56 protein-coding genes and 1 pseudogene (1 of these 57 only partly in view) are annotated in these 53841 nt (G+C 73.0%); 29 read left to right on the top strand and 28 right to left on the bottom strand.

The features are described from left to right. Positions 1-827, top strand: the 3' portion of a protein-coding gene (locus ACZ61C_RS35915; protein WP_465312343.1) for a DNA alkylation repair protein. The gene continues 289 nt to the left of window position 1, outside the view; only the last 827 of its 1116 coding nucleotides appear in the window; its start codon lies off the left edge, out of view; it ends in the stop codon at positions 825-827. On the opposite strand, the gene ACZ61C_RS35910 is transcribed toward ACZ61C_RS35915, so the two are convergent. Beyond that, entirely contained in the window at positions 824-2704 is a 1881-nt protein-coding gene (locus tag ACZ61C_RS35910) for a primary-amine oxidase (RefSeq protein ID WP_465312342.1), read from the bottom strand. The genes ACZ61C_RS35915 and ACZ61C_RS35910 overlap by 4 nt on opposite strands. A 110-nt stretch (positions 2705-2814) precedes the next feature. On the opposite strand from ACZ61C_RS35910, the gene ACZ61C_RS35905 reads away from it, so the two are divergent. After that, complete coding sequence (locus tag ACZ61C_RS35905) at positions 2815-4365, top strand: TetR family transcriptional regulator C-terminal domain-containing protein (protein WP_465312341.1); 1551 nt, start codon at positions 2815-2817, stop codon at positions 4363-4365. Positions 4366-4414: 49 nt separating this feature from the next. Here the strand turns inward: ACZ61C_RS35905 and ACZ61C_RS35900 are convergent, their stop codons facing one another. Beyond that, positions 4415-4546 (bottom strand): hypothetical protein, encoded by a 132-nt coding sequence (locus tag ACZ61C_RS35900; RefSeq protein ID WP_465312340.1) that lies wholly within the window; start codon positions 4544-4546, stop codon positions 4415-4417. Between the two features lie 110 nt (positions 4547-4656). Here ACZ61C_RS35900 and ACZ61C_RS35895 point away from each other — a divergent pair, with 110 nt between their 5' ends. Next, entirely contained in the window at positions 4657-5238 is a 582-nt protein-coding gene (locus ACZ61C_RS35895) for a hypothetical protein (protein ID WP_465312361.1), read from the top strand. A gap of 12 nt (positions 5239-5250) precedes the next feature. On the opposite strand, the gene ACZ61C_RS35890 is transcribed toward ACZ61C_RS35895, so the two are convergent. Next, the gene (locus ACZ61C_RS35890) at positions 5251-5748 is read right to left on the bottom strand and encodes a TetR/AcrR family transcriptional regulator (protein ID WP_465312339.1); all 498 of its coding nucleotides are present in this window, start codon (positions 5746-5748) and stop codon (positions 5251-5253) included. A 54-nt stretch (positions 5749-5802) separates the two neighbouring features. On the opposite strand from ACZ61C_RS35890, the gene ACZ61C_RS35885 reads away from it, so the two are divergent. Further along, complete coding sequence (locus ACZ61C_RS35885) at positions 5803-6252, top strand: alpha/beta hydrolase fold domain-containing protein (RefSeq protein WP_465312338.1); 450 nt, start codon at positions 5803-5805, stop codon at positions 6250-6252. Positions 6253-6262: 10 nt separating this feature from the next. Then, positions 6263-6800: pseudogene (locus ACZ61C_RS35880) on the top strand (alpha/beta hydrolase fold domain-containing protein). Here ACZ61C_RS35880 and ACZ61C_RS35875 read toward each other — a convergent pair. The 3 genes from ACZ61C_RS35875 to ACZ61C_RS35865 form a co-directional block, all read right to left on the bottom strand. Next, positions 6775-7899 carry a glycosyltransferase gene (locus ACZ61C_RS35875; RefSeq protein WP_465312337.1) on the bottom strand — a complete coding sequence of 375 codons (1125 nt, stop codon included), beginning with the start codon at positions 7897-7899 and terminating at the stop codon, positions 6775-6777. The pseudogene ACZ61C_RS35880 and the gene ACZ61C_RS35875 sit on opposite strands and share 26 nt — an antisense overlap. Positions 7900-7971: 72 nt before the next feature. Further along, positions 7972-9678, bottom strand: a complete 1707-nt coding sequence (locus ACZ61C_RS35870; RefSeq protein ID WP_465312336.1) for an MOSC domain-containing protein — start codon at positions 9676-9678, stop codon at positions 7972-7974. Positions 9679-9689: 11 nt separating this feature from the next. After that, positions 9690-10193, bottom strand: a complete 504-nt coding sequence (locus ACZ61C_RS35865) for a CGNR zinc finger domain-containing protein (protein WP_465312335.1) — start codon at positions 10191-10193, stop codon at positions 9690-9692. 94 nt (positions 10194-10287) lie between these two features. Here ACZ61C_RS35865 and ACZ61C_RS35860 point away from each other — a divergent pair, with 94 nt between their 5' ends. Genes ACZ61C_RS35860 through ACZ61C_RS35850 form a run of 3 tightly spaced genes read left to right on the top strand, consistent with a single transcriptional unit; the run spans position 10288 to position 12350 of the window. Beyond that, entirely contained in the window at positions 10288-11157 is an 870-nt protein-coding gene (locus tag ACZ61C_RS35860) for a DUF427 domain-containing protein (protein ID WP_465312334.1), read from the top strand. A gap of 1 nt (position 11158) precedes the next feature. Further along, positions 11159-11872 (top strand): SDR family oxidoreductase, encoded by a 714-nt coding sequence (locus tag ACZ61C_RS35855; RefSeq protein ID WP_465312333.1) that lies wholly within the window; start codon positions 11159-11161, stop codon positions 11870-11872. Next, positions 11856-12350, top strand: a complete 495-nt coding sequence (locus ACZ61C_RS35850; protein ID WP_465312332.1) for a VOC family protein — start codon at positions 11856-11858, stop codon at positions 12348-12350. The genes ACZ61C_RS35855 and ACZ61C_RS35850 overlap by 17 nt, the downstream gene beginning before the upstream one ends. Before the next feature lie 52 nt (positions 12351-12402). Here the strand turns inward: ACZ61C_RS35850 and ACZ61C_RS35845 are convergent, their stop codons facing one another. Next, on the bottom strand, positions 12403-13560 hold the full coding sequence (locus tag ACZ61C_RS35845; protein ID WP_465312331.1) for an NAD(P)/FAD-dependent oxidoreductase: 1158 nt from the start codon (positions 13558-13560) through the stop codon (positions 12403-12405). A gap of 116 nt (positions 13561-13676) precedes the next feature. Between ACZ61C_RS35845 and ACZ61C_RS35840 the strand changes: the two genes are divergently transcribed. Beyond that, positions 13677-16970, top strand: coding sequence for a TM0106 family RecB-like putative nuclease (locus ACZ61C_RS35840; protein ID WP_465312360.1), 3294 nt, complete (start codon positions 13677-13679; stop codon positions 16968-16970). Here the strand turns inward: ACZ61C_RS35840 and ACZ61C_RS35835 are convergent. Continuing rightward, positions 16866-17189: a hypothetical protein gene (locus tag ACZ61C_RS35835; RefSeq protein ID WP_465312330.1), complete on the bottom strand. Its 324-nt coding sequence runs from the start codon at positions 17187-17189 to the stop codon at positions 16866-16868. The genes ACZ61C_RS35840 and ACZ61C_RS35835 overlap by 105 nt on opposite strands. Positions 17190-17365: 176 nt before the next feature. On the opposite strand from ACZ61C_RS35835, the gene ACZ61C_RS35830 reads away from it, so the two are divergent. The 3 genes from ACZ61C_RS35830 to ACZ61C_RS35820 are packed head-to-tail and all read left to right on the top strand — an operon-like array spanning position 17366 to position 19647. Further along, positions 17366-18601 (top strand): NAD(P)/FAD-dependent oxidoreductase, encoded by a 1236-nt coding sequence (locus ACZ61C_RS35830; protein ID WP_465312329.1) that lies wholly within the window; start codon positions 17366-17368, stop codon positions 18599-18601. A gap of 45 nt (positions 18602-18646) precedes the next feature. Next, on the top strand, positions 18647-19471 hold the full coding sequence (locus ACZ61C_RS35825) for an alpha/beta hydrolase (protein WP_465312328.1): 825 nt from the start codon (positions 18647-18649) through the stop codon (positions 19469-19471). Between the two features lie 35 nt (positions 19472-19506). Then, on the top strand, positions 19507-19647 hold the full coding sequence (locus ACZ61C_RS35820) for a hypothetical protein (protein ID WP_465312327.1): 141 nt from the start codon (positions 19507-19509) through the stop codon (positions 19645-19647). Here the strand turns inward: ACZ61C_RS35820 and ACZ61C_RS35815 are convergent. Continuing rightward, positions 19644-20051 (bottom strand): STAS domain-containing protein, encoded by a 408-nt coding sequence (locus ACZ61C_RS35815; protein WP_465312326.1) that lies wholly within the window; start codon positions 20049-20051, stop codon positions 19644-19646. The two genes, ACZ61C_RS35820 and ACZ61C_RS35815, sit on opposite strands and share 4 nt — an antisense overlap. Positions 20052-20369: 318 nt before the next feature. On the opposite strand from ACZ61C_RS35815, the gene ACZ61C_RS35810 reads away from it, so the two are divergent. Continuing rightward, positions 20370-21185 carry a hypothetical protein gene (locus tag ACZ61C_RS35810; RefSeq protein ID WP_465312325.1) on the top strand — a complete coding sequence of 272 codons (816 nt, stop codon included), beginning with the start codon at positions 20370-20372 and terminating at the stop codon, positions 21183-21185. Here the strand turns inward: ACZ61C_RS35810 and ACZ61C_RS35805 are convergent. From ACZ61C_RS35805 to ACZ61C_RS35790, 4 genes are read right to left on the bottom strand one after another with little or no spacing between them, the layout of a single operon-like run. Further along, positions 21175-22065 carry an alpha/beta fold hydrolase gene (locus tag ACZ61C_RS35805; RefSeq protein WP_465312324.1) on the bottom strand — a complete coding sequence of 297 codons (891 nt, stop codon included), beginning with the start codon at positions 22063-22065 and terminating at the stop codon, positions 21175-21177. The two genes, ACZ61C_RS35810 and ACZ61C_RS35805, sit on opposite strands and share 11 nt — an antisense overlap. Further along, positions 22062-23141, bottom strand: a complete 1080-nt coding sequence (locus ACZ61C_RS35800; RefSeq protein WP_465312323.1) for a tartrate dehydrogenase — start codon at positions 23139-23141, stop codon at positions 22062-22064. The genes ACZ61C_RS35805 and ACZ61C_RS35800 overlap by 4 nt, the downstream gene beginning before the upstream one ends. A 57-nt stretch (positions 23142-23198) precedes the next feature. Then, on the bottom strand, positions 23199-24080 hold the full coding sequence (locus ACZ61C_RS35795) for a LysR family transcriptional regulator (RefSeq protein ID WP_465312322.1): 882 nt from the start codon (positions 24078-24080) through the stop codon (positions 23199-23201). A 5-nt stretch (positions 24081-24085) separates the two neighbouring features. Further along, a complete protein-coding gene (locus ACZ61C_RS35790) occupies positions 24086-25018 on the bottom strand; it encodes an MBL fold metallo-hydrolase (protein WP_465312321.1) in 933 nt (310 codons plus the stop codon). Between the two features lie 87 nt (positions 25019-25105). Here ACZ61C_RS35790 and ACZ61C_RS35785 point away from each other — a divergent pair, with 87 nt between their 5' ends. Beyond that, a complete protein-coding gene (locus ACZ61C_RS35785; RefSeq protein ID WP_465312320.1) occupies positions 25106-25978 on the top strand; it encodes an AraC family transcriptional regulator in 873 nt (290 codons plus the stop codon). On the opposite strand, the gene ACZ61C_RS35780 is transcribed toward ACZ61C_RS35785, so the two are convergent. The 4 genes from ACZ61C_RS35780 to ACZ61C_RS35765 form a co-directional block, all read right to left on the bottom strand. Then, on the bottom strand, positions 25979-26836 hold the full coding sequence (locus tag ACZ61C_RS35780; RefSeq protein WP_465312319.1) for a S1 family peptidase: 858 nt from the start codon (positions 26834-26836) through the stop codon (positions 25979-25981). A gap of 77 nt (positions 26837-26913) precedes the next feature. Then, a complete protein-coding gene (locus tag ACZ61C_RS35775; protein ID WP_465312318.1) occupies positions 26914-27543 on the bottom strand; it encodes a TetR/AcrR family transcriptional regulator in 630 nt (209 codons plus the stop codon). A 148-nt stretch (positions 27544-27691) separates the two neighbouring features. Beyond that, positions 27692-27814, bottom strand: coding sequence for a hypothetical protein (locus ACZ61C_RS35770; protein WP_465312317.1), 123 nt, complete (start codon positions 27812-27814; stop codon positions 27692-27694). After that, positions 27811-28134: a hypothetical protein gene (locus tag ACZ61C_RS35765; RefSeq protein ID WP_465312316.1), complete on the bottom strand. Its 324-nt coding sequence runs from the start codon at positions 28132-28134 to the stop codon at positions 27811-27813. Before ACZ61C_RS35765 ends, ACZ61C_RS35770 begins: the two co-directional genes overlap by 4 nt. 127 nt (positions 28135-28261) lie before the next feature. Between ACZ61C_RS35765 and ACZ61C_RS35760 the strand changes: the two genes are divergently transcribed. The 3 genes from ACZ61C_RS35760 (at position 28262) to katG (ending at position 31503) form a co-directional block, all read left to right on the top strand. Then, positions 28262-28747 carry a pyridoxamine 5'-phosphate oxidase family protein gene (locus ACZ61C_RS35760; RefSeq protein WP_465312315.1) on the top strand — a complete coding sequence of 162 codons (486 nt, stop codon included), beginning with the start codon at positions 28262-28264 and terminating at the stop codon, positions 28745-28747. Positions 28748-28814: 67 nt separating this feature from the next. Next, a complete protein-coding gene (locus ACZ61C_RS35755) occupies positions 28815-29246 on the top strand; it encodes a Fur family transcriptional regulator (RefSeq protein WP_465312314.1) in 432 nt (143 codons plus the stop codon). Between the two features lie 28 nt (positions 29247-29274). Next, positions 29275-31503: a catalase/peroxidase HPI gene (gene katG / locus ACZ61C_RS35750; protein ID WP_465312313.1), complete on the top strand. Its 2229-nt coding sequence runs from the start codon at positions 29275-29277 to the stop codon at positions 31501-31503. Positions 31504-31534: 31 nt separating this feature from the next. Here katG and ACZ61C_RS35745 read toward each other — a convergent pair whose 3' ends face one another. After that, positions 31535-32398: an LLM class flavin-dependent oxidoreductase gene (locus tag ACZ61C_RS35745; protein WP_465312312.1), complete on the bottom strand. Its 864-nt coding sequence runs from the start codon at positions 32396-32398 to the stop codon at positions 31535-31537. A gap of 149 nt (positions 32399-32547) precedes the next feature. Between ACZ61C_RS35745 and ACZ61C_RS35740 the strand changes: the two genes are divergently transcribed. Then, positions 32548-33435: a LysR family transcriptional regulator gene (locus ACZ61C_RS35740; RefSeq protein ID WP_465312311.1), complete on the top strand. Its 888-nt coding sequence runs from the start codon at positions 32548-32550 to the stop codon at positions 33433-33435. A gap of 110 nt (positions 33436-33545) precedes the next feature. Here ACZ61C_RS35740 and ACZ61C_RS35735 read toward each other — a convergent pair whose 3' ends face one another. From ACZ61C_RS35735 to ACZ61C_RS35725, 3 genes are read right to left on the bottom strand one after another with little or no spacing between them, the layout of a single operon-like run. Next, positions 33546-34136: a hypothetical protein gene (locus ACZ61C_RS35735; protein ID WP_465312310.1), complete on the bottom strand. Its 591-nt coding sequence runs from the start codon at positions 34134-34136 to the stop codon at positions 33546-33548. 11 nt (positions 34137-34147) lie between these two features. Beyond that, positions 34148-35134, bottom strand: a complete 987-nt coding sequence (locus tag ACZ61C_RS35730) for a hypothetical protein (RefSeq protein WP_465312309.1) — start codon at positions 35132-35134, stop codon at positions 34148-34150. 13 nt (positions 35135-35147) lie between these two features. Beyond that, positions 35148-36221 carry an alcohol dehydrogenase catalytic domain-containing protein gene (locus ACZ61C_RS35725; RefSeq protein ID WP_465312308.1) on the bottom strand — a complete coding sequence of 358 codons (1074 nt, stop codon included), beginning with the start codon at positions 36219-36221 and terminating at the stop codon, positions 35148-35150. A gap of 79 nt (positions 36222-36300) precedes the next feature. Between ACZ61C_RS35725 and ACZ61C_RS35720 the strand changes: the two genes are divergently transcribed. Beyond that, the gene (locus tag ACZ61C_RS35720) at positions 36301-37080 is read left to right on the top strand and encodes a helix-turn-helix transcriptional regulator (protein ID WP_465312307.1); all 780 of its coding nucleotides are present in this window, start codon (positions 36301-36303) and stop codon (positions 37078-37080) included. Here the strand turns inward: ACZ61C_RS35720 and ACZ61C_RS35715 are convergent. Beyond that, positions 37056-37634: a TetR/AcrR family transcriptional regulator gene (locus ACZ61C_RS35715; RefSeq protein WP_465312306.1), complete on the bottom strand. Its 579-nt coding sequence runs from the start codon at positions 37632-37634 to the stop codon at positions 37056-37058. The two genes, ACZ61C_RS35720 and ACZ61C_RS35715, sit on opposite strands and share 25 nt — an antisense overlap. A 60-nt stretch (positions 37635-37694) precedes the next feature. Between ACZ61C_RS35715 and ACZ61C_RS35710 the strand changes: the two genes are divergently transcribed. From ACZ61C_RS35710 to ACZ61C_RS35675, 8 genes are all read left to right on the top strand, one after another. After that, positions 37695-38702, top strand: a complete 1008-nt coding sequence (locus ACZ61C_RS35710; protein ID WP_465312305.1) for a hypothetical protein — start codon at positions 37695-37697, stop codon at positions 38700-38702. A 155-nt stretch (positions 38703-38857) separates the two neighbouring features. Further along, positions 38858-39637 carry a hypothetical protein gene (locus ACZ61C_RS35705; protein ID WP_465312304.1) on the top strand — a complete coding sequence of 260 codons (780 nt, stop codon included), beginning with the start codon at positions 38858-38860 and terminating at the stop codon, positions 39635-39637. Positions 39638-39695: 58 nt separating this feature from the next. Then, positions 39696-40982 carry an alpha/beta hydrolase fold domain-containing protein gene (locus ACZ61C_RS35700; protein ID WP_465312303.1) on the top strand — a complete coding sequence of 429 codons (1287 nt, stop codon included), beginning with the start codon at positions 39696-39698 and terminating at the stop codon, positions 40980-40982. A gap of 15 nt (positions 40983-40997) precedes the next feature. Next, entirely contained in the window at positions 40998-41360 is a 363-nt protein-coding gene (locus tag ACZ61C_RS35695) for an Imm8 family immunity protein (protein WP_465312302.1), read from the top strand. 129 nt (positions 41361-41489) lie between these two features. Further along, a complete protein-coding gene (locus tag ACZ61C_RS35690; protein WP_465312301.1) occupies positions 41490-42626 on the top strand; it encodes an adenosylhomocysteinase in 1137 nt (378 codons plus the stop codon). Positions 42627-42700: 74 nt separating this feature from the next. After that, positions 42701-43576 (top strand): LLM class F420-dependent oxidoreductase, encoded by an 876-nt coding sequence (locus ACZ61C_RS35685; RefSeq protein ID WP_465312300.1) that lies wholly within the window; start codon positions 42701-42703, stop codon positions 43574-43576. Between the two features lie 191 nt (positions 43577-43767). Further along, entirely contained in the window at positions 43768-45048 is a 1281-nt protein-coding gene (locus tag ACZ61C_RS35680; RefSeq protein ID WP_465312299.1) for a hypothetical protein, read from the top strand. A gap of 290 nt (positions 45049-45338) precedes the next feature. After that, positions 45339-45992, top strand: a complete 654-nt coding sequence (locus ACZ61C_RS35675; protein WP_465312298.1) for a GTP pyrophosphokinase — start codon at positions 45339-45341, stop codon at positions 45990-45992. Between the two features lie 7 nt (positions 45993-45999). On the opposite strand, the gene ACZ61C_RS35670 is transcribed toward ACZ61C_RS35675, so the two are convergent. Further along, on the bottom strand, positions 46000-46653 hold the full coding sequence (locus tag ACZ61C_RS35670; RefSeq protein WP_465312297.1) for a TetR/AcrR family transcriptional regulator C-terminal domain-containing protein: 654 nt from the start codon (positions 46651-46653) through the stop codon (positions 46000-46002). After that, positions 46650-47954: a cytochrome P450 gene (locus ACZ61C_RS35665; protein ID WP_465312359.1), complete on the bottom strand. Its 1305-nt coding sequence runs from the start codon at positions 47952-47954 to the stop codon at positions 46650-46652. Before ACZ61C_RS35665 ends, ACZ61C_RS35670 begins: the two co-directional genes overlap by 4 nt. Before the next feature lie 81 nt (positions 47955-48035). Here ACZ61C_RS35665 and ACZ61C_RS35660 point away from each other — a divergent pair, with 81 nt between their 5' ends. Next, on the top strand, positions 48036-48593 hold the full coding sequence (locus ACZ61C_RS35660) for an ester cyclase (RefSeq protein ID WP_465312296.1): 558 nt from the start codon (positions 48036-48038) through the stop codon (positions 48591-48593). Between the two features lie 45 nt (positions 48594-48638). Here ACZ61C_RS35660 and ACZ61C_RS35655 read toward each other — a convergent pair whose 3' ends face one another. The 3 genes from ACZ61C_RS35655 to ACZ61C_RS35645 form a co-directional block, all read right to left on the bottom strand. After that, the gene (locus ACZ61C_RS35655) at positions 48639-49067 is read right to left on the bottom strand and encodes a hypothetical protein (RefSeq protein ID WP_465312295.1); all 429 of its coding nucleotides are present in this window, start codon (positions 49065-49067) and stop codon (positions 48639-48641) included. 130 nt (positions 49068-49197) lie between these two features. Beyond that, a complete protein-coding gene (locus tag ACZ61C_RS35650) occupies positions 49198-49659 on the bottom strand; it encodes a hypothetical protein (RefSeq protein WP_465312294.1) in 462 nt (153 codons plus the stop codon). 75 nt (positions 49660-49734) lie between these two features. Then, entirely contained in the window at positions 49735-50397 is a 663-nt protein-coding gene (locus ACZ61C_RS35645; protein WP_465312293.1) for a DUF998 domain-containing protein, read from the bottom strand. A gap of 196 nt (positions 50398-50593) precedes the next feature. Between ACZ61C_RS35645 and ACZ61C_RS35640 the strand changes: the two genes are divergently transcribed. Beyond that, positions 50594-53053 carry a M14 family zinc carboxypeptidase gene (locus ACZ61C_RS35640; RefSeq protein ID WP_465312292.1) on the top strand — a complete coding sequence of 820 codons (2460 nt, stop codon included), beginning with the start codon at positions 50594-50596 and terminating at the stop codon, positions 53051-53053. Positions 53054-53098: 45 nt separating this feature from the next. On the opposite strand, the gene ACZ61C_RS35635 is transcribed toward ACZ61C_RS35640, so the two are convergent. Then, positions 53099-53704: a LysE family translocator gene (locus tag ACZ61C_RS35635; RefSeq protein ID WP_465312291.1), complete on the bottom strand. Its 606-nt coding sequence runs from the start codon at positions 53702-53704 to the stop codon at positions 53099-53101. Positions 53705-53841: the final 137 nt, after the last annotated feature.

Raw genomic sequence — 53841 nt, 5'->3', positions numbered from 1 at the left:
TCGAACAGGGAAGTGGTGAAGCGTTCGACGACGCGCTCGCGTTGCTGGCGGCGCTGACACCCCGGCTCACCTCGGAGTTCGCGCTGCGGATCCTGCTCGACCACGACCTCGACCGCGCGCTCGGGGCCATCATCGGCTGGACGGGTTCGGAGAGCCACGACGTCCGGCGGCTCGCGTCCGAAGGGACCCGGCCGATGCTGCCGTGGGCGGTGCGGGTGCCGGGGATCCTGGCCGAGCCGAAGGCGACTTTGCCGATCCTGAACGCGTTGTACCGCGACGAAAGCGAGTACGTCCGGCGCTCGGTCGCCAACCACCTCAACGACATCAGCCGCCGCGACCCGGACCTGGTCGTGGCGACGGCGGCGGAATGGCTGGCCGAACCGGGCGAAAACCCCGCTGCGACAGGGAAACTCGTGCGGCACGCATTGCGCACGCTCGTGAAGCAGGGCCACCCAGGCGCGCTCGGCCTGCTCGGGTTCGCGCCCGCGCGCGTCGACGTGACCGGCCCCCTGCTGTCGGCGGACGCGGTGGCGATCGGCGCGGCGCTGACCTTCCGGGCCACCGTGCGCAACCTCGACGCCGAGCCCGCCCGGCTCGCGATCGACTACGTCGTCCACCACCGCAAGGCGAACGGCACCACGACCGGCAAGACGTTCAAGCTCACCACCCAGGTCCTCGGGCCGGGCGAGAGTTACGAGCTGAGCCGCGAGCACTCCTTCCGGGTGATCACCACGCGCCGCTACCACCCCGGCGCGCACGCGCTGGAGCTGCAGATCAACGGCGTCCGCTCCGGCCGGGCGGACTTCGAGCTGCTGGCGGGTCCCTAGCCGTGGCACGCGTTCCGGGTCGGGGGCACGTCGAGGGCGGGGTTGCGGTCGAAGAAGCCGACCGGCCGGAGCCGGAAGCCGGTGCGGTCGACGGGCATGATCGGCCAGTCCTCCGGGCGCGGGAAGTGCGTCAGCCCGAAGGTGTGCCAGACGACGAGGTCCTGGCCGTCGATGTCGCGGTCGCCGGCGACGAACTCCGGCAGCCCGGCGCCGCCCGGATGCTGGTTGACGAAGTCGCCCGCCGCGTACCGCTGGGCGGGGTCGAACCGGGTGACCCACAGGTGCTTGGTCGCGAAGGTCGCGCGCCGGCTGATGGAGGAGTCCTCGTCGGCCAGCAGCTCGGGGTTTCCCTCCGGCAGCAAGGCGTACGCGACGGGGTCGCCGAGCCGGTTGCGCGAGCCCGGGTTCGAGATGTGCCAGACGCGGCCCTTGCGGTTGTCGGCCAGGCGCCGGGCGTCGGACTCGGTGCGCAGCGGCGTGCGCCGCTGGGTGAAGGCGTTGCCGCGTTCGTTGCCCGGGCCCGTCGGCACGCGCTCGACGTCGACTTCCTCGACGAGGTTGGCCGGGCCGTCGACCATCATGTCCAGGCGCGCGCTGAACAGGTGCTGGTGGTACGGCGCGCCGAGGCCGGGGGCGAGCTGCGACGCGTAGGGGTAACCGGCGCCGGGGTAGGCCGAGGTGAACACGACGCCGGTCGCCTTGACCTCGCACTCGATGGTGCCGTCGAGGGAGAGGTACCAGTAGAAGCCGTAGTCGTAGTTGCCGACGGTGGTGAAGAACGACAGCACCATGCGGCGCTGGCGGCGGGTCTCCGCCGAGCCCGCCCAGAGGTCGGTGTGCTTCCAGAGGATGCCGAAGTCCTCTTCGTGCAGGCAGATCGCGTTCGGCAGCGTCCGGGGGTGGCCGGACTCGCCGGCGATCACCGCGTCGAGGTAGGTGATGTCGCCGACGCAGTCGCACCCCAGCTCGAGGGCGTTCGCGTACCGGCCGATGAGGTATTCGCCGGTGTCGAAATAGTTCTGCCACGACCGGACCGGCGACGGGTCGCCGTAGGGCACGACCATCTCGGCGATCGACGCCCGGTGCACGATCGGGCGGCCGTCGAAGGTGATCTGGTGCAGCACCAGGCCTTCCCGGGCGTCGAACCCGATGCGCAGCGACCACTTCTCCCACTCGAGGTGGTGGCCGTCGAGGGTGAAGCTCGGGCCGTCGGGCTGGGTGATCTCGATCGGCTTCTGCGACGTCCGCGGCGGGCCGGTGACGGCGGGGTCGTCGAAGTTGCCCGGCTCCTCGGGCACCGGCACCACGCCGGTGTCGATGACCTGGTCGACGGTCTTCGCCACGACGTCGACGTAGGCGACCAGGCCGTCGACGGGGTGGGCCCAGGGGTGGTCCTTCGGGTGGCGCTGGACGAAGGCGAGGCCGCGCAGGATGCGTCGGCCGACTTCTTCGGGATACTCGAACACCCCGGCCGAAAGTGGGGCGACGCGCACTTCGGCGACGTCGAGGTCGCGGGCGGCGAGCGCGGCCAGCCAGCGCTCGTCGGTGGCGAGGATCTGTTCCACCAGCCCGAACTCTTCGTCGAGGACCGGCAGCTGGCCGTCGGCCGCGGGGTCGAGCCGGCGTTCGGCGACGAGCTTCTCGGCGGTGAGGGAGACGAGGACGTCGTGACCGCCGTGCGCGGCGACGTCGTGCAGCAGCACCCGGACGACGCGGTCGGCCGGCTGCCCGCCGTAGAGAGCTTCCTTCGGTGGCTCCTCGAGGCCGAGGTAGACCACGCGCGCGGTCGAGGGGAGCAGACCGGCGTCGGCGAGCACCTGCCGGGCGGCGGAGATCTCGTCGGCGGTCAGCGGGGCGAGCGGATGGACGTCGGACATCGGGCGGCTCCTGTTTTCTCCACGTGTAGACTGAAGAGTGCGGCAAACCCGCCGCGAACACCAGGGCCGGCGGTCACTTCACCGGTACAGACGGCCCGGGGAGGTGCGCCGTGCCGAAGCAGATCGACCACGACCGGCGCCGCGCGGAGATCGCGGAGGCGACGTGGCGCCTGATCGCGAAGCGCGGCATCGAGGCGGCGACGATGCGGGAGATCACCGCGTCGCTGGGGATGGCGCACGGGGCGCTGAAGCACTACTTCCCGGACAAGAACGCGATCGTCAAGGCGGCGTTCACACACGTCTTCGAGGCGACGAACGCCCGCATCGCCGGCCGGCTGGGCGCCGCGACCGGGCTCGAAGGGCTGCGGGTGTTCTGCCGCGAGGTCCTGCCCGCGGACGAGGTGACGGAGCTCGAGGCCCGGGTGGTGCTGCCGTTCTGGCAACGCGCGCTCGCGGAGGTGGAGCTGGAGTCGGTGTTCGTTGCGGCGATGACGGAGTGGCGCGGGAGGATGGCGGGGTTCCTCCGGGAGGGACGGTCGGCGGGCTCGGTGGTGTCACCGGCGGCCGACGAGGTGCTGGTGGAGCAGCTCCTCGCGATGTTGAACGGCTTGCAGGTGCACGCGTTGCTGACGCCTGGCGTGACAACACCGGAGTTGCAGCGGCGGGTGGTGGAAGCGTTTCTCGATGGCCTCGCCCCGCCCGCGGTTGTCGGTGAGGGGGGCGATTTCGCTGGTCACGGGCCGGGCGGTGGTGCGGCCGGTTTAGCGGCCTTCGCCGGGGAGGACTCTGGCGGCGTGCGGGAAGCCGCAGCCATCGGCTTCGCCAGCCGCGGGGCGGGTTCGGCTGCGGTGGGCGTTGAGGCTGGGGAGGTGCCTGCGGTCTCGGACTTGGCCGATCGTGGGGCGGGTCTGGCTGCGGTGGGCGTTGAGGCTGGGGAGGTGCCTGCGGTCTCGGACCTGGCCGATCGTGGGGCGGGTCTGGCTGCGGTGGGCGTTGAGGCTGAGGAGGTGCCTGCGGTCTCGGACTCGGTCGATCGTGGGGCGGGTCTGGCTGCAGTCGGCGTTGAGCCAGGGGGCGTGCCTGCGATCCCAGACCTGGCCGACAGCGGCCCAACCGGTAGCGCCCAAGGTGCCCCGAGACGAGAGACTACCGGCTTTCTCTCCTTCGCCCACACCGCCGTCGACACCACCGCCGGTCGTCTTCCCGACACCGACCGGCGGGCCATGACCATGGTGCTGCTGCTGCACCGCGTCGCGAACACCGTCGTCTACGACCTGGAATCCACCGTGCACCGCCCCGCCGGGTGGAGCTGGTCGGCCTTTCGGCTGCTCTTCACCGTCTGGGTCGCCGGGCCGCAGGAAGCCGGGCGGGCCGCCGAGGTGGCCGGGATGAGCCGGGCCGCCGTCTCCAGCCTCGCCAAGACCCTTGCTGCCGCCGGGCTCGTCGACCGCGCCCCCGACCCTCGGGATCGCCGGGGCGTTGTCCTGTCCCTCACGAAAACCGGGAAGCGGCGGCTCGAAGCCACCTTCCGCGAGCACAACCGGCGCGAATCACGGTGGGCCGGGCTGCTGAATCCCGACGAGCTGAGCGCGATCAACACCCTCCTGGCCGGGCTCGCCGAACGAGCACAGGCCCAGGACTGGGTCAGCCACCGGCTCTGATTAAACCTTTTAGTACCCGCCGGCCCCGCGGGGGACCGGCGGGGATCCGTCACTGGCAGGCTTCGCAGTCCGGGTCGTCGATGCGGCAGGCCGCGCCGTCGGTGAGCGGGAAGTCGAAGTCGTCGAGAACGGGCACGACCGGCGTGGTCGCCGTCTCTTCCGGCGTGGTGGTGGCGGACATGGCACTCCCTGGGGTCCGAACGGTTTCCACTTCTCTGTAGCGCCCAAGATCGCCGGGCATTCCGTGACGCACGGCACATCCCGTGTGCTAACTTCCCCGGCATGCGCCGGATGTTCGCGGTTTTCGCCTCACTGCTGGTGTTTTCCCTGATCACCCCCGCTGCGGAGGCCGCTCAAAGGCCGAGCTGCGAGTGCGCGACACCCTCGATCGACCGGCTTCAGCAGTGGCTCGCCAGCGGTGAAGGCACCACCGTCCCGGCCACCGGGACCCTTCTTGTCCGCGAACACCACGGTTACGCCGCCAAGATCGACTTCCTCAACGCCGAGTGGCACGTCGCCGTCGTGTGGCTCGGCAACCAGTTCGAGGCGCAGGCCGATCTCTCGCACTCGGCCGGGTTCTGGCTCACCTACAGCGCCACCGACGACCTCTACGTCCAGCTCCGCCCGGCCTCGCACTGGAGCGGCGGCGACAAGTGGCTGACGCTCGTGCCGTCGACGCGCGGGAAGCTCGTGACGAAGTTCTTCAGCTTCGCGCCGCGCAACTGGACGTCGCTGCCCGAGCTGGGCACACCCACTTACTCGTTCGCCTCCGCGCTGCCCGAGGCGCGCGGCCTGGTCTTCGTCGGCAAGACGCCGAACCGGCTCGACTTCCGCGGCCTGCGCGTCGACGGCTACCGGCCGCCCTGCCTCTGACCGGCGGGACGGCTAGCGCAGGACGCGCCGGATCATCTCGACCAGCTCGGTGACGTCGGCCTCGGCCATCGGGCGGCCGGTCATGCCCATCCGGTGCAGCAGCGTGCCGACGATGACGTCGATGACGAACAGCACCCGGTGCTCCGGCTCGCCGAGCGCCTCCTGCAGCGCGAGGCGGTAGGGGTCCTGCAGCCGCGTGGAGAGGACTTCGCGCAGGGCGGGATCGCTGACGGCGTCGACGAACACACCCGCGAACGCGCCGCCCACGCCCGGCTCGCCGATCTTCGCCGCCACCCAGTGGATGGCCGACGCCACGATCTCGTCCGGGCTCGCGCCGTCGAGGGGCGCGGGGCCTAGCGCGGCGACGAGGCAGTCCGTGATCAGGGTGCCCTTCGACGGCCAACGCCGGTAGAGCGTCGTCTTCGCGACGCCCGCTTCGGCCGCGATGCGGTCCATCGTCGCGCCCGCGTAGCCGAGCTCGTGCACTGAGCGCAGGGCGGCCGCGAACACGGTCGCGTCCAGGTCGGTCCGGGGCCGCCCGGGTGCCGGCCGAAGGAGAAGACCATGCGAGACAAGGCACCGCTGCGCGCCCGGATCGTCCTCAGGGACACCGTGGACTGGGAGACGTTCACCGACGCCCAGGTGATCGCCGCGCGCGAGAAGGTCAACCGCGTGCGCCGGGCGCGCGTCACGCGGATCGTCACCGGGCTGCCCGACCGCGGCGCGCGCATCGAAGAGACGACCCTCGACCTGCCGGGCCGCCGGCTGATGCTGCGGGTGCACCGGCCGAGACGGGCCACCGGGCCGCTGCCGCTGGTCCTTTCGTTCCACGGCGGGGGTTTCCTCGTCGGCACGGCCGCGCAGAACGACTGGCTCCACAGCCGGATCGCGGCCCGCTGCCCGGCGATCGTGGTCTCGGTGGAGTACCGCCTCGCGCCGGAGCACCCGCTGCCCGCACCGGTCGACGACGGGTACGACACGCTCGTCCGGCTCGTCGAAGACCCCTTCGGCTAGGGGTGTCGACGTGGGCGCGGTCGCCGTCCTCGGGGAGAGTGCCGGCGGCACAATCGCCGCCCTCGTCGCGCTGCGCGCCCGCGACGCCGGGCTGCCGCTGCGCGCCCAGGTGCTGGTCTACCCGAGCACGGACTGGACGGAGACCGCGCACGACTACCCGTCGGTCGCCGCGAACTCCGGCCGGCCGGGGCTGTCGATCTCCGAGTGGAGCGCCGCCCGCCGGTTGAGCGTGCCTCCCGGGCTCGACGCGCACCGTGTCACCGGTGAAGCTCGAGAACCTCGCCGGTCTGCTCCCGACGCTGGTCGTCACCGGCGCGCTGGACGCCGCGGACGACCACGGCCGCCGGTACGTCGAGCAGCTCGGCGAAGCCGGGACGGACGCGCGTCTGAGCTGTTATGCCCGGGCGATCCACAGTTTCCTGAGTGTGCCGGGCCTGGTCTCGGCCGCCCGGCCCGCGCGTCGCGAGGTGGTCGCGTTCTTACGGGGACGGCTGCACCCCGTTCGGGAAGCCGCGGGAGCCGTCACGCCAGGGCTTCCAGCTCGGTGACGAAGCCGCTGATCGGCGGCAGCTCGAGAACTCGACGCCGGAAGCCCTCCGCGGCCGAGCGGAACGAACCCTCGTCGAGGACGCGCGAAACCGCGGCGGCCAAGGCTTCCGGCGTGAGTCCGGCGGCGTCCACCTGGAGCCCGGCGCCCAGTTCGTGCACCCGGGCGGCGTTCGCGGGCTGGTCGGCGAACAACGGCACCGTCACCATCGGCACCCCGGCCGTCAGCGCCTCACGCACACCGCTGAACCCGGCGTGCGTCACGAACACGTCGCACGCGGCGAGCAACGCGCGCTGCGGGACGAACCCCGCCGGCTCGACGTTCGCCGGGCGCGGGCCGGTCCACGACGCCACCGCCTCGTCACTTCCCAGGGCGACGACGGCTCGGACTCCCAGCGAACCCAGCGCCGCCACGGTGATCGACATCAGCTCGGATTCCGGCGCCAGCAAGGAAAGGAGGTTCGAGCCGAAGGCGGCGAGCACCCGCGGGCCGTCCTCGGCCGGGGCCACGGCCGGTTCGGGGACGCGGTGGTACCGGTGGCCCGGCCCGCGCAGCTCCTCGGGGTACCACGGCTCGGGCAGCAGACCCGCGGTCAGCCGGGCGGCCGTTCCGCCGGGCGGCAGGCCGAGCCGCCCGCGCACGGCGTCCAGCCGGCCGGGGAGATCGGGAACGAGCCGCGTGGTCAGCGGCGCGATGTCCACCACCGCGGACGGCACCCCGAGCAGCTCGGCGGCCAGGAGCCCGCCGTACTCGTTGGTCTCGCGCACGATCACGTCCGGGCGCCACGCCGCCTCCACGATGTCCGCGGCCGACCCCGCGGTCATCGTGTCGTCGAACAGGGGCACCAAAAGCGGCCCGGTGACCTCCGGCCGCCACTGACGCAGCTTCTCCAGCACCGAAGGCTCCGGCGCCACTTCGCCGGGCGCGAGCAAGGCCGGCAGCACCACGACCGGCACCCCGTGCCGTTCGACGTCGGCCGCGGCCGCCCGGCCGGTGGCGACGGCGACCTCGTGGCCCGCGGCCTGCGCGGCCCGGGCGAGCGGCACCAGCGCGGGCAGGAGGTGGGACCGGATCGGCAACCCCGTCAGCAACACCCGCACAAGCGCCCCCTCGGCTCCGGACTTCAGCCTAGCGGGACACGCGTGACCGATCGGGCGGACTTTCCTGCCCCGTCACAGGTCCAGGACGACAGCGTCGAGCGGCCGGGCGCAGCAGACCAGCGCCTCGCCGTCCGCGGGCGGTTCCAGCGGTTCCGGCTCGTAACCGACCACACCGGACAGCACCGGCGTCACGCACGTGTGGCAGACGCCGGTGCGGCACGACCAGCGCGTCGGCACGTCGCACGCCTCGGCGAGCTCCAGCAGGCTGGGGTAACTGTCGTCCCACGGCACCGTGAGCCCGCTGCGCGCGAAGGTGACGGCGGGACCGGCGCCCGGCGCGCCCGTGGGCGGGTGCGGGGTGGTGCGGACGGCGTCGGTGATGCCCGGGTTGATCGCGGACACGCCGCCGAACAGTTCACTGTGGACGCTGGCCGGGTCGAGGCCGAGCTTCACCAGGGCTTCGCGCACCGCGGTCATGAACGCGTCCGGGCCGCACAAGTACGCCGTCGCATCGAGGGGTAGGTCCAAAGTGGACAGTGCGTCGGCGGTCAGCCGGCCGCGGGTGGCGCCGGGGACACCGGGCGCCGGGTCTTCGGCGGTGTAGAAGACGTTTTCGTGGCCGTGCGGAAGGCTCTCCAGCAGTTCGTGCGCTTCGGCGGCGAACGCGTGCTCGGCCGCCGAACGGGTCGTGTGCAGCCACCGGACCTCCCGCTCGGTCCGGTCCGCGGCGAGCGCGTGCAGCATCGCCAGCACCGGCGTGACGCCGATGCCCGCGGAGACCAGGAGCACCGGCCGGTCGCCGCCGGCCAGGACGAAGTCGCCCCGCGGCGCGGCCACGTCGACCTCCGCGCCCGCCGTCAGGCGCGTGTGCAGGTAGCCGCTGACCAGCCCGTCGCGCTTCACGCTGATGCGGTACTCCCGGTCGGACGGCGCCGCCGAGAGGGAGTAGCTGCGCACCGGCGCGGGGTCGCCGGCCCCGGGGACGCGCAGGGTGAGGTACTGGCCGGGCACGGGCCGGGGGAGCGGCGTGCCGTCGACGGCGGCGAGGTGGATCGAAGCGACGGTGGCACTTTCGGGCACGATCCGCTCGACGCGCAACGGCCGGAAACCCCGCCACCCGCTCGGCTCCGGCGCGGGCGCCGCCGCCAGCAGGTCGCGGAAGGACCCCTGCCAGCCGGGGCTGAGCGCCGGGATGTCGACGGCCTTGCGCAGCGCCTCGATGTCGCGCCCGGGCAGGTAGAGCAGCGCGTCGACGTCGGCGACGCTCAGCTCGTGGCGGCCGGTCCGGGTGCGGACGATCTCGTCGCCCGCCTCGACGTGGCCTTCGGTGATGACGCGCAGGTAGAAGCCGGGCCGGTGGTGCGCGACCAGCAAGGACGGCATCCGCGGCTCGCCGAGGCGCATCCCGACGCGGAAGCACGTGACGCGCGGCTGCGTGACCTCGAACTCGGCCTCCCCGATGCGGTACCGGTCGCCGATGTGCACCTCGTCGTCGGGCAGGCCGTCGACGGTGAAGTTCTCGCCGAACTGGCCGTCCTCGAGGTCGTCGCGGCCGAGGAAACGCCGCCAGTGCTCGTAGGACTGGCGCTGGTAGACGAGCACCGCGCGGTTCTCGCCGCCGTGGCCGCCCAGGTCACCCTGGCCGTCGCCGTCGACGTTGAGCCGCCGGACCATGAGCCGGCCGGGGACGGGGTGCTTGAAGATTCCGGTGTGGACGGTCTTGCCCTGCCAGGGCACGTCCCTCGGCATCCCGACGTTCAGTGAAACCAGGCGCGCCACGGTCGTCTCCTTCAGTCCGCCGTGCCCGGGCGGGAGCGCTGGTAGTGCCGCCGGGCCTTCATGCGGTTGCCGCAGACCGCCATCGAACACCAGCGGGCGCTGTTGGGCTTGCTGTGGTCGATGAGGAACAGCCGGCACTCCGGGTTGGCGCACGGGCGCAGCCGGCCGGGGCTCGCCTTGGTGAGCTCGTCCCACGCGAGCACGGCCCGCGCGGCGGCCGAGCGGCCCGGCGGGACGTCGAGCCGCCACTCGACACCGTCGTCGCCGAACGCGGCCCGGTAGCTCACGTCGTCGACGAACCGGGCGGCCGAAGCGGGCTTGTCCTGGCCGCGCACGATCCGCTGGAGCACGGACCGCGCCTCGAGCAGCGCGCGGTGTTCGTCGTCGGTCGCCGGCTGCCCGTGGGCGGCCAGCCAGTCGTGGCCCGCCGCGGCGGCGGCGAGGTCGTCGCCGGGCACCCCGTCGCGCACCGGGGTGGTGTTCAGCAGGTCGAGCAGCAGGTTCTCGTCCACCATCGTTCTAACCTCCAAACTCACACTTGACAGGTTACACGACGGGTGATTGTGTGTCTAACCATCAAATCAAGTAATAAAGGTTAGGAGCGAGACGATGGGACTGGCCTGGCAGCAGGGACCGCTTGCCACCCGGGCGGTGGGGCACTTCCTGGTCGAACAGCCGCTGCCCGAGCGGATGCTGTTCGCCGAGCCGCTGCGGCGGCGGATGCGCGTGCGGTTCGGCGGGGAGTGGATCGCCGACAGCGAAGACGTCGTGCTGCTGCACGAACCCGGCCGGTACCCGGTGGCGTACTTCCCCCTCACCGACGTCCGCGAGGACGCGCTCGTGGCGGAAGACCGGACGACGACGCACCGCGACCTCGGCCCGACCGGGTGGTTCACCGTGCGGGCGGCCGGCGAGCAGGCGCCGCGCGCCGCCTGGCGGCACACCGGCCTGCCCGGCCACGCGGACGTCCTGCGCGACCGCGTCGCCTTCGCCTGGCGGGCGATGGAGGCCTTCTACGAGGAGGACGAGCGGATCGTCGGGCACGCGGCCGACCCGTACCACCGCGTCGACATCCGGCAGACCTCGCGCCACCTCGTCGTGCGTGACGGCGACCGCGTGGTCGCCGAGACCCACCGGCCGGTCGTGCTCTACGAATCCGGCTTCGCGCCGCGCTGGTACGTGCCGCGCGAAGACATCGACCTCGACGCCCTGACCCCGGTCGACGGCCGGACGTTCTGCCCCTACAAGGGATTGGCCGGGTACTACGACATCGGGGCCGGCAAGCGCGCCGCCTGGTCGTACCCGGACGCGTGGCCGGAGGTCGAGCGGGTGTCCGGGTTCGTGTCGTTCGAACCGGACGTCGTCGAGGTGACCCTCGACGGCCGGAAGCTCGCGCTCGAACCGGGCCAGACCGTGACCCCGCACGGCATCGACCGCGGCCTGGACCCCGACGAACTGCTTGCCGTGAAAGGGAACTGAGATGACTTCACTGAAGGATCGCCGGGTGCTCGTCGTCGGCCGCGGCGGCGGCATCGCCCGCGCGGTGACGCTCGCGCTGCGGGAAGCCGGGGCGAAGGTCGTCGTCGCCGGGCGCGACGAAGCGGCTCTGGCCCAGGCGTACGACGACCCGGACGTCACCACGGCGGCCGTCGACCTGACCGCCGAAACCGCCGTCGCCGCCCTGGCCGAGCGGCTCGGCCGGGTCGACCACGTCGTCTCGACCGCGTCGGCCCGGGCCCGCGGCACGGTGGGCGACCTGGACCACGACACGGTGCTCAGGTCGTTCGACGTCAAGGTGCTCGGCCCGCTCCTGCTGGCCAAGCACTTCGCGCCGCGCATGCCGGAAGACGGCTCCTTCGTCTTCTTCTCCGGCTCCTCCGCGCGCAAGCCGGCGGCCGGCATGCTCGCCGTCGGCGCCACCAACGCGGCGGTGGACGTCCTCACGCGGGGGCTCGCGGTCGAGCTGGCGCCGATCCGGGTGAACACGATCTCACCCGGCACGATCGACACCGGCGCGTACGACGCCCTCGGGGACGAGAAGAAGGCCGCGTTGTTCGCCACGCGCGCGGCGACCAGCCCGGCGCGCCGCGTCGGGCGCGCCGAAGACATCGCCGAAGCCGTGGTCTTCGCGCTGGGCAGCACGTTCCTGACCGGGGTGTCCCTCGGGGTCGACGGGGGTGAACCCCTTGTCTGAGCCGGAGTTCCGCCTGGAAGTCCTCACCCTTCCGGTGTCCGATGTGGACCGCGCCAAGCGGTTCTACACCGAGCAAGCGGGCTTCACCCTCGACGTCGACTACCAGCCGAACGACGGCTTCCGCGTGGTCCAGCTGACCCCGCCCGGCTCGGCGGCGTCGGTCCAGCTCGGCACCGGGCTGACCGACGCGGCCCCCGGATCGGCCCGCGCCGGTTACCTCGTGGTGTCCGACATCGAGGCGGCCCACCGTGTGCTGGCCGGCCGCGGGGTGCCGGTCGACGCGTTGCGGCACAAGAAGTCCGTGGACTGGCAAGGGGACTACGCACCGGGCGTGGACCCGGACCGGAGGGACCACGCGAGCTTCTTCGGCTTCGCCGACCCGGACGGCAACACGTGGGTGGTCCAGGAAAGCGGACACGCTTCGTTCCCCGCGTCCCGCCACGTCACCGGCGCGGGAAGCGGAAACGCCGGCCGATGACCGCCGTGCTGCTCGAGTTCGCCACCAGCCGCAGCGCGCGCAACGTGACTCCTCAGGCGCGCACCGGCTCCCGCAGCCGGGCCTCGCGCTTGCCGTCGTGGACCCACCACTTGCGCACCCCCGGCTTGCGGGCCTCGTAAGCCAGCTGCCAGACCGTGCTCCGGCAGACGAGCTCCTTGAGCTTCGCGCCCAGGCGGCCGCCGACGTACAGCCCGACCACCCGGTCGTCGCGGTGGGAGAACTGGAAGACGCCGCGCCCGCGGCCCAGGCTCAGGCACTGGCCGGCGAACCCGGCCCCGATCGAGGCCGGTTCGGCGCCGGCGATCCGGGCCAGCACGGTCGCGGCGGCCTGCGGGCCGAGCTGCACCGCGGACTGGCAGCCCATCCGGAACGGCAGGTCCGACGGCGTCGCCGCGTCGCCGGCCGCGATCACCCGGTCGTCGTCGACGCTGGTCAGCGTCTCGTCGGTGCGCAGGCGACCGGCGAGGTCGGTGCTCAGCCCGCTGCGCGCGGCCAGGTCGGGGACCCCGAACCCGGCGGTCCAGACGGTCACCGGGCCCGGGAGCTCTCGGCCGTCGTCGAGCCGCACACCCTCGCGGGTCACGGCCGTCACGGTGGCGTCGCCGAGGACCGTGACGCCGAGCCTGGCCAGCTGGCGAGCCACCGCACGCCGTCCGCGCGGGTGCAGGTACGGGCCCAGCTCCCCGCCGCAGACGAGGGTCACGGCGCGGCCGTTCTCGGCGAGCTCGGCGGCGGTCTCGATGCCGGCGGGCCCGGCGCCGACCACCGTCACCGCCGCGCCCGGAGCGGCTTCGAGCACCGCGTGAAGCCGTTGCGCTTGCTCAAAAGTGGCCAGCGGGTGCGCGAACTCGGCCGCGCCGGGCACGTCCGAGCGGGCGTCGTGGCTGCCCACGGCGTAGATGAGGTAGTCGTAGCCGATCGGGTCGCCGTCGGCGAGGGTCACGGTGCGGCCGGCCGGGTCGATCGCGGTGGCCGTGCCGACGACCAGCCGGACGTCGGCGGCCAGGACGTCCCGGAAGCCGGTGCGCGCGGCGTGGGTGCCGCCGGCCAGCTGGTGCAGGCGGATGCGCTCGACGAAGTCGGGCCGCGGGTTGACCAGGGTGACATGGACGTCGTCGCGCCGCGTCAGGCGGTTGGCCGCCATCACGCCCGCGTACCCGCCGCCGATCACCACCACTTCGGTGTTCATGGGTGTCTCCTTCGCTCGTCGGCCTCAAGACACCGGCCGGGGGCGGGCTGTGACACCGGCGTGTCGACCACCTTGTGCTCCGGCCGGGGGAGCCGGCCGTGTCAGACTTCGCGGCGATGTACACCCCAGCCGACCTCGCCGACCTGCTCGAATGCGAGCACCGCAGCATCCTGAAGCAGGCGCTGGCCGCGGGCCTGCCGGGCGCGCCCCGGCCCGCTCCCGGGCCCAGCAGGCCGGCTGCCGACCGCCGGGACGCGGCGAAGGCGACCGAGGAGGCCCTGCGCTCCGGCGCGATGGTGATCCACCAGGCCGTCCTGCACGACGGGGAGTTCTCGGGCCACGCGGACCTCCTGGTCCTGGACGGCGAAGGCCGCTACGAGGTCCACGACACCACCCCGGCGCGATTCGCCGAGCCCGCCGCCGTCGTGCGGCTGACGGCGTTCGCCGACGCGCTGCGCCGCGGCGGGTGGCCCGCCGGCCCGCTCATGCACCTGCGCCTCGGCGACGGCGGGGTCCGCACCCTGCGCGTCGACGACTTCCGGCCGCTGGTCGACCGGCTGCGGACCCGGCTGCACGACCGCGAACCCCGGCTGCCGGACCGCCTCTGGGCCGACGAACGCCCGGCCTGCGCCGGCTGCGGGTTCGCCCAGCACTGCACGACGGCCCGGGAGGCCGACCGCGACCTTTCGCTCGTGGCCGGGATGCGGACCGACCAGCGCCGCAAGCTCGTCGCCGCCGGGCTCGGCTCGATCGACGCGCTCGCCGCGGCCGGGCCCGCCGACCGCCCGCGCGACCTGTCGGCCACGTCGTACGCGAACCTGCGCGCCCAGGCCGCGCTCCAGGTCCGGCAGGACACCACCGGCGACATCTCCTACGAGATCGTCGCCCCCGAAGCCCTCGCCGAACTGCCCGCGCCGGCCGAGGGAGACCTCTTCCTCGACCTCGCGGGTGATCCGCACGCGCTGGCGGGCGAAGGGCTGGAGTACCTCTTCGGCGCGGTCACCACCGACGGAGACCGGCGGTTCACGCCGTTCTGGGCGCACAGCCGCGCCCAGGAGAAGCGGGCGTTCGAGGAGTTCGTCGACTTCGCCACGGCCCGCGTCACCGAGCACCCCGGCTCGCACGTCTACCACTACGCGCCCTACGAGGTCACCGCGATCAAGCGGCTCGCGGCGGTGCACGGGACGCGTGAGGAGGAGGTCGACCAGCTGCTGCGCGGCGGCGCCGTCGTGGACCTGCACACCGTGGTGCGCAAGGCGTTGCGGGTGTCGCAGCGGTCGTACTCGATCCGGTACCTCGAAGCGCTCTACCTGCCCGGCGCCCGGGAAGGTGGCAAGACCGCGCTCTCGGACGTCGACGCCTACGAGGAGTACCTGACGCTGTCCGGGCAGCCGGAACGCGCCGAGGAGGCCCTGCGCGGGATCGCGCAGAACACCGAGTACGACTGCGTTTCCGCCCTGCGCCTGTTCGAGTTCCTCCACCAGGTCCGCGCCGACGCCGGCATCGAGCTCCCGGAACCGGTCGAAGAGTCCGCCGAAGACGCGTTGATCCGCCAGACCGAGGAAGACCTCGCCGCCGAGCGGCGCGCCGAACGCGCGGCGGCGCTGGCCGCGCTCGTCGACCCGCTGCTCGACGGGCTGCCGGACGACCCGGGCGCCTTCACCGCCGACGAGCGGGCCCGGGCGCTGCTCGCGGCGTCCGTCGGTTACCACCGCCGGGAGACCAACCCCGCGTGGTGGGAGTACTTCCGGCAGCTGGCCGCCCCGCTCGGCGACCTCGAGGTCGACACCGCCTGCACCGTGCCGGTCTCCCTGGAGGCGGGGGAGTGGGTGCCGCCGGCCGGGCGCGTCCGCAACGCCAAGCGGACCCTCCGGCTCGCGTGCGACCCGGACCGGCCGCACCCCTTCGCCCCCGGCGACGACGTCCGGCTGCGCTACGGCGACACCGCCCGCGACGCGAAGGTCGTCGCGGCGTCGGCCGTGGAGCTGACGCTGGAGGAGAGCTGCCCGCCGGACGCGACGACCACGGACCGGCCGTCCGCGGTGCTGCCGGGCAGCCCGGTGCGGCCCTCGCCCAAGGACGAGGCGGTCGCCGACCTCGCCCGGCTCGTCGTCGACGCGCTGCCGGTGCTGCCGGACCATCCCGGGGTCGACCTGCTGCGCCGGACACCGCCGCGGCTGCGCGGGGGAGCCGCGCTGCCGGAGCCGGGGGACGACCTGGTCGCCACCGTGATCGAGGCCGTCGACGCGCTCGACGGCTCGGCGCTCGCAGTGCAGGGGCCGCCGGGGGCGGGCAAGACCTACCTGGCCGGGAAGCTGATCGCCCACCTGGTGCGCGCCGGGCGGACCGTCGCGGTCACCTCCACCAGCCACAAGGCCGTGGAGAACGTGCTGAGCGCGGCCAAGAAGACCGCGCCGGGCCTGCCGTGCGCGAAGCGGGCGAAGCGGACGCCGGACCCGGCGGTGCCGTGGGAGCAGCCGAAGAGCAACCCCGCGCTGGTGAAGTGGCGCGAGGAGAACAACACCGGGCACCTGGTCGGCGGCACGGCGTGGACGTTCGCGAACGCGGCGATCCGCGAAGAGCCCTTCGACCTGCTGATCATCGACGAAGCCGGCCAGTTCGCCCTCGCTGACGCGCTCGCCGTGTCGATGTGCGCGAAGAACGTCCTGCTGCTGGGCGACCCGCAGCAGCTGCCCCAGGTCGTGCAGGGCACGCACCCGGCGGGCGCGGAGGCGTCGGCGCTCGGGCACCTCATCGGCGGGGCCGACATCATGCCGCCTTCGCTCGGGTACTTCCTCGACGAGACGCGGCGCATGCACCCGGCCGTGTGCGAGCCGGTGTCGAACCTGTCCTACGCCGGCCGCCTGCACGCCCACCCGTCGGCGGCCGAGCGTGCCCTCGACGGGATCGAGGCGGGGCTGTACCTCACCGAGGTCGACCACCACGGCAACACGACCCGCTCGGTGGAGGAGGCGGCCGCCGTCGTGGACGTCGTGGCGCGGCTGCACGGCCGCCCGTGGACCGACCGCGGCGAGACCCGGCCGCTCGGCGACGCCGACATCGTCGTCGTCGCGCCCTACAACCTGCAGGCCCGGACGGTGACGCGCGCCCTGGCCGACGGCGGGTTCCCCGGTGTCCGGGTCGGCACGGTCGACCGGTTCCAGGGCCAGGAGGCGCCGGTCGTGCTCACCACGATGACGTCGTCGTCGGCGGTCGACCTGCCGCGCGGACTCGACTTCCTGCTTTCGCGCAACCGGCTCAATGTCGCGCTTTCGCGGGCGCAGGCACTGGCGGTGCTGGTGTGTTCACCGCGGCTCGTCGAGGCCGACATCCGGACCGTGGAGCAGATGCGCCTGGTCGCGGGCATGATCGGCCTGATGTCCGCAGCCGCACCGTGGCCGCTCGGCTGACTTCGTCCACTGCAGCGCGGCGTGCCACGCGGCGATCAGCGCTTCGTCGTCGGCGTACGTCGGCGCCGTGCCGACCGGCACCCAGGCCTGCTCGACCGCCGTGCCGTCCTCGACGCGCAGCACCGTCACCCCGGCGTACTCCAGCACCTCACGCGCGTGCCCGGCCGGCACCGAGACCGCGCGGGTGCCCAGCCGCAGCCGCACTTCCCGTTCACCCATCGACCACGCTTCCCGTCAGGTTCGACGATGATGTCGCGCACCGGCCGTGATCCGTAACAGGATCGGCGGTGGGTGTGCGCCGAGCGGCACCGGAGCACCGGTCGGCGGTGGTTTTCGCCGGTGACCGGTTGATCGCCGGCGGACCGGGCACTCTCCGGTGGACGGAGGGAGCGGGCATGACGGGTGCGTCCGAGGTGGTCGTCGTGGGGGGAGGCCTAGCGGGGCTGAGCGCCGCGGTGACCCTGCACCGGGCCGGCGTCCGGGCCACGGTGCTCGAGGCGGGGGACGACGTCGGCGGCCGGGTCCGCACCGACGTCGTCGACGGGTTCCGGCTCGACCGCGGGTTCCAGGTGCTGCTGCCCGCCTATCCGGCGCTGCGGCGGCTGGCCGACGTGGCGGCGCTGCGGCCGCGCCCGTTCACCCGCGGCACGATCGCGATGACGCCGGGCGGACGGCGTCTGCTGGCCGGGCCGGGGCACGGGGTGTCCGCGCTGCGCGGGGTCGCCGGGTTCGCCGCGAGGCATCCGGGCGACAGCGTGCGGCTGGCGGCGCTGGCCGCCCGGGACGTGCTGAAGGTCGCCGGGGACGACGGCGGCCGCAGCACCGCCGAGGAGCTGCGGAGCCTGTCGCCGGACACGGTCGAGCAGGTGCTGCGGCCGTTCCTCGCCGGGGTCTTCCTCGATCCGGCGCTGGACACGTCCGCGCGGATGTTCCACCTGATCTGGCGCAGCTTCCTGCGCGGCGGCGGGGTGCTGCCGGCGGACGGCATGCAGGCGCTGCCGCGTCAGCTGGCGGCGATGCTGCCGACGGACGTGGTCCGCACCGGCGTCGAAGTCACCGAGGTCACCGCGGACGGCGTGCGCACGAGCGCGGGTGAGCTGCCCGCGCGGGCGATCGTGGTGGCGACGGAAGGCGACACCGCCGCGCGGCTGCTGCCCGGGGTCGAGGCGCCCGGCTGGCACGCCGTGACGACGTTCTACTACTCCGCCGCGGAATCGCCGTTGCGGTCGCCGACCCTGCTCGTCGACGGGCTCGACGAGCTGCTGGTCAACACGGCGGTGCTCAGCGAAGTGGCTCCCGGGTACGCCCCGGCGGGGTCGGCGCTGGTCACGGCGTCGGTGCCCGGCCACGCCGACCCGGGCCTCGAGCCGCGGGTGCGGGCGCGGCTGGCGCACCTCTACGGCGTCGACACGCGCGACTGGGGACTGGTCGGCACTTACGCACTACCCCGGGCCCTGCCGGTGTTCGGGCCGGGCGCGCCGGTGCGGCGGCCGGTACGGGTGGCGCCGGGCCGGTACGTCTGCGGTGACCACCGGGACACGCCGTCGGTACAGGGCGCGCTGGTGTCCGGCCGGCGCGCGGCCACGGCGTTGCTGGCCGACTTGGGCGCTGCCCGGCCGCGGGGGTCGTAAAGCGCGTGCGTCTCGCTCGCCGTGCCGCCGCAGTAGCCTGGCCCGATGGCCGTCGCCGTGCGGGTGCTGCTGGTGATCCTGGTGGTCGTCGTGGTGGTGCTCGCGCTCTTTTGGGCGTTTCAGCGGCGGCTGATCTACCTGCCGGACACCACATCGCCGCCCGCCGCCGCGAAGGTGCTGCCCGGCGCCGAAGACGTCCGCCTGCACACCGCCGACGGCCTGGAGCTGGGCGCCTGGTTCGTCCAGCCGCCGGGCCGGGACCCGGCCGCGACCGTGCTGGTGGCCAACGGCAACGGCGGCAACCGGGCCGGGCGCGCCTCGCTGGCCGCGAAGCTCGCCGAGGCGGGATTGGCCGTGCTGCTGTTCGACTACCGCGGCTACGGCGGCAACCCGGGTGACCCGAGCGAAGCCGGCCTGGCGCTCGACGTCCGCGCGGCCCACCGCTTCCTGGTCGAGGACCGGCGGGTGCCGCGCGAACGGCTCGTCTTCTACGGCGAGAGCCTGGGCTGCGCCGTGGTCACGGAGCTGGCGCGCGAGCTCCCGCCCGCCGGGCTGGTCCTGCGCTCACCGTTCGCCGACCTGGCCGCGGTGGGCGCCGAGGCCTACCCGTTCCTGCCCGTGCGGCTGCTGCTGCGTGACCGGTTCCCGGTCCGGGACACGGTCGCGGGCCTGCGGGTGCCGGCGGTGGTCGTCCTCGGTGACCGCGACTCGCTCGTCGCGCCCGCCCAGAGCCGGGAGGTGGCTGCCGCGGCGTCCGCCCGGCTGGTCGAGGTGCCCGGCGCCGACCACAACGACCCCGTGCTGGTCGAAGGGCCGCAGGTGGTCGACGCCGTGACGTCGCTCGTGGAGCGCGGCTATCCCCGGAAGTGATGTTTGTCCGCCCGGGACCCGGGAATCTTCTGGGCATGGCTGATGCGGGAATCACCGAAATGACGGGCCGGGCCGGGACCATCGCGGGTCTGCGGCGGGTGCTCTTGGCGTTCGGGGTCGGCGGCGCCCTCGGGTGTCTCGCGTGGATGGCGTTGTGGCTGGCGATCCACCTCTAGGAACGCAGGCGGGGCAGGACGGCCAGCCAGCCCAGCGCGTCGTCGACGCTGCGGTGGACCGGCAGGGTCCGTTCCAGCCCGAGCACGGCGAGCGGCCGGAGCACCGCGCGATGCGCCGCGACGATCGCGAACGGCACCCCGCTGACGTGCGCTTCCGAGGCGGCGAACAGCAGTTCGGTGACGCCCCGGGCGCTGCAGAAGGTCACGCCCGAGAGGTCGAGGAGCAGCGCTCGCGGCGCCAGTCCGGTCTCTTCGGCCAGGCAGGTTCTCAGCCGGGCGACGGCGGCCAGGTCGATTTCTCCCCGGGCGGTCACGGTGGTGGTCTCGGCGGTGGCGGTCACGCGCAGCGCGAGCGCGGCGGGAACGTCCACCCGGGAGTTCGGAGCGATGAGCTGGTCGAGCACACAGGCCTCCTCGAGGCGAGGTAAGGCCGGGAAGCCGGCACACCCGGTGCCCGTCTCCCGGAGCCCCGCGGACGAAACGCGCGGGGAACGGGCGGCTACCGGCTGAACCGCGACTCCCTCACCCTACGCCTTGATCGACGGTCGCCTTCTCGCCCGGGCGCGAAGATCGGGCCGAGGGAGCTGCCGCCGTCGCTGCCCTACGGCGATCCGCTGGAGAGCCTGACCGGTGGTGCCGGCGAAGCGGCCGGCGACGGTCAACGGCCGGCGTGCTGTCCGGCGCTCTGGTGCGCCACCGGCGGGTGCGGTAGAACCGGAAGCGTGGCCGAGCGCGCACGGCGCCCCGACCCGCACGTCACCGTCGAGCGGGACGTGCTGGTGCGGTACCTCGACGCCTGGACCGCGACAGTCCTGCGCTCGCAGCGCGGCGGCACCTACGTCGAATGCGGCGGCTTCGCGGCCGACGCGTTCCGGGTGTTCGGCGAGTTCACCGACCGCCTCGGCGACCACCACCTGGAGGCGGTGCTCGTCGGCCAAGAGGCGCCTCCCGCGCCGGCCGGGTTGAGCGTCCGGACGGTCGCCGCGCTCGACGACGTCGAGGTCGCGGGGCCGATGCTCGCGCACCTGTCCGGCGCCGGGTGGCCGTCGGCGTTCCTGCGTGGCAAGGCGCACGAGGTCGTGTTGACGACGGCCGAGGCGGGGGAGGAGCACCGTGACCGGCTGCGGGCCGCCGGGCTGGGGTGTGCGGTGGTGGTGGAGCTGGTGGCCGGTGACGGCGGCGCGCACGTGCTCGTGTTCGCCACGGCGGACAGCAAGCACCTCGCGACCTTCAAGAACGAGCTGTGGGCCGTGGACGAGTTCGCCGGCATCCAGTACCGCGACCCGCGCGACACCGAGCGCACCCTGGTGGACATCTCGCTGACCCCACAGCTGCTCCCGCTGCGCCGCGCCCTGCTGTCCGAAGTGGACCGCCGGGTCCGGTGCACCGTCGCCCAGCTGCAGCGGTTCACCTTGCTGGAGACGATCTACCGCACCGAGGACACCGCCGGCGCGCTGACCGCCGCGGTGGCGGCCGGGGAGGTCGCGCGGGAGCCGGAGAAGGGCCGGTTGACCGCCCGCACCGTCCTCAGCCGGTGACGGCGAAGAAGTCCCCGAGCGCGGCGGCCACCCGTTCGGGTTGTTCCTCCGGCAGGTAGTGGTCGCTCGGCAGCGCGTGCCCGCGCACGTCGGTCGCGTACTCCCGCCACACGTCCAGGACGTCGTAGCTCCGGCCGACGAAGCTGTGTTCTCCCCACAGCGCGAGCAGCGGCATCGGGATCCGGCGCCCGGCGTCGGCGCGGTCGTGCTCGAGGTCGACGCCCGCGGCCGCGCGGTAGTCCGCACAGGACGCCGCGATCGCGGCCGGGTCCGCGAAACACCGGACGTACTCCCGGACCGCGCCCGGGTCGAAGGGCGTGCCGCCGTGGTGGCGGGCGGTCATCCGCGCGGTGACCCAGAACTCCGGGTCGGCGCCGATGAGGTGTTCCGGGATCCCGTGGCCCGCGGCGAGGAAGAACCAGTGGAAGTACCCGAGCCCGAACGCGGTGTCGGCGTGCTCGAAGGCGTGCCGGGTCGGGACGATGTCCAGCACGGCCAGCGCCGACACCGCGTCCGGCGCGTCGAGGGCGAGCCGGTGCCCGACCCGGCCGCCGCGGTCGTGGCCCGCGACGGCGAACCGCCCGAACCCCAGCGCGTTCATCAGCAGGAGCTGGTCGCGGGCCATCGCCCGCTTGGCGTATTCGGCGTCACCCGGGGTCGGCGGCGGCTTGGCGCTGTCGCCGTACCCGCGCAGGTCGGCGAGCACCACGGTGTGCGTGGCGGCCAGCAGCGGGGCGACGTGGTGCCAGATGAGGTGGGTCTGCGGATACCCGTGCAGCAGCAGGAGCGGCGGCCCGGCGCCGCCGACGGCGCAGTGGATCCGCACGCCGTCGGCGTCGATCGTGTGGGTGGTGAAGGCGGCGGGCAGCGGGACACTCATGGACGGGCTCCGGTTCGGGCGGCGGTGAAGTCCAGGACGGCTCGGGTGAAGGTCTCGGTGGTCGCCGTGCCGCCGAGGTCGGGCGTGCGCACCGGCGTCTTCGCGAGGACGTCGGTGATGGCCCGCTCGACCTCGGCGGCGGCCTCGCCGTGGCCGAGGTGCTCCAGCAGCAGCGCCGCGGTCCAGATGGCGCCGAGGGGGTTGGCGATCCCGCGGCCCGCGATGTCGGGCGCGGAGCCGTGCACCGGCTCGAACATCGACGGGAACTCGCGCTCGGGGTTGATGTTCGCCGCCGGCGCCAGGCCGATGCCGCCCGCGACGGCGGCGGTCAGGTCGCTGAGGATGTCGCCGAAGAGGTTGGACGCGACCAGGACGTCGAAGCGCGCGGGGTCGAGGACCAGCTTGGCGCACAAGGCGTCGATGTGCTCGGAGTCCCACGTGACGTCGGGGTGGGCGCGCGCGGTCTCGGCGACGAGCTCGTCCCAGAACGGCATGGTGTGCACGATGCCGTTCGACTTGGTCGCCGAGGTCAGCCGCCCCCGGCGCGCACCGGCGAGCCGGAAGGCGAAATCGGCGACGCGGGTCGTGCCGGCCCGGGTGAACACGGCCTCCTGCACGGCCATCTCGTCCGGGAAGCCCCGGCCGAGCCGGCCGCCGATCTCGCTGTACTCGCCTTCGACGTTCTCCCGCACGACCACGAGGTCGACCTCGCCGGGCCGCGCCCGCCGCACCGGGCTCTCGAGCCCCTCGAAGACCTTCACCGGCCGCAGGTTGACGTACTGGCGGAAGCCGCGGCGGATGGGGATCAGCAGGCCCCACAGGGAGACGTGGTCGGGGACCGCCGGGTCGCCGACGGCGCCGAGGAAGATCGCGTCGTGGTGGCGGATCCGGTCGAGCCCGTCGGCGGGCATCATCGCCCCGGCTTCGAGGTGGCGCCGGCACGACCAGTCGAACTCGTCGTAGGCGAACGTGACGCCGTGCCGCCGGCCGACGACGTCGAGCACCCGGCAGGCGGCGGGTGTGACCTCCGGCCCGATGCCGTCCCCGGAAATGAGCGCGATGCGATGGGTGACCATGCCGCTGATCGCATCACCCGGACACCGCCCGCGTCCAAGACCGGGTTCCACCCGGCGTTATCGGCCGGGCTTATAAGCGACCGCGAGGAACGCGCTCGCCGCCGGGCTCAGCTCGCCGGTCCGGCTGGCCAGAGCGAGGTGGAGGTGGCTCGCCGGTTCGAGGTCGAGGACCAGCGCGCCCGCCTGGCGCGCCAGCGGCGCCCAGGAGTCGGCGAGCACCGCGACCCCGACCCCGCCCAGCACGAGCGGCAGGACGGCCTCGCGGTGCTCGGTCTCGACGACCTCGGTCAGCTCCACTCCGCCGGCGCGGATCTCGTCGACGAAGCGCCGCATCCCGGTGCCCGGCTGGCCGACGATCAGCCGCTGCCCGGCGAGATCTTCTTGGCGCACCACGGTTTCCGGCGCGAACGGCCCGTCGGCGGGGGCGACGAGCACGAAGCGCTGCCGGCCGAGCGGGCGCAGCTCGACCCCCGCGGCGGCGGGCGGGTCGGCGGCGGCCAGCAGCCCCAGCTCGGTCTGTCCACTTCGGACCTGGTGGACGACTTCGGCCGCGGTGAACGCGGCCCGCACGGCCACGGACAGGCCGGGGTGCGCGTCGGTCACGGCCTTGATCATCCGGGCCAGCGGCTCGACGGCCTGCGACGGCATCGCCGCGATCTCGACCCGGCCGACCCGCAGGCCTGCCACGGATTCGACGCTCGACCGGGCCGTCGCGAGCCCGCGGACGACCTGGCGCGCCGGCTCGATCAACGCCGTGCCGGCGTCGGTGAGCACGAGCCGGCGTCCGACGCGGTGGAACAGCTCAAGCCCGAGGTCACGTTCGAGCGCGCGGACGGCCTGGGACAACGACGGCTGCGCGACGTACAGCGCCGCGGCGGCCTTGTTCGCGCTGCCGTGGTCGACCACCGCGAGGAAGTAGCGCAGCTGCCGGGCGTCCATGGTGGTCAGTCTCGCAGAGGAACCGCCGGTGATCCTTCCGAAGGAGCCCATCGGTGGATGGTGAACCGGCTGCCGTCCCGGCGGACCTCGGCCGCGCCAGGACCCGCGAAGTGCGCCGGCACGACGAGCTCTCCGGTGTCCGCCGCGCGTTCCAGGACGCTTAGCCGGGTTTCCGCGGCCTGGCGCGGGTCTTCGCAGAAGCAGCTGCTGTGCTCCGGCGCGAGGATCTGCACCGGGCTGTGCAGCAGGTCGCCGACGAACACCGCACGGCCGGAGCCGGAGGCCAGGCGCAGCACCGACGAGCCGGGCGTGTGGCCGGGCGCGGCCTCGAGCGCGAGGTTGCCGTCGATGCGGTGGCTGCCTTCCCACAGCACGGCCCGGCCGAGCACCGGCGCGACGCTGTCGGCGTAGACGAGCAGGCTGCCGTCCCGGCGCAGCCGCTCGCGTTCGTCGCGGGGCGCGGGCCGGCGGTGGGCGTTGCGGGGGGCGAAGTAGACCTGGTCGGCGCGGGGGACGAGGTAGGTGGCGTTCGGGAACGTCGGCACCCAGTCGCCGTTGCGCCGCTCGGTGTTCCAGCCGACGTGGTCGTAGTGGATGCGGGTGTTCACCACGACGTCGACGTCCTCCGGGCGGACGCCGGCGGCGGCGAGCCGGTCGAGGAACGGCGTCGCCAGGTGGTCGAACAGGGGGATCTGCGGCCGGTCGCGGTCGTTGCCGACACCGGTGTCGACGAGCACGACCCGGCCTTCGTTGCGGAGCACCCAGGTCTGCACCGCGCCGCGGTAACCGCCGGTGGCGGGGTTCCAGTGGTCGGGCGCGAGCCAGCCCGCGTTGTCCTGCCAGAGCCGGTCCGGGCTGCCCGCGACGATGGTCCGCGCCGGGGCGATCTCGCCCTGCCACTCGAGGACTTTCAGGACTTCGACGTCACCGATGTGCATGACTCCACGCTGCCATGACACGGTGAGCGTTCCCATGTTCTATTTGCTCGTTCTGATACGTGATCGTCTCATGGCTACGATGACGGCGTGGACCTCCTGAGCGACGCGATCGCCGCGGTGCGGATCGGGCGGCCGACGTCGAACCGGCTGCGCGCCGGCGACGGCTGGTGCTACCGCTTCGCGCCGTACGAGGGAGCGGGCTTCCACGTGCTGCTGCGCGGCAGCGGCTGGCTGGTGCCGGACGGCGGCGAGCCGGTGCCGCTCGGCCCGGGCGACGCGGTCCTCGTCCCGCACGGCGGCGCGCACACGCTGTCCGCGACCCCGGACACGACCGGCGCGGTCCCGTTCGAGACGGCGGTCCCGGAACCGGGCGGCCGCACGGAGTTCCTGTGCGGCAAGTACCGGCTGGACCACGCCCGGCGGCACCCGCTGCTGGCGACGCTGCCCGAGGTCGTCCACCTGCCCGCCCGCGTCGGCGGCCACGCCGAGCTCCGCGCGGCGATCGACCTGCTCGGCGCGGAGGTGACCGACCGGCGGCCGGGCCACACGACGGTGCTGACGGGGTTGCTGGACCTGCTGCTGGTGTACCTGATCCGGGCGTGGCTCGACGGCAACCCGGCGGCGGGCTGGCCCCAGGCGTTGCGCGACCGCGAAGTCGCGGCGGCGCTGGAGGAGCTGCACACGAACCCGGCGGCCCCGTGGCGCGTCGAGGACCTGGCGGCCCGGGTCGGCCTTTCCCGCGCGACGCTGGCCCGCCGCTTCACGGCGTTGACGGGCCAGCCGCCGATGGCGTACCTGACCTGGTGGCGGCTGACGACGGCGGCGCGGCTGGTGCGGGAGACGGACCTGCCGCTGCCGTCGATCGCCGCGAAAGTCGGGTATGCGTCGCCTTTTGCGCTGTCGCACGCTTTCAAGCGGCAGTTCGGCGTCGCTCCGGGCGCCTACCGCACGGCTCGCTAGTCAGCCGGTCTGCTCGTGGATCCAGTCCGCCACGACGTCGACCCTCGCGATCGTCTCCGGCCCCGGCTGGGGGCACGGCGGCCCGGTGTTCACGATCGCCACCAGGGTGCCCGTCCGGTCGTCGTCGTCCGAGACGAAGAACGGGCCGCCCGAATCCTCCGGGCAGGGGCCGTTGTCGACCGTGCGGGTGCCGATCGGCTGCGCCTCCAACGTTGTCCGGTCGATGCCCGAGACCCGGAAGTGCCCGCGTTTGAGGTGGTCCGACGGGCCGAGCACGGTCGCCGAATGGGAACCCCAGCCCGCGAACTGCAGCTCTTCACCGACCGCGGGGCGCTCCTGGGCCAGCGTCACCGGGGTGATGCCCTCGACCGGCGCGCTGAGCTTCGCGACCGCCAGGTCGTTGAGCGGCGACTGCCGGACGTCGACGACCTCCGCCGTGTGGCCGCCCGGGTCGCTGTCCTTGAGCCGGCCGACCGTCACCGTCATCGTGTAGCGCGGCCGGCCGCCGATGCGGGCGTCCTTCAGGTCGTGGAAGCAGTGCCCGGCCGTGACCACCCACTGCGGCGCCACCAGCGCTCCGCTGCACGCGCCGTCCCGGACGCCGCCGCCCGGGACCGGGATGTCCGCCGACGTCAGCTTCGCGTTGAACGGCAGCACCGGCGCCGGCGCGGGCGCCGGGGGAGCGGACGTCGCCTCGGGATCAGGCAGGCTGTGCGCGTGGGGTGACGCCGCCAATGCGGGCAGTGGGGGCGCCGCGGCCAAAGCCGTGTGCGCGAACGCGATGCCGGCCCCCGCCAGCACCGCGACCGCGGTGACCCCCGGCCGGAACAGCCGTCGTCGATCCGAAGTTCGCCTCACACCTCGAATACACGTGCGGGAGGCCGGTTTGGTTGAGTGGACCGCGTTTGCCCCGCTCAGCCTGTGTGACGCAGACCTCACCGCCGCCGGCGGGCCGGTTTCCCGGCGATCGCCGGCCACAGCACGGAGACGACCGCCTCGGGGATCCCGTCCGTCGGCTCGCCGCGGTGGAAGGCGGCGAAGTAGCTGCCGAAGCACATCGTCGCGATCGTGTGCTTGTCGACGCCGTCCTGGACCGCGCCGCTTTCCTGCAGCTGCGTCAGCACGTTTTCGACCAGCGTGACCCGCGGTTCGACGGCGTGCTCGCGGAGGATCCCGAGCAGCTCCGGGGTGCGGATCGCCTCGCCGGCGAAGTTGCCCATGAGCACCATCGCGTCCGGGTTGAAGTACGCGGGGTCGAGCCGGCGGACGGCCTCGGTGAACGCCTCCCGCGGCTCCAGCCGCGCCAGGTCCACGGTGTACATGTCCCGCTGCCGGCGGAAACCGTAGTCGAGCGCGTCGACGACCAGTTCGAACTTCGTCGCCCACCGGCGGTAGAGCGTCGGGCGGCTGACCTTCGCGTCCGCCGCGATGTCGCCGATGGTCATCAGCGAATACCCGTCGCGGACCAGCCGGTCCCGGGTGGCCAGGATGATCGCCTCGTCCAGCGCCGCGTCCCGGGGACGGCCGCCGGGGCGCGGCCTGGCTTCCTTGCTTGCTTCCGCCATGGCCCGACCCTAGCCGATCCGTTACGAGCAGTGGTCGTTACGCAACGACATGATCGACCGCAGCATCCCGTTCCTCGACGTCAAGAACCGGACCGCGGGCGGGGAGCTGGAGACCTGGCCGGATCGCCGAGCCCCGCGACGTCCTCAACTACTTCAGCGTCACGGCCGCCAACTGCTCGGTGATCTCCGCCAGCAGCTCGGTCGCGGCGGTGCCGAGCGCGGCCAGGTCGGCCAGGGTCACGTGGGTCTCCGGCGCGGCGGGCGCGGTCATGTCGGCTCCTCGAGGGCGGCGTGGCGGGCGATGACGGCTTCGGCGAACTCGGCGTGCACGCGGAGGTACTCGTCGAGACCGACCGCCGTGTCCGCCCACTGGTGCCAGCGGACGTGGGCCTCGGCGACGTCGAGCTTCGCGGCCGCGGCCACCGCCGCGGCGCTCGTGCCGGCGAGGATCGCGTGGTGCATCAGCGACGGCGACGAGCGCTTCGCCAGCTCGGCCAGCGCCGCGAGGCGGGCGAGCTCGGCGAGCGCGTCGGTGCGGCGCGGGCGCGGGACCGGGCTGGTGCTCTCCAAGTCCGTGAGGACGCTGGTCATCGAACGACTCCTGGTCGGAAGCAGCTGAGAGAACCTGGACGTCCGACGTTTACCCCTCCGGGTCTCGGGTAAACCCGGTGGCTCGTGATCTCCGTCTCACCGGATCGGTGGCAGAATCCGGGTCCTGATGACGGACGACACGCTCGCGGCGCACGCCCGCGCCCTCCTCGCGGCCAACCGCTACCTGACCTTGGGCACGACCGACGCGGACGGCGGCCCGTGGACGTCTCCGGTGTACTTCGCCCCGGCCGACGACCGGACCTTCGTGTGGGTTTCGGAGTCCGATGCCCGGCACTCCCGCAACCTCGCGCAGCGTCCGCGGGTGAGCCTCGTCGTCTTCGACTCGACGGTCGCGCCGTACCACGGCCGGGCCGTCTACGCGGTCGGTGAGGCCCGGGAGGCGGCGGACGCCGAGCTCGACCGCTTGCTCGGGTGCTACCCCCGGCGTGACGACGACGGCGCGTCGGAGCTGACCCGGGACGACGTCACCGGGTCGTCGCCGTACCGGCTCTACGTGGCGACGCCGACGGAGTCGTGGGTGCTGTGCCCGCGTGCTCCCGGGCAGCCGTGCGCGCTGCACGGCCTGGCGAAGGACCACCGGGCCCGGCTGTAGCGGGAGCCGCGACACGGCCGGGTGGCTATTCTTGATTCATTCCAGAAAATGCGGCAGACTCGGCCCCGTGCCCACGACCACGGAGTTCGAGCGGATGCTGCGCGAGGTGTCCCTGCGCGTCACGCGTCCGCGGCTGGCGGTGCTGTCCGTGGTCCACGGGCACCCGCACGCCGACACCGACTCGATCATCGGGGCCGTGCGCGAAGGTCTCGGGGAAGTGTCCCACCAGGCCGTCTACGACGTCCTGCGGGCACTCACCGGAGCGGGGCTGCTGCGGCGCATCCAGCCGCCCGGCTCCGTCGCCCGGTACGAGGCCCGCGTGGGGGACAACCACCACCACGTCGTGTGCCGGTCCTGTGGGGCCATCGCCGACGTCGACTGCGCCGTCGGCCACGCGCCTTGCCTGACCGCGTCGGACGCCCACGGCTTCGTGATCGACGAAGCCGAGGTCGTCTACCGGGGCCTGTGCCCCGACTGCTCCACCGCGCCGAGTTCCTGAACGTTGTTCCCGTCCCGGAAGGATTCCTGTGTCTGACAGTGCTGACGCCAAGGTTGGCGAGCTGAACGAAGAGGCCGCCGGCGGCTGCCCGGTTTCGGCCGGGCGTCGCAACCACCCGACCGAAGGCGCGGGGAACCGCGACTGGTGGCCGAACCAGCTCAACCTGAAGATCCTGCGCAAGCACCCCGCCGTCGCGAACCCGATGGGCGAGGACTTCGACTACGCCGCCGCTTTCAAGACCGTCGACCTCGACGAGCTGGCGCGCGACGTCGACGCCGTGCTGACCACCTCGAAGGAGTGGTGGCCCGCCGACTTCGGGCACTACGGGCCGTTCATGATCCGCATGGCGTGGCACAGCGCCGGCACCTACCGCATCGACGACGGCCGCGGGGGAGCAGGCGCCGGCATGCAGCGCTTCGCGCCGCTGAACAGCTGGCCGGACAACGGGAACCTCGACAAGGCGCGCCGGCTGCTCTGGCCCGTCAAGAAGAAGTGGGGCCAGAAGGTCTCCTGGGCCGACCTGATGATCTTCACGGGCAACCGCGCCCTGGAGACCATGGGCTTCAAGACCTTCGGCTTCGCCGGCGGCCGCGCCGACGTGTGGGAGCCGGACGAGGACGTGTACTGGGGCCCGGAGCGCACCTGGCTGGGCGACGAGCGCTACACCGGTGACCGCGACCTGGAGAACCCGCTCGCCGCGGTCCAGATGGGCCTCATCTACGTCAACCCCGAAGGCCCGAACGGCAACCCGGACCCGCTGGCCGCGGCCCGCGACATCCGCGAGACGTTCGGCCGGATGGCGATGAACGACGAGGAGACCGTCGCCCTCATCGCCGGTGGCCACACCTTCGGCAAGACCCACGGCGCGGCCGACCCCGACGAGTTCGTCGGCGCCGAGCCCGAGGGCGCGGGCATCGAAGAGCAGGGCCTCGGCTGGAAGAACACCTTCAACAGCGGCAAGGGCCGGGACGCGATCACGAGCGGTCTCGAGGTCACCTGGACCTCGACGCCGACGCAGTGGAGCAACCAGTTCTTCGACAACCTGTTCGGCTACGAGTGGGAGCTGTCGAAGAGCCCGGCCGGCGCCCACCAGTGGGTGGCGAAGGACGCCGAGGACACCATCCCCGGCCCGGAGGCCGGCGACCCGGCCCGCAAGCCGACGATGCTGACCACCGACCTGTCGCTGCGCGTCGACCCGGTCTACGAGCAGATCTCCAAGCGCTTCCACGAGAACCCGGACCAGTTCGCCGACGCGTTCGCCCGCGCCTGGTACAAGCTGACCCACCGCGACATGGGCCCGATCCAGCGTTACCTCGGCCCGCTGGTGCCGGCCGAAGCGCTGATCTGGCAGGACCGCGTCCCCGCCGTCGACCACGAGCTGGTCTCCGACGCCGACGTCGCCGACCTCAAGGCGAAGCTGCTGGACTCGGGCCTGACCGTCGGCCAGCTCGTCTCGACCGCGTGGGCGTCGGCCTCGACGTTCCGCGGCAGTGACAAGCGCGGCGGCGCGAACGGCGCCCGCATCCGCCTCGAGCCGCAGCGCGGCTGGGAGGTCAACGAGCCCGACCAGCTCGCGCAGGTCCTGCGCACGCTGGAAGGCGTCCAGGAGTCCTTCAACTCCGCGCAGTCCGGCGGCAAGAGGGTCTCGCTGGCCGACCTGATCGTGCTGGGCGGCACCGCCGCGGTCGAGAAGGCCGCCGCGGACGCCGGCGTCACCATCACGGTGCCGTTCACCGCGGGCCGCACCGACGCCACCCAGGAGCAGACCGACGCGGAGTCCTTCGCGCCGCTGGAGCCGACGATCGACGGCTTCCGCAACTACCGCGGCAAGGGCCACCGCCTGCCGTCGGAGTTCCTGCTCGTCGACCGCGCGAACCTGCTGAACCTGAGCGCGCCCGAGCTGACCGTGCTCATCGGCGGCCTGCGGGTGCTGGGCGCGAACCACCAGCAGTCCGCGCTGGGCGTGTTCACCGAGACGCCGGGCAAGCTGACCAACGACTTCTTCGCGAACCTCCTCGACATGGAGACCGAGTGGAAGTCGACGTCCGAGGACCAGGAGACCTTCGAGGGCCGTGACCGCGCCACCGGCGAGGTCAAGTGGACCGGCTCCCGCGCCGACCTGGTGTTCGGCTCGAACTCCGAGCTGCGTGCCGTGGCCGAGGTCTACGCCAGCGACGACGCGAAGGAGAAGTTCGTCCGCGACTTCGCCGCCGCGTGGACGAAGGTCATGGACGCCGACCGGTACGACCTGGTCTGAGCCCCCGCACCCCGCGCCCGCGGCCGGCCCCTCACCCGAGGGCGCCGGTCGCGGGCGCGAGGCGTTCCAGGGTCTCGACGTCGGCGGTGAAGTCGTCGGTCGTCGGGGGCATGAGGACCACGTGGTCCGCGCCCGCCGCGAGGTGGGCGCGCGCCTTGGCCGCGATGGCGTCCGGCTCGCTCTCGGCGACCACCGCGCCGGCGAGCGTGTCGACGTCGCCGGCCGAATACCCCAGCCGTTCCACGGCTTTGCGGTACCAGTCCATGCCCAGGCTGCCGGTCACCTTCTCCCGCGCCGCCTCGGCGCCGCCGGTGACCACGGGCAGGCCGACCACCAGCAGCTTGCCCGGCCCGAGCGCCGCGCGGGCTTCGGCGGTGAGCTCCGGCGGCAGGTTCGCCGGGAAGGCGCCGTCGGTCAGCTCGGCGGCCAGAGCCAGCATCTTCGGGCCGTTGGCGCCGAGGATCCGCGGGTAGGCCGCGGCGGGCGCGGGCGGCCAGGTCTGCTCGTCCATCCGCGTCAGGTAACCGCGCACGGTCTCCAGCGGGCGGCCGTAGTCCCGGCCCGCGGCGGCGGCCTGCGCCGGGTGGCCGGCCCCGATCCCGAGCACCAGCCGGTCCGGGAAGGCGTCCGCGAGCTGTGCCGCGGCGGCGTGCAGCACCTGCGGTTCGCGGGCCCAGACGTTCGCGATCCCGGTGCCGAAGGTGAGGTGCTCGGTGGCGGCCAGCAGGAGCGCCAGCTGCACGAGGGCGTCCTTGCCGCCGACGACCTCGTTCGTCCACACGGTCCGGTAGCCGGCGTCTTCGAGCCGCCGGGCGCCGTTGCGCTGCGCGTCGGCCGACGGTGTTTTGGTGAACGAGATCGGCAGGTAGACGCCGATCGGTCCCAGATCCTTCATCAAGGTCCCTCCGCGAAGTGTGTCTCCTTCCACCGTGGGGTCACGGAGCGTGCCAGGTCCAATGAGTGTTTCGCGCAGCGTGACGCGGTTCGCGCATCACCGCAGGTCGTGGTCTTCGGCCGGACTGGCGCCCGGGCTACGCTGGGGACATGCCCGACCCGGATCTGGACCTGCGGCTGGTGCGCAGCTTCACCGTTCTCGCCGAGCGGTGCCACTTCGGCCGCGCCGCCGCCGAGCTGCACCTGACGCAGTCGTCGCTGAGCCGTCAGATCATCCGGCTGGAGCAGCAGGTGGGCGCGCGGCTGCTGGACCGGACCCCGCAGGGCACCCGGCTGACCGAAGCCGGCGAAGCGTTCCTGCCACTGGCCCTCGAGGTGCTGCGGTCGGCGGCCGCGGCGGCGGCGCACGCGCGGTCGGCCGCCCGGCTGCGCCGGATCACCGTCGGCTACATCGCGAACCTGGTCGTCACCCCGGCCGTGCGGGAGCTGCGCCGCCGGCACCCCGACGCCGAAGTGCGCACCCAGCACCTGCGGTGGGACGACGCCCGCGCGGCGCTGCTGGAGCACCGTGTCGACGTGGCGGTGGTCCGGCTGCCGCTGCCGTCGGCGCGGCTGCAGGTGACGGTTCTCTACGACGAGCCGAGGGTGCTGCTGCTCCCGAGTGACCACCGCCTGGCGGGCAAGGAGTCGGTGACGCTCGACGACATCGCGGACGAACCGCTGCCCCGTGCGGCCGACGCGGCGTGGGACGCGTTCTGGCGCATCGACCCCCGCCCCGACGGGCGCCCGGCCCCGGACGGGCCGCGCCTGGCCGAGCTGGACGACAAGTTCGAGCTGGTGGCGAGCGGTCAGGCGGTGGCGATCGTCCCGGCCGGCCCGGGCACCGTCGGCAGCCTGCGCCCGGACCTGACGACGGTGCCGCTGGAGGACGTCGAACCGGCCCACGTGGCGGTGGCGTCGCGCGTGGACGACCGGAACGGGCTCGTGGCGGCGTTCCGCAAGTACGCGGAGGCGCTGCTCACCGGAACGCCCGGCTGAAGGGTGCGGGCCCGGCGTGAGCCGAAGGGGGCCTTCCTCTGCTCAGTTCGGAGGAAAGTCCCCTTCGGCGCACGCGGGGCTCCATGTGTCCTTTGTGGATACTCGAAGGGTCATCGGGACGCGGCGGACGCGCCCGCCGTGCTGCGGGTCTGTTCCGCCCGCTTGCGTTGGATCGCTTCCTGCGCGCGCTGCAACTTGTCGTGCCAGGCTCCTGAATCGTTCGTCATGATGTGCTCCGCGGGACCGGATGTGACGGGTGGGAGGAGGCGGCCGGGCCGGTGATCGACTGCCGGTGCCGTGGGGTAGAGATACCCACGCCACTCGCCGGTCAACCCCCTTTTGTGTGCTCCACCAGGGTGAAGCCGGGACGCGGGTGGGCCCGTGCCCCGGCTCGCCACGGTTCGGCGGGCACACTTCTCCTGCGCGGGAAGCGTTTCCCGCTCGTGCATTTCGAACAGCAGCGCCAGAGCCGCGGGCTCGAGGTCCGCCCGGGCCTGCATCGCGAGGACCTCGCGCAGCAGTTCGCGGAACGGGTCCTTGTCCCGCGCCTGGTTCTTGAACGCCGCCAGGTGGTGCGCGGCGACGGCGAGCACGAGTGCCGTGCGGTCGGGGAAGTGCCGGTACACCGTCGCACGGCCCGGGCTCACGCGGCGGGCGTCGACGCGCGGGGGCCCGGCCGCGGACGGTCGCACAGCGCGCATGACCCCTGACCCTACTCGCGAGTAGTGAGCCCGGCGATCACGGGCAAGCCGGCGCGCTCCAGCTGCCGGGCGATTTCCCCGGCGGGGTACGGCGTCCGCCGGTCTTCGGTGTGCAGAGCGAAGTAGAAGTCGTTGACGACCGCCGCGAGCGGGGCGTACCGGCGCAGGAGCGGCGACGGGTGTTCCGCCGCGTGGTCGCGGACGAAAGTGTTGCGGGCACGGGCATCCGGCCACTCGCCGAGGCCCCGGACGACCCGGTTGACCAGCTGGGTCAGGACGTAGGCCCGGTCGTGGTCGGCGTGCTCGGCCAGGAACGCGGCCTCGGCGTCCGAAAGCTCGAACCGCGGTGACACCGTGAGGCCGAAGTCGGTGAGGTAAAGCCGCTCGCCGTCGGTGACGATGTTGGCGAAGTGCGCGTCGAAGTGCTGGACACCCTGCCCGGCGAGGAACTCCGTGACCTGCCGGAGGTCCCGCTCCAGCGGCAGGTCGTCGCCGTCCCGGCCGGCGAGGCTGTGCGGCAGGTGCTCGAGGAACAGCACGAGGTCGGTGGTGGCTCCGGCGAGTGCTTCCAGCCGGCGCCGGACGCCCGGGTCGCCGTGCCAGAACGCGACGTCCGCTTCGATGTCGGTGCGGGGCCGCGGAAGGCCGGGCAGGATCCGCCAGTGGTGCAGGAGCGGGAAGTTCTCGCACGCGCCTTCGCGGACCCACGCGGTCGCCATCAGGTGCGCTTCCAGCTCGCGCCAGGCCCCGCCGCCCGCCGAACCGACGCCGTAGTGCGACCACGGCGGCAGCCCGTAGAGGTCGGCCGTCGAGCGCGGGTTCGCCAGTTCGACGTCGGTGAGGGGGACCCGCTTCACGAAGACCGGTTCGCCCGCCACGCTCAGCAGCCAGGTCGACCCGCCGATCCCGGCGCCGAGTGGCCGCGCGCCGGCCAGGAGGTCGTCGGGCGAGTCTTCGAGCGCTGCGGCGAGCTTCTCGTGGCGGGCGAGCCGGGTCATCCTTCGACCGTACTCACGGCCGGATCACCGTGAGGGCGAAGCGCGTCCGGCCGCTTGCCGCGTGGTCGAGGGCACTCGTGATGTCGTCGAGGCCGAACTCCGTGACGGCGAACTGGCCGAGGTCCAGCAGACCGGCGCGGGCCAGCGCGATCAGGCTCGTGGTCGCCGTCCGCGGGGCCAGCCACTGGCCGCGCACCGTGATGCCGTTGCGCATGAGCCACGGGTAGGGCAGGGCGAGGTCGGCGCCGCCGAGCATGCCGACGCCGCCCATCAGCACCACCCGGCCGCCCTCGCGGACCGCCATCGCCGCGGCCCGCACCGGCGCGGTGCTCGCCGACGGCGGCAGCAGGTCGAGCACAACGTCGATCGGGCCCGGGGCCACCCGGCGCAGGCGGTCCGTGTCGCCGTCGCCGGTGAGCCGGACCGTCCGGACGCGGGCGCCGAACCGGCGCTCCAGGTCGGCCAAGACGGCTTCGTCACGGCCCGGCGCCACCACGCACGCCGCGCCCATGGCGAGCGCGACCGCGACGGCCGCGCTCCCGAAGTTCCCGGTGGCGCCGCTGACCAGCACTGTTTCGCCTGGTCGCAGGTCGGCCGCGAGCCAGCCGCCGTAGGGCACCAGGCAGAGCAGGAGCGCGGTCCACCGGCCGGCGCCGGCCGGGTCGACCGGCCCGAGCGGCACCGCGTTCTCGGTCGGGACGAGCACCTGCTCGGCGTACGCGCCGTGCCCGAAGTGGCGCTGCAGGAACAGACCGCCGTCCCCGCGCGCGCTCAGGCCCTGGAGCGTGATGTCCGGGGTCAGCGCGTCGTCGCGGGAGCGGATCGCCGGGTCGCACAGCACCCAGTCGCCGGGCGTCAGGCGGGTCGCGTCCGGGCCGGTCGCGCGCACCCGGCCGACCGCGCCGGCGCCGGGCACGACCGGCAGCGTCAGCTGGTAGTTCCGCTCGCCGCGGAACACCTCCGCCGCGTAGGGCAGCACGCCCGCCGCGACGACGTCGACCAGCACTTCGCCGGTGCCGAGGGCCGGCGCGGGGATGTCTTGCACGGACAGGGGTTTGCCGAACTCTTCGAGGATCGCGGCTCTCATGCCTCGATCGTCGGCGAACCGGGAGCGGCTATCCAGGCCTGGTATCATCCTGGGACTGCCGAGTGCCACGGAGGTCGTCATGCCGGAGGTGGCCCGCGCCGGGCTGGGGGAGTTCCTGCGGTCGCGGCGCGAACGGCTGAACCCCTCGGCGCTCGGGCTGCCGGACCGCCGCCGTCGCCGGACCCCGGGGCTGCGCCGCGAAGAGGTCGCCGAGCTGGCCGGCATCGGCGTCGACTGGTACATCCGGCTCGAGCAGGGCCGCACGGTCAGCCCGTCGTCCGAAACGGTCGAGGCGCTCGCCGGCGCCCTGCGGCTGGACGACGCCGAGCGCGCCCACCTGCGGGCGCTGGCCCGGAACCCGGCCCGGACCCCGTTCCGCCGCGAGCAGGTGCCCGAAGCGACCCGCCGGCTCGTCGAAGGCCTGAGCGAGCCCGCGTACGTGACGGGCCGCCGCTGGGACGTCCTGGCCTGGAACCCCGCCGCGGCCGAGCTGTTCACCGACTTCGGCGCGGCACCGGAAGCCGACCGGAACGTCCTGGTCTTCCTGCTGCTCGGCACGCGCGGCCGGCGGCTGTTCGGCGACGGCTGGGCGGCGCAGGCCGAGCACGCGGTGGCCCAGTTCCGCGCCGCGCACGACCTGTGGGCCGGTGACCCGGCGTTCGCCGGGCTCGCGGCGCGGCTGCGGGCCGGCTGCCCGGAGTTCGCGACGTGGTGGGACCGCCACGACGTCGGCCGCAGCGGACCCGGCCGGAAGACGTTGTTCGTGCCCGGGCCCGCGGTGTTCGACTACGCCGTCTTCCAGGCCGCCGAGGACCCGGAGCTGCGGGTGACGATCTACGCGCCCACCAGCGGCAGGTAGACCTCGTCGACGATCTCGACGAGCACGCCGTCGTCCACTGTGGTCAGTCCGCGCGTCAGGAGTTCGTTGCGCAGCAACACGAGCGCGACCGTCGCGACGCGCGGGTGCCGGGCTCCGGGGCGTGCCTCGCCGCGGGCGACGGCCCGCTCGACGATCGTGAGCCAGGTCTTCGCGCCTCCCTCGGCGGCCTGTTCGTAGAGCTGCTCGCGGAGTTCGGGCTCCTCGCCGACGCCGGTCAGGAGACCGCGCAGGATCCGCGCGGCGGGCGAGGTCTGGCCGCAGTTGATCGTTCGCAACAGCGTCAGCGCGTCCTCGCGGAGGTTGCCGGTGTCGGGCGGCTTCAGGGTTTCCTCGGCGAGGAGCCGGTAGGCGGCGACGCCGAGTGCGGCGCGGTTCGGCCAGCGGCGGTAGATCGTGTTCTTGTTGGTGCCGGCCCGCTGCGCCACCCGCTCGATGGTGAGGCCGGGGTAGCCGGCCTCGGCGAGCTCGTCCGCGGTGGCGCGCAGGATCGCCTCTTCCAGCTCGGCGCCGCGGCGCCGGGTCTTTTCGGCCATGAGCGTCACTCTACCGGCTTAGGGTACGGTACGGACCGTACCCTAAATTCGGGAGGAACAGTGAGAGCCAAGGGCATCGGCTACGACACCGGGCTGGAGCTGAACGGCCGGTTCAACCGCCCCTTCGACGCCGGGCTGGTCCGGCGTGAGCTGGCGGTCATCCGTGACGACCTGCACTGCACGGCGGTCCGGCTGATCGGCACCGACCTCGACCGGATCGAGTTCGCCGCGCGCGAGGCGGCCGCGCTGGGGCTGGAGGTGTGGTTCTCGCCGTTCCCGATGGACCGGACGCCGGAGGAGATCCTCGCGCTGCTCACCGACGGCGCGTCACGAGCCGAACGCCTCCGGGCGGCCGGGGCGGAGATCGTGTTCGTGACCGGGGCCGAGCTGAGCCTGTTCAACCACGGTTTCCTGCCGGGGGACGGGATCGGGGAGCGGCTGTCCGGGCTGCTCGCGTCGCGGGAGCTCATCGCCGGGCTGTCCGACCGGGTCAACGCCTTCCTGGCCCGCGCGGTCCCGGCGGTCCGCGAGCGGTTCGGCGGGCGCGTCACGTACGCGGCGGTGCCGCTGGAGCGGGTCGACTGGGCGCCGTTCGACATCGTCTCGGTGGACGCGCACCGCTCGAAGGAGGTCGCGGATGTCTACCGCGAGGGCGTCCGCACGCTGGTGGCGTCGGGCAAACCGGTGGCGATCACGGAGTTCGGCGTGACGCCCTACCGCGGCGCGGCCGACCTCGGCGCGCGGTGCGGCGAAATCGTGGAGTACGAAGGTGACGTCCCGGTGCGGTTGAAGGGCGAGTACGTCCGGGACGAGGAAGAGCAGGCGCGGTACCTCCGGGAGCTGCTGGAGATCTTCACGGCGGAGGGCGTCGACGCGGCTTTCGCGTGCACGTTCGTCTGTTACGGCCTGGTGCACCGGGCGGACCCGCGGACGGACCTGGACATGGCGAGCTGGGGAGTGGTGAAGCTGCTGGAAGACGGTGCGGGGGAGACGTACCCGGGCGTGCCGTGGGCGCCCAAGGCGGCGTTCGGTGCACTGGCGGACTGCTACTCCGCATCCATCAGATGAATCATCGACCAATTGGGCGAGCAACTTGCCAACGACTACCGGAGAGCGCTAGCTTCGAGAGGTAAGACATCGGATGTCCAGCCCGGTTTTCCGGGTCCGTCCGCCGACCGATGTGCACCCCTGCCGAACTTGTCGTCAGGAAGGACACACCGACGATGCCGGAATTCCCCCGCAGGACGGCGTTCGCCGTCGCCGCCCTCACCGTGCCGCTTCTGTTCAGCCCGATCGCCGAAGCCGCGCCGTTGTGGCACCCGAACCCCGCCACCGACGGCCTGAAGGCCTTCGAGGGCATCGAAGCCGACCGCGGCAACCACCACCCCGACCGCAAGTACGTCGTGGTCGAGGGCGACCACTACCGCTTCACCATCTGGAAGGACGACCGCGACACGACCGGCGGCGGCGACCGCCAGCGCACCGAGTCCAAGGGCATGGTGCAAAGCGGCTCCACGCTCAAGATGCACGACGGCGAGACCTGGACGCTCTCCTACGAGATGTACATCCCGGGCTCGCTGCACGGCACCAGCAAGTTCACCCACATCTTCCAGACCAAGACTCCGTCGACCAACGGCGGCCCGTGGGTGACGCTCGACCTGACCCGCAGCGGCGGCAAGGAGATGCTCAACGCGCGCGCCTACGCCAACCCGGGCTCGCCGAGCATCGCGGCCACCGACCTCGCGCCGCTGCGCGACAAGTGGATCACGATCGAATGGACGTTCACGCCGGGCTCGAAGGGCAAGGCGTCGGCCGTCATCCGCAACGGCACGGGCACCGGCGCCCCGGTGGCCGCGCAGGGCAGCATGAGCAGCGTCACCATCCCCGACCAGGGTGACTACGTCCGCCCGAAGTGGGGGATCTACCGCTCGGTGCAGAGCGCCTCTTCCGACATCCTCGACACGTATCTGCTGTTCCGGAACTACACGGCGTCGCGGAAGTAACGGCGCTGCGCCGCCGGAGCCGTGGCGGTGCCGGCCGGTACCGGGTGACACTGGCGGCATGAAGGTCGTCGACGGACAGCGGGGCGTCTACCGCCCGTCGACGACCGCCGTGCCTCTCCTGCGACGCGGTCCGGTGCTGGTCACGGCCGCTTTTGCCGCGTTGGGCGGGGCGCTGATCCCGGCCGTCTCGGTGCCCGCGCTGTGGCGGGTCTGGCAGCTGTACGCCATGTTGTTCGCCCTGGTCGCGACCCTCGAGCTGGTGGCCGTCTTCGCGGTGCTGGGGTGGCCGACCCGCAGGACGGCCCACGCCGCCGCGCTCGCCGCGACGACGTCGCTGGCGGTGTGGGTGGCCAGCCGGCCGCTCGGGCTGCTCGTGCGCCTCGACCCCTGGCAGCCCGCCGACGCGGTGGTCGGCTTCACCGACTACGTCGCGGCCGGGCTGCAGGTCGTGGCGGTGCTCGGCTTCCTGGTCGTGGCCCGGCGGCGGGCGCACCCGCGGCCGTCGGCGCTGCTGCGCGTGTCGGCGTGGATCGTGCTGTTCCCGGTGCTGCTGGTGGTGTTCGCGACGGGCGCGGCCGGGACCGTCGCTGCCGGAGCGGGCATCACGGCGCCCACCGCGTCGACGTTGCTCGACGGCGCCACGGTCGAGTACTGCCGCCCCGGCGGCGTACCGCTGGCGATGGACGTCGCCCGGCCGCGGCCGGGCGGGCCGCCGGCGCCGGTGGCGCTCTTCCTGCACGGCGGCGGGCTGATCGCCGGCGACCGCAGGACCGCCGGACCGGGTGCCGAGCTCGCCGGGTCCCGGCTCACCCCGCTGCGGGACGAGCTGACGGCCCGCGGCTTCACCGTCGCGTCGATCGACTACCGCCTCGCGCCCGCCGCACCGTGGCCGGCGGCGCTCACCGACACCCGCTGCGCCGTCCGGTTCCTCAAGGCGAACGCGGCGGCGCTGAACATCGACCCGGCCCGCGTCACGGCGGTCGGCTCCGGCGCGGGCGGCACACTGGCGTCCCTGCTCGGCGTCGCGCCGGGGCCGGACACCGGTCAGTACCCCGGGCAGGACAGCAAGGTCCGCGCGGTGGCCGCGCTGGCGGCCCCGGCCGAGTTCGACCTCACGGGCCTGGACCCGGTGACCCGGGCGTCGGTGCTGGTGGCCCTGGGCCGCGCACCGTCGACGTTGCGGGCGGCGAGCCCCCTGGCGTACCCGGCGGCGGGCGCTCCGCCGTTCCTGATCGCCGAAGGCGGCCGGAAGTCGGCGGAGTTCGCGGACCACCTGCGCGCGGCGGGCGTCCCGGTCACGACGAACCCGGACGTCGCCGGCTTCCTGGCCGCGGCGGTCGGCTGACGGCACACTGGCCGCATGCCCACGGTGCGTCCCGAGATCAAGTACCTGATGACCCCCGACACCGACCCGCCCGAGTCGTTCGTCCCGGCGGACCCGGAGCGGTTCATGTTCCTGGTCCAGCTGATCGCGGGCCCGGAGGGGGAACCGGGCGAGGAGTCGTTCCAGTTCGTCGTGTGCACGCCGGGGTGGCTGCGCGAGGAGGTGGCGAGCGGGCCGATCTCGCTTCGCCACCACGTGATCGTCCACCACTACGACTGGCCCGCGCTGGTGGCGTACTTCGAGGGCCTGGTGGCCGGGTGCGTCGGCGCGAACTGGCACGAGGCCGCCGAGCGGCTGGCCCGGTACGGGTGGTGGGAGTTCGAGGACTACACGCCCTGATAGCTTGAGGCCATGAGCGGACGAGGGCTGGTGGCGCAGATCTTCGGCGACCACTCGTACCGCTGCGACTTCTACGGTTGACCGGCCCCGCTTCCGGGTCCCCTTTCTCCTTCAACCGCTAGGAAAGCCATGCCTTCTTTTGTGCACGCCGGAACCCAGTGGGCGCTCAAGCACATGCCCCTGACCACCGCCGCCGTCGAAGAGACCGCGCCGTTGCTCGCCGGGCGGCGGCTCGCCATGTGCCTGCACGTCGAGCCCAAGACCGCGGCCCTGGTCACCCTGCTGGCCCGCGCCGGCGTCGAAGTCACGCAGACCGGCTCACCCGGCACCACCCACGACGACGTCGCCGACGCACTGCGGGCGCTCGGCGTGCGGGTGCACACGCGCCGCGCCGACGATGACGCCGCCCACGCCCGGAACGTCGCGAAGGTCCTCGAGTGCGAGCCGGACCTCACGCTCGACAACGGCGCCGACCTCACGTTGTCGCTGCTCGGGTCCGGCGTCCCCGCGAGCTACCTCGGCGGCACCGAGGAGACGACCACCGGCGGGATCCGGCTGCGGGAGAAGCAGGTCGGCCACCCGGTCGTCGTGATCAACGACTCACGGCTGAAACTGCTGGTGGAGAACGAGTTCGGCGTCGGGCAGAGCGTCGTGCAGGGATTCCTCAACGCCACCAACCTGATGGTGCCGGGCATGCGCGCCGCCGTGCTCGGTTACGGGCCGTGCGGCAAGGGCGTCGCGGACACCCTCTCGCGGCTCGGCGCGCGGGTTTCGGTGTGCGACACCGACCCGATGCGCGCGCTGCAGGCCATTTTGGACGGTCACCGCGTCGGCCCGGCCCTCGAGGTCCTGCCCGGCGCGCAGGCGGTCTTCACCGCGACCGGCGCCCCCGGGGTGGTCGGCGAGGCCGAGCTGGCGGTCCTGGCCGACGGCGCGCTGCTCGCCGGGGTCGGCCACTTCGCGTGGGAGATCGACGCGGACGCCCTGGGCGCGGCGACCGTCCGCACCGTCGAGTACGGCGAGCCCGGCCGCCGGACCGGGCACGTGCTGGCCGACGGCCGCGAGGTCGTCGTCCTCGACCACGGCCGGATGCTCAACCTGACCGCCGCCAACGGCAACTCCGTCCAGGCCATGGATCTCGGCCTCACACTGCAGGTCCGCAGCCTGGCGGCGGTGGCCGCGGGCGGGCTCGCCGCCGGGGTGCAGGCGGTGCCCGGGCCGGTCGAACGGCGGATCGCCACCGACCTGGTGGCGCGGCTGCGGTAGCCGGGGCTTGCCCTGGAGCGCGCTCCAGGTCCTAGCGTGGCGGGCACGCCGACCGCACGTCAGGAGAACGTCTCATGGACCTGGGTTTCCACCTCCCCATCTTCGACATCGACGGCGGGACCACCGCCATCGCCGGTAAGCTCGCGCGCGTGGGCGCCGCGGCGGAGGAGGCCGGGGCGACGTGGCTGTCCTTCATGGACCACTACTTCCAGATCGAGCCCACCGGCCTCCCCGCCGAGGCGAACATGCTGGAGGGGTACACGACGCTCGGCTTCCTCGCCGCGCACACGTCCCGGATCGACCTCGGCCTGCTCGTCACCGGGGTGACCTACCGGCACCCCGGGCTGCTCGCGAAGATCGTCACAACGCTCGACGTCCTCTCGGGCGGGCGCGCGGTGCTCGGTGTCGGCGCGGCGTGGTTCGAGCGTGAGCACGTCGGGCTCGGGGTGCCGTACCCGCCGATCGCCGAACGGTTCGAGCGGCTGGAGGAGACGCTGCGCATCTGCGGGCAGATGTGGGACCCGGCGGACAACGGCCCGTTCGAGGGCAAGCACTACCAGCTGGCCGAGACGCTCTGCTCGCCGCAGCCGATCAACCGGCCGAAGGTGATGATCGGCGGCAGCGGCGAGCGCAAGACGCTGCGGCTCGTCGCGCAGTACGGCGACGCGTGCAACCTCTTCGGCACCTCGCCCGAGGACGTCGCGCACAAGCTGGACGTGCTGCGGCGCCACTGCGACGACGTCGGCCGCGACTACGACGACATCCGCAAGACGATCCTGGCCAACAACCCGCGGCCGGGCCCGGACACGCGCGACGAGTTCGTCCGCGCGATGGCGGGTTTCGCGAAGCTGGGGGTCCGGACGGTGATCGTCACCCCGACGACGGGGTCACCGGCGGCGTGGATCGACGGCATGGCGCCGGCCGTGCCGCAGCTGGCGGACCTCGGCTGACGGAAGCGCGCGTTGACACCGCGCTTACTCCGGCTCTGGTAGGCAGGGCCCCGAACCGGTGGGCCGCCGGTTCGGGGTTCGTCCTGTCCACAGTGGATTTTCCTTGGTGGTAACGGGAAAATCCGGATGAACCGCTCTGGTCGTCCCGCCCGTGTGCCGGGGTGAGGTGGCGACCAGAGAGGAGGGGCTTGATGCCCCAAGTGCGCACTACCGGACGACACCGCAAACCGGCGACGATCGGACTCGCCGCACTGCTGGGAATCGCGGGAGCGACCGCGACGGCAATCGCGTTGAGCAGCCCGGCCGGCAACGCGGCCACCGAAGACTGCGGAGGGCTGGACACGGCCCTGCAGAACAATCTCGCTTTCATCGCAGGTCAGCAGGCCGCGCCGGACGCCCAGTCCGAAGCCCGGGTAGCCAACCGCCAGGCGGTGGTCGACCAGATCCGGCAACGCCGCACGGCGGCGGGCTGCGACGGAGCGGTGGCGGCGAGCGCGACGCTGGCGGCGTGCACGGAGGTGGCCGGGCTGGCGGACCAGGTGGCCGCCAAGAACGACGCTGCCGACCAGGGTGCGGCGGCGGACGAGAACGGGATGGGCGCCGGTAAGGCGAAGAAGAAGGCTGCCGAGCAGGATGCGGCGGATGAGAACGGCATGGCCGCTGGCAAGGGCGCGGCCGCCGAGAACGGCATGGCCGCCGACCAGGGCGCGGCGGACGCGAACGCCGCGGCCGACCAGAACGCGGCGGGCGAGCAGGCTTGCCAGGTGGTCCAGCAATGCCTGACCCAGGCGACCGGGACGGCGGACGCCAACGGAATGGCGAACCAGAACGGCAAGGCCGCGGAGAACAAGGCCGCTGACCAGCAGAACGGCATGGCCGACCAGAACGGCATGGCCGGTGGCGGCAAGGCCGCCAAGGACCAGGCGGCCGACCAGGGTGGCATGGCGGACGACAACGGCGCCGCCCAGCAGGACGGTATGGCTGGTGGCGGCAAGGCTGCAAAGAACCAGGCTGCCGATCAGGGCGGCATGGCCGACCAGAACGGCATGGCCGACCAGAACGGCATGAACGCCCAGGACCAGGCCGCAGCCCAGAACGGCATGGCAGACCAGCAGGAGAACGCGGCCCAAGCCGAGATCTCCGCCCAGGACTGCGCGGCGCTCCTCGAGTGCGTCGCCCAGGCCGATCCCGCCGCGGCGGCCGGCCAGCAGGGCATGGCCACCGAAGAGAGCACCCGCAAGAAGGCGGCCGACCAGGGCGCGGACGGCAAGGCCGCGGACGGCAAGGCAGCGGGCAAGGCAGCGACCGGCAAGGCGGCCGACGAAAGCGCAGCAGCCGACGGCATGGCCACCGCCGACCAAGGCGCCGGCGACCAGGCCGCGACCGACCAGGCCGCGATCGAGCAAGCGGGCGCCATCGCCGCCAAGTGCGTTGCGTCCGTCACGGCCGCAACCGTCCCCATGGGGCGCTGACCCCGACCGCAAGCCCACCTCGGCCCGGACCGCGCCCGGTCCGGGCCGAGGTGACACCAGCACCCCCGCCCGCGCCTGGTCCGGGCCGGCGTGCAACGGCCTCCGGGACCGTTCCTGGTCCGGGTCGGGGTGACATCGGCACCGCCCCGGCCGCGGCGACACCCCGAACAGCACCTTTTCCACCCCGATCCGGTGACCCGCGGGAACCCCGGCCCGTCGCCGATCGTTGTCCGGAGGGAGCCCAGTAACCTGGAGCTCGGACCCACGACCGACAACAGCACGAGGCTTCAGTGACCACCGACCCGGCGGCCGACGAGACTTCCCTGCGCGAGGCGGCCGACGAGCTCGCCGTGGCCGGGCAGCTCCCGCGGTTCCTCCTGATGTACAAGTTCGCCATCGAAGAGCTGATGACGAAGCTGCGGATCCTCAGCGAGGAGTTCGACTTCGTCCACCGGCACGACCCGATCGAGCACATCACGAGCCGCGTGAAGCGGCCGGAGGCCATCAAGGAAAAAGTGCACCGCCGCGGCCTCGGTGACGACTGGGTCTCCGCGGCCGGCGCGCTCGACGACATCGCCGGGATCCGCGTTGTCTGCCCGTTCGTCGACGACGTCTTCGCGGTCGCCCGCATGCTCACCGCCCAGGACGACGTCGAACTCTTGCGCACCAAGGACTACATCGAAAAGCCGAAGGCGAACGGCTACCGCAGCCTGCACCTGATCGTGCGCATCCCGGTGTTCCTGTCCGACCGCGTCGAAAAGGTCAAGGTCGAGGTCCAGCTGCGCACCATCGCGATGGACTTCTGGGCCGCGGTGGAGCACAAGCTGTCCTACAAGTACCGCGACAGCGTCCCGCCGGACTTCGCCGGTGAGCTCGCCGCCGCGGCCCGGACGGCCGCGGACCTCGATTCGCGGATGGCGGCGTTGTACGAACGCATCCGCTGACGAGCCGTCACGGCGCGAGCGCGTCCAACAGGATGCCCAGCCCGAACTCGAACTCCGCTTCGTGGTCGCACACCGCGAGGAACGGCGCCGCCGCGGAAACCGCCGGTAGCCCTGATCCCGTCAGATCCGCCAGCCGGTCCTGGGTGCCCGGTGGGTCGGCGCCGCTGAACGTCGGCGCCGCGTCGACCTCGCGCATCAGCGTCCCGATCAGGAACGCCAGCACCGCGCGCAGCCCGTGCACCGCGCGGTCCGGGGGATACCCCGCCGCCAGCAGCGGGCCGAGCACCGCCTCCACCGGGGCGAGCGCGGTCATCGACGCGAGCTGGCGGGTCAGCACGAGCGGCGCCGCGCGCGGGTGGCCGAGCATCGCCGCGCGGAAACCGTGGGCGAGCTCGGACATCGTCGCCCGCAGGTCGCGCCCGGGAACCGGCGCGGGGATCGCGGCGAGCAGGACCTCGGCGACCCCGTCCAGCAGGGCGTCCTTGCCGTCGACGTGGTTGTAGAGGCTCATCGGGTCGACGCCGAGCCGGCGCGCGAGCTTGCGCATGCTGACGGCCTCGAGCCCTTCGGCGTCGACGAGCGCGAGCGCCTCCCGCAGGATCCGCTCCCGCGACAGGGCACCGTCGGCGTCCTTGGGCGGACGGCCACGCCGGCCCGTCACGCGGCGAGCACCGCGGGCAGGTATTCGTACCCGCGGAGGATGCGCGTCTGACGTCGACGGCCGCCGGGCAGCACCCGCAGGCCGGGGAAGCGGCCGAAGATCGTCCGCAGGCCGATCTCGCCCTCCATCCGGGCCAGCGACGCGCCCAGGCAGTGGTGGCGCCCGGCGCCGAACGACACGTGGTCGCGGGCGCCGGCGCGGGTGACGTCGAAGACGGCCGGGTCGGCGAACACGCCGGGGTCGCGGTTCGCGCCGGCCAGCACCGTGGTCACCAGCGCCCCGCGCGGCAGGCGGACGCCGGTGATCTCGGTGTCACGCACCGCCAGTCGGCCGGTCAGCAGCACCGGCGGGTCGTGGCGCAGCACCTCCTCGACGGTGTTGCCCCACAGCTCGGGCCGCTCGCGCAGCACCGCGAGCTGCTCCGGGTGCTCGCTCAGCAGCGCGATGCCGCTGCCGAGCAGGTTGACGGTCGTCTCGAAGCCGGCCGCCAGCACCAGCCCCGCGGTGGACTTCAGCTCGGTCTCGGTGAGCCCGACACCGTCGTCGCGCGCCGCGACGAGCCGGCTGAACAGGTCGTTCCCGGGGTGGCGGCGCAGGTGGTCGAGGTGTTCGCCGAGCCAGGCGTCGAACTCGGCGAGCGCGGTCTCGACGTCGCGGAAGGTGCGCCACCCGAGCCCGAGGTCGAGGCTGGGCGCGGCCGCCGCGCCCAGCGACAGCACCTTGCCGAGCTGCTCCGGCGGGACGCCCAGGATCTCGCTGATGACGGTCACCGGAAGCAGTCCGCAGTAGGCCTCGACGAGGTCGGTCTCGCTCCCGGGCTCGAGGCGCTCGAGCAGGCCGTCGGCGATCTGCTGGACCCGGCCGCGCAGCTGCTCGACGGCGCGGGCGGTGAACACGCCGGTGACCAGCTTGCGGTACCGGGTGTGCTGGGGCGGGTTGACGGCCAGCAGCGACGGCGGCCGCACGGGGTGCAGGTGCTCGCCGGCCGACCACTCCACCAGCCGCCCGAGCGCGGAGCCGTCACCCCCGACCACGCCGACGCGGAAGTCTTCGCTGGCCAGCACCTCGCGGACCGCGCCGTGGTGGGTGGTCATCCAGCCGAAGCGGGTGCGGGCGAGCGGGCCGGCGGCGCGGATCTCGTCGAACAGGCCGGTCAGGTCCCGGCCTTCGGCGGCGTCGACGACCATCCGGCCCTGGAGGTCGCCGCGCCGGGCCTCGCGGCGCAGCACGGTGCGGGGGAGCGCGTGGCCGAGGCCCCAGCGGATGGCGGGCTTCGCCCGGGCCAGAGCGGTGTCGAGCACGGTCACGGTGTCCCCTTCCCACGGCGTGCCTACAGTGTAGGTTATCGTCGAAACCTACACCGTAGATTTAAGGGAGCCCCGATGACCGCGTTCGCCATCCCCGGCCCGGCCGTCCTCGAAGCCCGGCAGAAACTGGTGCTCGACCACTTCCGCGACGAGGTCGCCCAGGACTGGGACGCAACCCTCTCGACGTTCCCGCACCCGCACTACGAGGTCGTCGCGACCATGACGGTGCACGACGGCGACGGCGCAGTCCGCGGCTACTACCACGACACGCGCGCCGCGTTCCCCGACCAGCACCACGAACTGATCGCGCTGCGCCACAGCGCCGACGCGGTGATCGTGGAGTTCTGGCTGCTGGGCACCCACCTCGGGCCGTTCGGGAAGATCCCGGCCACGGGGTCCCCGTTCCGGGTGCGGATGTCGGCGTACTTCGTCTTCGACGCAGCGGAAAACCTCGTGTGCGAACGCATCTACTTCGACACGCTCTCGATGCTCAAGCAGCTCGTCGGCGGGGTGGACAAGAAGAACCCGAAGAACTGGCCGCTGCTGGTCAAGGTCGTGCGCGGGCTGCTGGCCATGTCCGGCGAAGCGCCCGACCCGCGGCTGGTCCACACCACCGAGCCGGACCTCGGCTGAGGGCGCCGACGTCCGTCCTTGGTGGACGACGTCGGCGCCCGCCGGTCAGGAGCCGACCGCCGTGCACGTCCAGCGCAGCGGGCCGTATTCGCTGCCCGTGTTGCCGAAGACCGTGCCGTCGTCCCCGACCACGAAGATGTCCGCGTCGACCCCGTCCGGGGCCGGGAGCGCGCCGAGCAGCTTGGTGTCCTGCCAGACGGCCGCGTGCCCGGTCAGGCTGTCCAGGCTGCCCGCGATGAGCCCGTGCGCGTTGATCGCCTCCGCGGTCCCGCCCCGCTCGAGGGGCCGCGGGTCGGCGGGGCCGTGCCAGGCCAGGGCGCGCGAAGCCGGCCACGGGGAGTCGATCGCCGTGCCGACCACGACGCCGTTGCGGAGCTCGCGGATGAGCACCGGCCGGTCTTCGCCGGTCAGCGGGATGACCTGCCCGTGGCGCCAGAGCGCGCCCAGCTTGTTGCCGGGGGCGTTGAGCAGCACCGTGCCGTCGTCGTCGAGGTCGATCCCGTACCCGGCCGGGCTGTCGATGACGAGCGGCCCGGCGGACAGGTTCGACCACAGGATGCTGACCGGGTGGTCGTCGCGGAGGGTGTAGGCGCTGGCCAGGACGTCACCCCGCTCGTTGAGGGCGGTGGCCGAACCCGATGCGGTAACCGGCCGGGGTGGGCAGCTGCGTCAGCGTGCCCGGCCCGCGGTGCCCGCCGCTGAACAGGTAGACGCCCACTTCGGTGGACGTCGGCAGGCCGCCGGAGAGCAGCACCGTCCCGGCGGAGTTCTCGCCGGCGATGTTCGGGTAGACGAACGACGCGAGCGCGTCCGGGATGCGGGGCTTGTCGTCGGTCCAGAGCACGACCCGGCCCATGTCGACCGACAGGTCGGCCACGGTGCCGACGTAGTTGCCGTGGCTGTCGGTCCCCTCGACGTCGGTGAATTCGGCGTCGTACCCGTCCGGCGGGACGACCTTGTGCGCGGTCCAGGTGCACGGTGCGGCTGCGGTCGCGGCGGCCGGAGCGGTGAGGACAGTGCCGAGCGCGAGCGCGGCGGCCGTGAGCACGGCAGCACGTCGAGACATGCGATCTCCCCCTGAGGTCGGTGAACGCACGCTGCACGCCCGGCGCCCGCCGCCGGTTGGGCCGTCGGCGGGGTGCTACCCGATCGGCCTAGCGGCCCGGTCGCCGACCGGGGCGAGCAGCACGCCGAGCGCGAGCAGCTCGGTCAGCGCCATCCCGCGTTCGACCAGGCCGAGCGGGATGAGCGTCCACCAGCGGCCGCCTTCCACCGCGGCGACCACCACCGCGCCGAGGATCACGGCGAACCAGCCCAGCGACACGATCGCCAGCACGCGCGCGAGCCACCGGCGCACGGGGGAGCCCGGCAGCGCCGTGCGCGCCGCGACCAGCACCGCCAGCGGGAGCGCGACGAACGCGACGACACTCGCGATCCGGTGCAGCGTGCCGCCGAAGTCCGAGCGGGAAACCGTGGCCCAGTCGGGTTTCGGGAACGCGACGATCACCAGCAGCCCGACCGTCCACAAGGCACCCAGGACGGCCGCGGGCGCGGGCAGCCGCCGTTGCCGGGCCAGCACGGCGAGCCCGGCGGCCGAGCCGAGCGCGACCAGGACCACGGCCAGGTCGAACAGCCACTTGTGGTCGGACAGGCCGTATTCGCTGATCGTGCGGCGGGTCGCGCTGATCTCGTCGGTCGGCGGGATGACCTGCAGCAGCAGCACCAGGCCGGCGCCGAGCACGAGCGCGGCCACGCCGGTCAGCGAGATCGCGGCGGAAACCCGTCGCGCAGGGATCGTGACCATGCTCCGACAGTAGCCGGTCCCCGGTTGAACTCCCGGTGAAACGGGCCTTTCGGGCAGGTGGAACGGCCGCGCTGTACAACTTACGGCGGTTACCGCGGCCGGATTTCCTCCATTATGGTCACTCGCTACCGGTACGTCCGTGCTGCCGGCCTCGTCAAGGAGGTCTTGTCCTGTGGGGAATTCACCAAGACGACTGGTGCTGCTGGCTTCGGCCGTGGCACTGGCCGCCACGTTCGTAGCGCTGCCTGCCGGAACGGCCGGCGCGGCGCAGAACATCCTGCGTGCCGACAAGTCGGTACCCCGCTCCTGCTTCGCAAAGGTGCAGCCCAAGGGCACCGCGGGCACCGACCGCCGGGACGTCACGTCCACGGTGGACGGTCTCGTCCAGGCCCGGCTCAAGCCGGTGCAGGGCGCCGAAGGCGACTGGGACGTCGCCGTGTTCGACAAGGCAACCGGCGCGGTGGTCGCCGCCTCGACGGCGTTGCGAACCCGCGAACTCGCCGAAAGCTTCGTGAAAAAGGGCCAGGAGCTCGTCGTCCAGGGCTGCCGGTACGGCGGCTCGGCCGGTCAGGCCCAGCTCGGTGTCGACTTCCTGGCGCTGACCCCGCAGGGCACGCCGACCACCGCGCAGAAGGCGCAGCTGGTCCGCGTCCAGACCCCGACCCGCGCCGACAAGGCCAAGCTGACCGGGCTCGGCCTCGACGTCACCGAGAAGGGTGACGCGACCGGCGTCGAGGTGGTGCTCGCCGACGACACCGACCGCCAGACGCTCGCCAAGAGCGGCCTGAAGTCGACCGTGGTCCAGGCCGACCTGTCGGCCAAGTCGGTCGCCGACGCCAAGGCCGACCGCGCGTACGCGGCCAAGACCCCCAAGTCCGTCCTGCCTTCGGGCCGGACCAGCTACCGGCACCTCTACGACTACGAATACGAGATGAAGGAGCTGGCCCGCGCCAACCCGAAGCTCGTCTCGGCGTTCACCATGCCGGAGTCGACCTGGGAAGGCCGCGACGTCATGGGGCTGGAGATCGCCACCGACGTCAAGAACCTGACCGACGGCAAGCCCGTCGACTTCACCATGGGCGTGCACCACGCCCGGGAGTGGCCCGCCGGCGAGACGGTCATGGAGTGGGCGTACGAGCTGGTCAACGGCTACGCGCACGACAACCAGATCCGGAGCCTGGTCGGCAAGACGCGCAACGTCATCGTGCCGATCGTCAACCCGGACGGCTTCGACATCTCCCGCGAGGCCGAGCCGAAGGGCGACTTCTCCCGCTTCGACTACGAGATGAAGCGCAAGAACTGCAACGTCAACGACTCGCCGCCGCAGTTCGCCACCGGCGTCTGCAAGGCCAACCCCGGCGGCCGGATCCGCGGCACCGACCCCAACCGCAACTACGCCGGGTTCTGGGGCGGCAACGGGGCCGAGATCGCCTGGAGCGGTGACACCTTCCGCGGCTCGGCGCCGTTCTCCGAGCCGGAGTCGCGCAACATCCGCTCGATCGTCTCCTCCCGCCAGGTGACCAACCTGATCACCTTCCACACCAACGCGGCCCTGGTGCTGCGCCCGCCGGGCGTGGCCGACGTGCGGCCGCCGCTGGAGGAGCCGCAGTACAAGGCGCTGGGCGACAAGCTGGCCTCGCGCAACGGCTACACGAGCGAGCCGAGCTGGGCGCTCTACGACACGACCGGCACCACCGAGGACTGGTCGTACTGGGCCACCGCGGGCTGGGGCTTCACCATCGAGATCGGCGGCGCGGGCTTCCACGAGGCCTACGAGACCGCCGTCGTCGCCGAGTACGCCGGGCTGGCCCCGACGACCGGCGCGGGCAAGGGCGGCAACCGCGGCGCGCTCCTGGACATGCTGTCCAATGCCGCCGACCCGCAGCAGCACTCGACGCTGATCGGCTCGGCGCCCAAGGGCTACCAGCTCAAGCTGCACAAGACGTTCCAGACGCCGACGTCACCGGTGATCCAGGCCGACGGCACCACCAAGCCGCCGATCTACGTCACCGACGACCTGAACGCGAAGCTCACCACCACCGGCGGGCGGTTCGCGTGGTCGGTCAACCCGTCGACCCGGCCGTACGTGGCGGGCCGCTACGGGCGCGACCCGCAGGGGCCGGCGCAGCAGGGCTACCCGGTCACCAACCCGGCCGGGGTGCCGCCGATCAACCAGAACTACCCGGCCGACCCGGCGGGTGACTCGTTCACCTTCCACCTCGACGGCCTGCCGAAGGTGGACAACGGGAAGTTCAGCGTCAACATCAACTGGGCGAACACCGCGACCGACTGGGACCTGTTCATCTACGACTCGGCCGGCAACCTGGTCAGCTCGTCGGCGAACGGCGGCACGACGTCCGAGCACGCCGTGCTGTTCGACCCGCCGGCCGGCGACTACAAGGCCGTGGTGGTCAACTACGACCAGGCCGACCCGAACGCCGTCGACGACTGGACCGGGGACGTGTCGTTCTCGTCGCCGATCCCGCCGACGTACGGCACGAAGGAGGCCTACCAGCTGACCTGCTCGACGCCGAACGGCAAGCTCGTCGGGGTGGCGGACGTGTTCGCCGACCGCGGCCAGACGATCGACGTCGGTGAGGTCTGCACCCGCTCCGCGCACGCGCAGAAGCAGCGCGCTTCGGGCGGCGTCCGGTAGTTCTGTGTGGTTCGTGAAGGCCCCTTCGCTGCGGCGGAGGGGCCTTCACGGCGTTACGGCGAGGGTGATGCCCAGGACGACGAGAATCGCGCCGACAACGCGGTTGAGGGCCGGTTTGGCGTGGGCGTACCAGCGCTGGGTGGCAGGGGAGGAGAACAGCAGCGCAACGCTGAGGTGCCACCCGGTCGAGACAGCGACGATCAGCACGACGGCGGCGACCTTGACGGCGGTGGGTTCGGACGGCGGCAGCGTCGCGGTGAGCACGCTCCCGAAGAAGGCCGCGGCCTTCGGGTTGGTCAGGTTGCTGGTGACCCCCTGGCGGAAGGCGCTCCCGTGGCCGGCGGGAGGAGCCGCGTCGGGTGCACGGGCGCGGAGCCAGAGCCGGACGCCGAGCCAGGCCAGGTAGCCGCCGCAGACGACCCGCAGGGCGGCGGCCAGCCAGGGTTCCCGCGCGAGAAGGCTGCCGAGCCCGAAGACGGCCACGGCGGCGAGCAGGCCCCCGGCGGCGATCACCCCGAGCGCGACCGCCACGGCGGCCCGGCGCGACCCGGCCGCGGCGGTGTGCGCGATGAGGACGAAGTTGGGACCGGGGGAGACGGCGGCGGGGAGATAGGCCAGCAGGACGGTCCCCAGCGTGGCGGCGGGGCTCACGTGCGGTGGTGGATTCCGGTGGTCGGGGTCATGTCGTGCACGGTATTGGTGCCGGTGAACGGAAGGTCATGGGGTTGGTGCGGCCGGGGCTGGGGCGCTCGGACCGGGTAGTCGTGAACGGCGGCGGGCACCGGCCG

The sequence above is a fragment of the Amycolatopsis sp. NPDC104587 genome, from assembly GCF_055583645.1.
The sequence above is the reverse complement of the archived record's forward strand: the minus strand, read 5'-3'. Positions and strand labels throughout refer to the sequence as shown.

What these genes read in the sequence shown, in the direction of transcription:
- ACZ61C_RS35910 (WP_465312342.1), bottom strand. Translation starts at nt 2,704, where the DNA reads ATGTCCGACGTCCATCCGCTCGCCCCGCTGACCGCCGACGAGATCTCC.
- ACZ61C_RS35900 (WP_465312340.1), bottom strand. Translation starts at nt 4,546, where the DNA reads ATGTCCGCCACCACCACGCCGGAAGAGACGGCGACCACGCCGGTCGTG.
- ACZ61C_RS35895 (WP_465312361.1), top strand. Translation starts at nt 4,657, where the DNA reads ATGTTCGCGGTTTTCGCCTCACTGCTGGTGTTTTCCCTGATCACCCCC.
- ACZ61C_RS35885 (WP_465312338.1), top strand. Translation starts at nt 5,803, where the DNA reads ATGCGAGACAAGGCACCGCTGCGCGCCCGGATCGTCCTCAGGGACACC.
- ACZ61C_RS35865 (WP_465312335.1), bottom strand. Translation starts at nt 10,193, where the DNA reads ATGGTGGACGAGAACCTGCTGCTCGACCTGCTGAACACCACCCCGGTG.
- ACZ61C_RS35860 (WP_465312334.1), top strand. Translation starts at nt 10,288, where the DNA reads ATGGGACTGGCCTGGCAGCAGGGACCGCTTGCCACCCGGGCGGTGGGG.
- ACZ61C_RS35855 (WP_465312333.1), top strand. Translation starts at nt 11,159, where the DNA reads ATGACTTCACTGAAGGATCGCCGGGTGCTCGTCGTCGGCCGCGGCGGC.
- ACZ61C_RS35845 (WP_465312331.1), bottom strand. Translation starts at nt 13,560, where the DNA reads ATGAACACCGAAGTGGTGGTGATCGGCGGCGGGTACGCGGGCGTGATG.
- ACZ61C_RS35840 (WP_465312360.1), top strand. Translation starts at nt 13,677, where the DNA reads ATGTACACCCCAGCCGACCTCGCCGACCTGCTCGAATGCGAGCACCGC.
- ACZ61C_RS35835 (WP_465312330.1), bottom strand. Translation starts at nt 17,189, where the DNA reads ATGGGTGAACGGGAAGTGCGGCTGCGGCTGGGCACCCGCGCGGTCTCG.
- ACZ61C_RS35830 (WP_465312329.1), top strand. Translation starts at nt 17,366, where the DNA reads ATGACGGGTGCGTCCGAGGTGGTCGTCGTGGGGGGAGGCCTAGCGGGG.
- ACZ61C_RS35825 (WP_465312328.1), top strand. Translation starts at nt 18,647, where the DNA reads ATGGCCGTCGCCGTGCGGGTGCTGCTGGTGATCCTGGTGGTCGTCGTG.
- ACZ61C_RS35820 (WP_465312327.1), top strand. Translation starts at nt 19,507, where the DNA reads ATGGCTGATGCGGGAATCACCGAAATGACGGGCCGGGCCGGGACCATC.
- ACZ61C_RS35805 (WP_465312324.1), bottom strand. Translation starts at nt 22,065, where the DNA reads ATGAGTGTCCCGCTGCCCGCCGCCTTCACCACCCACACGATCGACGCC.
- ACZ61C_RS35800 (WP_465312323.1), bottom strand. Translation starts at nt 23,141, where the DNA reads ATGGTCACCCATCGCATCGCGCTCATTTCCGGGGACGGCATCGGGCCG.
- ACZ61C_RS35795 (WP_465312322.1), bottom strand. Translation starts at nt 24,080, where the DNA reads ATGGACGCCCGGCAGCTGCGCTACTTCCTCGCGGTGGTCGACCACGGC.
- ACZ61C_RS35790 (WP_465312321.1), bottom strand. Translation starts at nt 25,018, where the DNA reads ATGCACATCGGTGACGTCGAAGTCCTGAAAGTCCTCGAGTGGCAGGGC.
- ACZ61C_RS35775 (WP_465312318.1), bottom strand. Translation starts at nt 27,543, where the DNA reads ATGGCGGAAGCAAGCAAGGAAGCCAGGCCGCGCCCCGGCGGCCGTCCC.
- ACZ61C_RS35770 (WP_465312317.1), bottom strand. Translation starts at nt 27,814, where the DNA reads ATGACCGCGCCCGCCGCGCCGGAGACCCACGTGACCCTGGCCGACCTG.
- ACZ61C_RS35765 (WP_465312316.1), bottom strand. Translation starts at nt 28,134, where the DNA reads ATGACCAGCGTCCTCACGGACTTGGAGAGCACCAGCCCGGTCCCGCGC.
- ACZ61C_RS35760 (WP_465312315.1), top strand. Translation starts at nt 28,262, where the DNA reads ATGACGGACGACACGCTCGCGGCGCACGCCCGCGCCCTCCTCGCGGCC.
- ACZ61C_RS35745 (WP_465312312.1), bottom strand. Translation starts at nt 32,398, where the DNA reads ATGAAGGATCTGGGACCGATCGGCGTCTACCTGCCGATCTCGTTCACC.
- ACZ61C_RS35740 (WP_465312311.1), top strand. Translation starts at nt 32,548, where the DNA reads ATGCCCGACCCGGATCTGGACCTGCGGCTGGTGCGCAGCTTCACCGTT.
- ACZ61C_RS35735 (WP_465312310.1), bottom strand. Translation starts at nt 34,136, where the DNA reads ATGCGCGCTGTGCGACCGTCCGCGGCCGGGCCCCCGCGCGTCGACGCC.
- ACZ61C_RS35730 (WP_465312309.1), bottom strand. Translation starts at nt 35,134, where the DNA reads ATGACCCGGCTCGCCCGCCACGAGAAGCTCGCCGCAGCGCTCGAAGAC.
- ACZ61C_RS35725 (WP_465312308.1), bottom strand. Translation starts at nt 36,221, where the DNA reads ATGAGAGCCGCGATCCTCGAAGAGTTCGGCAAACCCCTGTCCGTGCAA.
- ACZ61C_RS35720 (WP_465312307.1), top strand. Translation starts at nt 36,301, where the DNA reads ATGCCGGAGGTGGCCCGCGCCGGGCTGGGGGAGTTCCTGCGGTCGCGG.
- ACZ61C_RS35715 (WP_465312306.1), bottom strand. Translation starts at nt 37,634, where the DNA reads ATGGCCGAAAAGACCCGGCGCCGCGGCGCCGAGCTGGAAGAGGCGATC.
- ACZ61C_RS35705 (WP_465312304.1), top strand. Translation starts at nt 38,858, where the DNA reads ATGCCGGAATTCCCCCGCAGGACGGCGTTCGCCGTCGCCGCCCTCACC.
- ACZ61C_RS35700 (WP_465312303.1), top strand. Translation starts at nt 39,696, where the DNA reads ATGAAGGTCGTCGACGGACAGCGGGGCGTCTACCGCCCGTCGACGACC.
- ACZ61C_RS35695 (WP_465312302.1), top strand. Translation starts at nt 40,998, where the DNA reads ATGCCCACGGTGCGTCCCGAGATCAAGTACCTGATGACCCCCGACACC.
- ACZ61C_RS35690 (WP_465312301.1), top strand. Translation starts at nt 41,490, where the DNA reads ATGCCTTCTTTTGTGCACGCCGGAACCCAGTGGGCGCTCAAGCACATG.
- ACZ61C_RS35685 (WP_465312300.1), top strand. Translation starts at nt 42,701, where the DNA reads ATGGACCTGGGTTTCCACCTCCCCATCTTCGACATCGACGGCGGGACC.
- ACZ61C_RS35680 (WP_465312299.1), top strand. Translation starts at nt 43,768, where the DNA reads ATGCCCCAAGTGCGCACTACCGGACGACACCGCAAACCGGCGACGATC.
- ACZ61C_RS35660 (WP_465312296.1), top strand. Translation starts at nt 48,036, where the DNA reads ATGACCGCGTTCGCCATCCCCGGCCCGGCCGTCCTCGAAGCCCGGCAG.
- ACZ61C_RS35650 (WP_465312294.1), bottom strand. Translation starts at nt 49,659, where the DNA reads ATGTCTCGACGTGCTGCCGTGCTCACGGCCGCCGCGCTCGCGCTCGGC.
- ACZ61C_RS35645 (WP_465312293.1), bottom strand. Translation starts at nt 50,397, where the DNA reads ATGGTCACGATCCCTGCGCGACGGGTTTCCGCCGCGATCTCGCTGACC.